General features: G+C 57.7%; 35 protein-coding genes. 22 read left to right on the top strand and 13 right to left on the bottom strand.

Annotated features, from left to right (window positions below; all coding sequences use genetic code 11):
* From K1Y02_07335 to K1Y02_07310, 6 genes are all read left to right on the top strand, one after another.
* Positions 1-1,058: Gfo/Idh/MocA family oxidoreductase (locus K1Y02_07335; protein MBX7256160.1), on the top strand; the 1,058-nt coding region annotated here is incomplete at its 5' end.
* A 177-nt stretch (positions 1,059-1,235) separates the two neighbouring features.
* Positions 1,236-1,934, top strand: coding sequence for a DUF1080 domain-containing protein (locus tag K1Y02_07330; protein ID MBX7256159.1), 699 nt, complete (start codon positions 1,236-1,238; stop codon positions 1,932-1,934).
* 109 nt (positions 1,935-2,043) lie between these two features.
* Entirely contained in the window at positions 2,044-3,306 is a 1,263-nt protein-coding gene (locus tag K1Y02_07325) for a Gfo/Idh/MocA family oxidoreductase (protein ID MBX7256158.1), read from the top strand.
* A gap of 30 nt (positions 3,307-3,336) precedes the next feature.
* Positions 3,337-4,050: a C39 family peptidase gene (locus K1Y02_07320; protein MBX7256157.1), complete on the top strand. Its 714-nt coding sequence runs from the start codon at positions 3,337-3,339 to the stop codon at positions 4,048-4,050.
* Positions 4,051-5,526, top strand: a complete 1,476-nt coding sequence (locus K1Y02_07315; protein MBX7256156.1) for a RimK family protein — start codon at positions 4,051-4,053, stop codon at positions 5,524-5,526. It abuts the gene before it with no gap.
* Complete coding sequence (locus K1Y02_07310; protein ID MBX7256155.1) at positions 5,523-6,767, top strand: glutamate--cysteine ligase; 1,245 nt, start codon at positions 5,523-5,525, stop codon at positions 6,765-6,767. Before K1Y02_07315 ends, K1Y02_07310 begins: the two co-directional genes overlap by 4 nt.
* A gap of 159 nt (positions 6,768-6,926) precedes the next feature.
* Here K1Y02_07310 and K1Y02_07305 read toward each other — a convergent pair whose 3' ends face one another.
* The gene (locus K1Y02_07305) at positions 6,927-8,516 is read right to left on the bottom strand and encodes a YihY family inner membrane protein (protein MBX7256154.1); all 1,590 of its coding nucleotides are present in this window, start codon (positions 8,514-8,516) and stop codon (positions 6,927-6,929) included.
* Positions 8,517-8,747: 231 nt separating this feature from the next.
* Here K1Y02_07305 and K1Y02_07300 point away from each other — a divergent pair, with 231 nt between their 5' ends.
* From K1Y02_07300 to K1Y02_07270, 7 genes are all read left to right on the top strand, one after another.
* Positions 8,748-10,214, top strand: coding sequence for a sialate O-acetylesterase (locus tag K1Y02_07300; protein MBX7256153.1), 1,467 nt, complete (start codon positions 8,748-8,750; stop codon positions 10,212-10,214).
* Positions 10,215-10,596: 382 nt separating this feature from the next.
* Positions 10,597-11,406, top strand: a complete 810-nt coding sequence (locus tag K1Y02_07295) for a hypothetical protein (protein ID MBX7256152.1) — start codon at positions 10,597-10,599, stop codon at positions 11,404-11,406.
* Between the two features lie 109 nt (positions 11,407-11,515).
* Positions 11,516-15,466: a hypothetical protein gene (locus K1Y02_07290; GenBank protein ID MBX7256151.1), complete on the top strand. Its 3,951-nt coding sequence runs from the start codon at positions 11,516-11,518 to the stop codon at positions 15,464-15,466.
* A 174-nt stretch (positions 15,467-15,640) separates the two neighbouring features.
* The gene (locus tag K1Y02_07285; protein MBX7256150.1) at positions 15,641-16,258 is read left to right on the top strand and encodes a hypothetical protein; all 618 of its coding nucleotides are present in this window, start codon (positions 15,641-15,643) and stop codon (positions 16,256-16,258) included.
* A complete protein-coding gene (locus tag K1Y02_07280; protein ID MBX7256149.1) occupies positions 16,248-16,607 on the top strand; it encodes a transcriptional regulator in 360 nt (119 codons plus the stop codon). The genes K1Y02_07285 and K1Y02_07280 overlap by 11 nt, the downstream gene beginning before the upstream one ends.
* 61 nt (positions 16,608-16,668) lie before the next feature.
* Positions 16,669-17,439, top strand: a complete 771-nt coding sequence (locus K1Y02_07275; GenBank protein ID MBX7256148.1) for a di-trans,poly-cis-decaprenylcistransferase — start codon at positions 16,669-16,671, stop codon at positions 17,437-17,439.
* A gap of 14 nt (positions 17,440-17,453) precedes the next feature.
* Positions 17,454-18,977, top strand: a complete 1,524-nt coding sequence (locus tag K1Y02_07270) for a DUF4173 domain-containing protein (protein MBX7256147.1) — start codon at positions 17,454-17,456, stop codon at positions 18,975-18,977.
* 26 nt (positions 18,978-19,003) lie between these two features.
* Here the strand turns inward: K1Y02_07270 and K1Y02_07265 are convergent, their stop codons facing one another.
* The 8 genes from K1Y02_07265 to K1Y02_07230 all read right to left on the bottom strand — a co-directional run bounded on the left by K1Y02_07265 (position 19,004) and on the right by K1Y02_07230 (position 28,714).
* Positions 19,004-21,457, bottom strand: a complete 2,454-nt coding sequence (locus K1Y02_07265; GenBank protein MBX7256146.1) for a hypothetical protein — start codon at positions 21,455-21,457, stop codon at positions 19,004-19,006.
* Positions 21,458-21,821: 364 nt separating this feature from the next.
* Entirely contained in the window at positions 21,822-22,928 is a 1,107-nt protein-coding gene (locus K1Y02_07260) for a Gfo/Idh/MocA family oxidoreductase (protein ID MBX7256145.1), read from the bottom strand.
* Between the two features lie 5 nt (positions 22,929-22,933).
* A complete protein-coding gene (locus K1Y02_07255; GenBank protein ID MBX7256144.1) occupies positions 22,934-24,010 on the bottom strand; it encodes a Gfo/Idh/MocA family oxidoreductase in 1,077 nt (358 codons plus the stop codon).
* Positions 24,011-24,041: 31 nt separating this feature from the next.
* Positions 24,042-24,734 (bottom strand): HNH endonuclease, encoded by a 693-nt coding sequence (locus K1Y02_07250; GenBank protein ID MBX7256143.1) that lies wholly within the window; start codon positions 24,732-24,734, stop codon positions 24,042-24,044.
* Positions 24,735-24,762: 28 nt separating this feature from the next.
* Positions 24,763-25,935, bottom strand: a complete 1,173-nt coding sequence (locus tag K1Y02_07245; protein MBX7256142.1) for a CoA transferase — start codon at positions 25,933-25,935, stop codon at positions 24,763-24,765.
* A 55-nt stretch (positions 25,936-25,990) separates the two neighbouring features.
* Entirely contained in the window at positions 25,991-26,416 is a 426-nt protein-coding gene (locus K1Y02_07240; GenBank protein MBX7256141.1) for a HEPN domain-containing protein, read from the bottom strand.
* On the bottom strand, positions 26,403-26,741 hold the full coding sequence (locus K1Y02_07235; GenBank protein MBX7256140.1) for a nucleotidyltransferase domain-containing protein: 339 nt from the start codon (positions 26,739-26,741) through the stop codon (positions 26,403-26,405). The genes K1Y02_07240 and K1Y02_07235 overlap by 14 nt, the downstream gene beginning before the upstream one ends.
* A gap of 68 nt (positions 26,742-26,809) precedes the next feature.
* Positions 26,810-28,714: an acyl-CoA dehydrogenase family protein gene (locus K1Y02_07230; protein ID MBX7256139.1), complete on the bottom strand. Its 1,905-nt coding sequence runs from the start codon at positions 28,712-28,714 to the stop codon at positions 26,810-26,812.
* A 271-nt stretch (positions 28,715-28,985) separates the two neighbouring features.
* On the opposite strand from K1Y02_07230, the gene K1Y02_07225 reads away from it, so the two are divergent.
* From K1Y02_07225 to K1Y02_07215, 3 genes are all read left to right on the top strand, one after another.
* On the top strand, positions 28,986-31,181 hold the full coding sequence (locus K1Y02_07225) for an acylase (GenBank protein MBX7256138.1): 2,196 nt from the start codon (positions 28,986-28,988) through the stop codon (positions 31,179-31,181).
* A gap of 64 nt (positions 31,182-31,245) precedes the next feature.
* Positions 31,246-32,316: an acyltransferase gene (locus tag K1Y02_07220; GenBank protein ID MBX7256137.1), complete on the top strand. Its 1,071-nt coding sequence runs from the start codon at positions 31,246-31,248 to the stop codon at positions 32,314-32,316.
* Between the two features lie 147 nt (positions 32,317-32,463).
* Positions 32,464-33,471, top strand: coding sequence for a methyltransferase domain-containing protein (locus K1Y02_07215; GenBank protein ID MBX7256136.1), 1,008 nt, complete (start codon positions 32,464-32,466; stop codon positions 33,469-33,471).
* Positions 33,472-33,544: 73 nt separating this feature from the next.
* Here the strand turns inward: K1Y02_07215 and K1Y02_07210 are convergent, their stop codons facing one another.
* A complete protein-coding gene (locus K1Y02_07210; GenBank protein ID MBX7256135.1) occupies positions 33,545-34,213 on the bottom strand; it encodes an adenylate kinase in 669 nt (222 codons plus the stop codon).
* Between the two features lie 136 nt (positions 34,214-34,349).
* Positions 34,350-35,705, bottom strand: coding sequence for a sodium:alanine symporter family protein (locus tag K1Y02_07205; GenBank protein MBX7256134.1), 1,356 nt, complete (start codon positions 35,703-35,705; stop codon positions 34,350-34,352).
* Between the two features lie 361 nt (positions 35,706-36,066).
* Between K1Y02_07205 and fliQ the strand changes: the two genes are divergently transcribed.
* From fliQ to K1Y02_07175, 6 genes are read left to right on the top strand one after another with little or no spacing between them, the layout of a single operon-like run.
* The gene (gene fliQ / locus K1Y02_07200; GenBank protein ID MBX7256133.1) at positions 36,067-36,336 is read left to right on the top strand and encodes a flagellar biosynthesis protein FliQ; all 270 of its coding nucleotides are present in this window, start codon (positions 36,067-36,069) and stop codon (positions 36,334-36,336) included.
* Between the two features lie 56 nt (positions 36,337-36,392).
* Positions 36,393-37,163 carry a flagellar biosynthetic protein FliR gene (gene fliR / locus K1Y02_07195; GenBank protein MBX7256132.1) on the top strand — a complete coding sequence of 257 codons (771 nt, stop codon included), beginning with the start codon at positions 36,393-36,395 and terminating at the stop codon, positions 37,161-37,163.
* Positions 37,164-37,169: 6 nt separating this feature from the next.
* Positions 37,170-38,285, top strand: coding sequence for a flagellar biosynthesis protein FlhB (flhB, locus tag K1Y02_07190; protein MBX7256131.1), 1,116 nt, complete (start codon positions 37,170-37,172; stop codon positions 38,283-38,285).
* A gap of 56 nt (positions 38,286-38,341) precedes the next feature.
* On the top strand, positions 38,342-40,402 hold the full coding sequence (flhA, locus tag K1Y02_07185; protein ID MBX7256130.1) for a flagellar biosynthesis protein FlhA: 2,061 nt from the start codon (positions 38,342-38,344) through the stop codon (positions 40,400-40,402).
* A 1-nt stretch (position 40,403) separates the two neighbouring features.
* Positions 40,404-41,765 (top strand): flagellar biosynthesis protein FlhF, encoded by a 1,362-nt coding sequence (flhF, locus tag K1Y02_07180; protein MBX7256129.1) that lies wholly within the window; start codon positions 40,404-40,406, stop codon positions 41,763-41,765.
* A gap of 9 nt (positions 41,766-41,774) precedes the next feature.
* Complete coding sequence (locus tag K1Y02_07175) at positions 41,775-42,638, top strand: MinD/ParA family protein (protein ID MBX7256128.1); 864 nt, start codon at positions 41,775-41,777, stop codon at positions 42,636-42,638.
* Between the two features lie 136 nt (positions 42,639-42,774).
* Here the strand turns inward: K1Y02_07175 and K1Y02_07170 are convergent, their stop codons facing one another.
* Together K1Y02_07170 and K1Y02_07165 are read right to left on the bottom strand one after the other, a co-directional pair.
* Positions 42,775-43,566: an ion transporter gene (locus K1Y02_07170; protein MBX7256127.1), complete on the bottom strand. Its 792-nt coding sequence runs from the start codon at positions 43,564-43,566 to the stop codon at positions 42,775-42,777.
* A gap of 22 nt (positions 43,567-43,588) precedes the next feature.
* On the bottom strand, positions 43,589-44,190 hold a 602-nt coding region (locus tag K1Y02_07165; GenBank protein MBX7256126.1), incomplete at its 5' end, for an aldo/keto reductase.

The raw sequence follows: 44,190 nt of genomic DNA, 5'->3' as shown, positions 1-44,190 counted from the left end.
AAGTCATTGCGGATAAGGACGTGGATGCGGTCGTGGTCGTTACGCCGGATCACTGGCACACGGTGCCGACGTTGATGGCGATTGACGCGGGCAAGGACGTGTATTGCGAAAAGCCCTTGTGCGCGACCATCGAAGAGGCCAATACGCTGCGTGACAAGATCAAGTCTTCGAAGCAGGTGTATCAGTCGGGCACGATGCAGCGCAGCGGCAAGTATTTCCAGGAAGCGGTCGATATGATCCAGAAGGGGTATATCGGCAAGGTTGGGCGCGTGGAGTGCTGGAACAACGACTGGTCGAAGGTGGAAGGCATTGGCAATCCGACCGACCCGAAGCCGGATTGGTTGGATTGGGATCGATACATTGGCTGGACGCCGAAGGTCGAGTACAACAAGAACCGGTATATCTACAATTTCCGCTGGTTCACGGATTATTCGGGCGGGAAGATCACGGACTGGGGCACGCACCTGCTCGACATCGCGATTTGGGCCATGGGCCAGGATAAGGACATCAAGACGGTCACGGGCGCGGGCGGCAATTTCGTGTTGAAGGATAACCGGACAACGCCGGACACGCTGGATGTGGTGTGGGAGTTCGAGGACTATTCGTTGAGCTTCTCGAACCGCGCGTGGAATCCGGATTGGGTGGAGAAGAGCCCGGGACATGGAATTTTCTTCCACGGGACGTTGGGGAGCATGCGCGTGGACCGGAAGGGCTATCAGGTGTTCCCGTTCCGCGACAACGGCGGGTGCGAACCTGTTCTCAAGAACGACGCCGCCGAGGGCGACATGAACAATGGCCACTGGGCAAACTTCGCGGATTGCGTGCGTTCGCGCCAAGCGCCGATCTGCAATATCGACGTCGCGTATCGCACGGCGCTGATTTGCTTGACGGGTAAGTGCGCGTATCTCAGCGGCGCGAAGTTGAAGTGGGACCCGAAGACAGTCAAGTTCACGGGCGGCGATGCCGAGGGTGTCAAGATCGCGAATGAGTGGGCGTACCGTCCGTATCAGAATGGCTGGTCGTTGAAGGCGCCGTATTTTGAGGGTTGGAAAGCCTAAGGTGAAGAATTTTGGATTTTAGATTTTGGATTTTGGATTGAGTTAGTTGCGTACTGGCGGCCTCGCGATGTGGGGCCGCCAGTCTTCAAAATGGCATATTCGGCTGGAAAGCAAGGGCCGGAGTCTCTGATTCGCGGCATGGCGCACACGGCCGGCAATTGGCACAAGGGGGTTGGTATGAAGAAAACAGTCGTTGTTTTTGCGCTTATGCTCGGGTTCATGGCGATGGTTCAGGCGCAGGAAAAACCGGATTATGTGGCGCAGGGGATTCTCACGGCGGATGAGGCGAAGGACGGATTTGTTCCGCTGTTTAACGGCAAGAATCTCGATGGCTGGTGGATTCGCGGCACGAACAAAGAAGCGTATCAGGCAATAGACGGCAAGATACTCGTGACGGGGAAAGAGGGCGGCGATTGGATGTTCACAAACGAAGAGTACGACAACTTCGTTCTTCGTTATGAATACCGTTGCGTGTCCGGCGAAGGCAACTCGGGTGTTGGCATTCGCGCGCCCAAGGTAGGCAATCCCGCGTTTGACGGATTTGAGATTCAGGTGCTGCGTCCTGGTTGGCCGACGCCGTATCAGCGGGCGTGTTCGTTGTACGCGGTGCAACCGGTGAAGGTGGAAGCCGACAAACCGTTTGGCGAATGGAATACGGTTGAAGTCATGGCCGACGGCCCACGAATCAAGACCATCCTTAATGGCCAGGAAGTCTATGACGTGAAGGTCACTGACTTCACGAAGGACACCGTAAAAGAGGAATGGCAGAAGCCTGCAGATAACCGCCCGGCAAAGGGGTATATCGGTCTGCAGAGCCATTCGGATTCGGTGGAGTTCCGTAATCTGCGGATTAAGACGCTTCCGGCTAAGAAGTAAGTAGAAGACTCTATGGGTCGTATGGGACCTATGGGTCCGATGGGTTGATTGACTACGTGCAGTAAACAGGTCGGCGGCGACCGAGTGCGGTTGTCTGGTAGAGGATACGATGAAGCAAACCGGAATCACGCGACGGAAGTTCATCTCGCTTTCGGCGGCGTTGGCGGCGGGTGTTGCGGCAGGCGCGCCGAGGGCCGCCGCGCGCACATTGGGCGCGAATGACCGGATACGCTTGGGCATCATTGGGATGGGCAACCGCGGTATGCAGTTGCTTCGCGAAGCGACGGCCAAGAGCGCGTCGCTGAACGTCCGCGTGGCGGCGGTGTGCGACATCTTCGAGCCGCGCAAGCTGCGCGCACAAGCCGCGAGCGGCGGAGAACTGCTGCATCGCTGGCAGGATCTCGTTGAACGTCCGGATATCGATGCGGTCGTAATCGCAACGCCAGATCATTGGCATGCGCCTATCGCGATTGCGGCGATGCAGTCAGGCAAGGACGTGTACTGCGAAAAGCCAATGGCGCACAGCATCGAGGAGGCCAGGGCGTTCAGGGACGCCGCAGCCACCACAAAACGTGTTGTGCAGATCGGGTCGCAATCGGCATCGGAGCCTCAGTGGCATGCGGCGCATGAGATTGTTGCGTCGGGGAAGCTGGGACCGATTCTGTGGAGTCAGGAGAATTACCGTCCACGCGCGGCGCAGGCGCAGGTAGCGCAGGATTTCCGCGATGTGACTCCGGCGACTTTGGATTGGGACGCATTCGTGGGTTCCGCGGAGAAGCGCCCATTCACCGAAGACCGATATTTGGGATGGCGCAAGTATTGGGACTACAGCGGCGGCGTCGCGACCGATCAGCATTACGAGAAGCTGGCCGGTTTGATGGTCGCCCTCGGGGCGGAGTTCCCGGTTCGCGTGTCGGCGGCGGGCGGTGTGTATGCGCAGGATGGTCGCGAGGCGCCGGACTCGTTTGTGGTAACTTGCGAGTTTCCCAACAGCCGCACGGTGGTTCTTGCGTCGTCGGCAGCAAGCGCAGGGGAGTTGCCGGCGGTCATTCGTGGGCGTGAGGCGACGATGTACGTAGCCGAAAGCGGCCTTACCATCGAGGCCGAGTACGAATTTCGCAAGGACGTGCAAGCGCGGTTTGGCCAGGAACGGGGCATCGAGCTCCCCGCGGGCGAACGGGAAGAGCACTTCGACAATTGGGTTCGATGCATCCGTACGCGCGAGAAGTGCGTGTGTGATGAAGAGATGTCTTACAGGACGATGGTGGCTATCGGGATGGGGGTCGAGGCATTCAAGCAAGGCCGCACGCTTTATTTCGATCCGGCCACGGAGCAAGTTGTCTTAGGCCGTGCGCACCATCGCGTGGCATAACTTGGATGGAACACATATCTGAATCAGGCGATGAACAGCGCGACGCATCTTGAAATACTTCCGCAGCCCGACGACACAACATGCGGACCGACATGTCTGCATGCTGTATATCATTATTTTGGGGACGATATAGAGCTCGACCAGGTCATCAAAGAGACTCCCAGCCTGGAAGAAGGCGGCACGCTGGCATCGCTGTTGGCGGGTCATGCGTTGCGCCGGGGGTACGATGTGTCGCTCTATTCGTACAACCTGCGCATATTCGATCCGACGTGGCAGTCGCTTCCGCCGGTCGCTCTGATTGACAAGTTGGAGAGCCGGCTGCATTACTCGCGCTCGGAGAAGCGCAAGAAGGCGGTGCGCGCGTACATCGATGTATTGAAGCTTGGAGGGCGCGTCCTCTTTGAGGAGCTGACGGTAAGCCTTCTGGAGCGAATCCTCACTCAATCGACACCGGTGTTGACGGGATTGAGTTCGACGTATTTGTACCAGTGTCCGCGCGAATACGGGCCGAAGAACGAGTGGGACGATATTCGCGGGGATCCCCAAGGGCATTTTGTGGTCCTGTGCGGGTACGATTCGGATCACAGAGAAGTGCTGGTGGCCGATCCGTTGGAACCAAATCCGTTTGCGAAGGATCACTTCTATTCGGTTAGTATTGATCGGGTGCTGTGCGCTATCTTGCTGGGCGTCCTGACCTACGACGGAAACTTGCTGCTCATCGAGCCAAAGGCCAACAAGAGCTGAATGTCGGTTCTTATAGTCGTTAACAAACCCCGCAATTGGCCCCTGAAGATTTCGGGATGCGAAGTCGTTGCCGCGCGGGATTATCTGACCGACCCCAAGTACTACCGCTTGCGGGGCGCGCGGGTGTTCAATCTGTGCCGGACGTACCGGTATCAGAGCACGGGGTACTACGTGTCGTTGTTGGCGACGGCGCGAGGGCACAAGCCCCTGCCGAGCATCGAAACGATTCAGGACATCAAGACGGCAGCCATCATCCGGCTGGCATCGGACGAACTGGACGAGCTGATTCAGAACAGTCTGAAGCACATTCACTCCCACGAATTCACGCTGAGCATCTATTTCGGGCGCAACGTGGCCAAGCGTTACGATAAGTTGGCCGGGTACATTTTCCGTTTGTTCCAGTGTCCGCTAATGCGCGCCAACTTCGTGCACACGGAAGATGAAGGGTGGCAGTTGCGCAGTTTGCGCGTTATTTCCGCTAACGAGATTCCGGAGACGCATCATCCGTTCGTCATCGAACTCGCGACGGACTATTTCCGTCGGTATCGTGCTGGAACGACATGGCGTACGCAATCGCGCTATGACATCGCGATTCTCCACAGCACAACAGAATCCGATCCGCCTTCGAACGAACGCGCGCTGAACAAGTTCATCAAGGCGGCGCGGGAACTCGACATGGACGCGGAGTTGCTGGAGAAAGACGATTACGGTTCGTTGCCGCAGTACGATGCCTTGTTCATACGCGAGACGACGCTTGTTGATCACCACACCTACCGTTGGTCGCGCAGGGCATTTGCGGAGGGAATGGTGGTCATCGACGATCCGGATTCTATCGTCAAATGCGGCAACAAAGTGTATTTGACGGAACTGCTCGATCTGCACCGGGTGCGCATCCCGAAGACATTGATTGTGCACAAGGCCAATGTCGAAGACATCATTCCGAAAATAGGTCTTCCGTGCATTCTGAAAAAGCCCGACAGCTCGTTTTCGCTCGGAGTCTATAAGGCGGCGGACGAGGCAAGCCTTCACGACAAAGTCGAAGAGCTGTTGTCGGAATCGGATTTGGTGTTGGCGCAGGAGTTCTTGCCGACGCCATACGATTGGCGCGTGGGGATACTTGACGGGAAACCGCTGTATGTGTGCCGGTACTACATGGCCGAGAATCATTGGCAGATTCAACGCACGGACCAGGTCGGCAAGAAACACTACGGCAAGGTGGACACACTGCCCGTGAGCGAAGCGCCGGCGCAGGTCGTCAGCACCGCGTTGCGCGCGGCAAAACTCATCGGAAACGGATTCTACGGCGTCGATCTCAAGGAAAGCGGGCGGCGCACATACGTCATCGAGGTAAACGACAACCCCAGCGTTGAAGCCGGGTTCGAGGATCGCGTGCTGAAAGACGAATTGTACCTCAAGGTCATGGAGGTCTTTCTGCGGCGCCTTGAGAAACTCACGGAAGCAAGACCCGAAAAATGACTTCTCCCCTTTGCCTGCATTTATTCAAGGGCTATGGCGTCGAATTGGAGTACATGATCGTCGACCGCGAGACGCTTTCGATTTTGCCGATTGCCGATCGCCTGCTGGCGGCTGCCGCGGGCGAAGGCGCCGAAAGCGGTCCGGAAATATCGGTCGATCGGGGTCTCTTAAGCTGGTCGAACGAGTTGGCGCTGCACGTCGTGGAATTGAAGACGACGAATCCAGTCTCCGCGTTGGATGGCGTGTATAAGACGTTTCAGGAGCAGATTGTCGAGATAGACAGTCTGCTCCAGCCGCTGAACGCGCGGCTGATGCCGACGGCGATGCATCCGTGGATGGATCCGCTCACGGAGACGCGCCTGTGGCCTCACGAGAACATGGAGATCTACAACGCTTTTGACCGGATCTTCGGGTGTCAGGGGCACGGCTGGTCGAATCTGCAGAGCGTGCATCTTAATCTGCCGTTTGCGAACGCGGACGAGTTTGGGCGGCTTCATGCGGCGATACGCATGCTGATGCCGGTTATGCCTGCGTTGGCAGCAAGTTCGCCTGTGTTCGAACTGATGGCGGGCGAGTTTCTAGACAATCGCATGGAGGCGTACCGGGGCAACTGCGCGAAAGTGCCTTCGGTGACGGGTCGTGTGATCCCGGAGGCGGTGTTCTCGCCCGAAGCCTACGAGAGAGAGATCTTGCAGCGGATGTACCGGGACATTGCGCCGTATGATTCCGAGGGCACGTTGCAGGAGGAGTGGTTGAATGCGCGCGGAGCGATCGCGCGATTCGATCGCAACACGATCGAAATTCGCGTGCTGGACATTCAAGAATGTCCGCAGGCCGATCTGGCCATAGTGACGGCAATCGCGGACGTGTTGCGTGCATTGTGTGAAGAGCGATTCCTTTCGTACGCGGAACAGAAGACGTGGGACGTGGAACCGCTCTTTGCGATCCTGCAGGCCGCAGTTTGCGATGCGGAGTCGGCGGTGATCACGAATCGGCACTATCTGAGTGCGTTCGGATTGGATACTGCTTCAGCCACCGCCGGTGAGCTGTGGCAGCACCTGTTTGAGTCCGTGCTCACCGACGCGTCCCCCGAGGTTATGATTCCCTTGAATCGTATTGCGCAGAAGGGGTCACTAGCCCGTCGAATATTACGCGCGTTGGATGGAGATTTATCGCGGCTGCGTGTGAAAGAGGTCTATGGGAAGCTGTGCGAGTGCCTGGCGGCGGGCGAGATGTTTTAGGGGAGAGCACACGGACGAGCGCCGGACGCAGTGGAGACCTTCGGTCGTAAGAGTGGCGCGGTCAGGAGACCACGCCACAGCACGGACTGACACGGACTGACACGGACTGACACGGGCGGGCATGGGCGGGCACGGACATCCTGGAGTCAGTGGCGAGTGTTATGAAACCGGTTGCGTGTTTCCGGATTGATCTTCGAGTTCTTCGGGAGCTTCCTCATCATCCAGCGCGATAAGCGGCAAGGGCGGATTGAACCGGTGAATCAGGTCGGACATGTTCGCACGAAGGGGTACCGATTCCGCCGCGGAGACCTCTTCCAACAGGGGACGCAGAAGTTCATCCTGGCGTAGCGCGGAAGGTTCGCGTCCGGCTTCGCGAAGCGAATGGACGACGTCTCCGATGGTGATCTTGTGGATGGAGCGCGCGGGCGCGTAGGTCACCGGCTCCGTGCCGCAGCGGCGCACGAGTCCGGCATCTTCAAGCAGGTCGAGGGTCTGGTTTATCAGGCGCGTGGGGACGTTCCAGTCTTCGGCCGCTTCCGAAACGGACATACCGGGTTCGCCGGCATCGAATCGTCGGCACACTTCGACCATCGCGCGGAGTCCCACGGCTTCGCGATAGGCGTGGCTCGCGCCCGCGGCGTGGCGTTCCATCGCGAAGGTCTTTTCGTTCTGGTAGGCGAACGTCAGTTCGGCGCCGAAGAGCAGGATGATCCAACTGATGTGAATCCACATGAGCAAGAGCGGGAATAGCACGAAGCTTGAGTAGATGAGGCTGTTGCGGCTCACGCCGATCTGGAGTTCGACGTATGCCCACGAGGTGAGGCACCACATCGTGCCCGCCACGACCCCTCCGAGTAATGCGTAGCGCCACATCACCTTTGTGTTGGGCACCATCGCGTAGAGCACGGCAAAGGCAAGCCATATGACGATGTATTGAATGCCTCGAAGACCGTAGGCGAGGATTCCGAGGCGTTCTGCCAGGGGTCCGCTTGTCAGCACAGCGGTGACACTCAAGACGCCCGCCACGAGGAACGGGAGCAAGATCACGACCATCATGTAATCGCTGAAGATGCGGTACCAGGAGCGGGTGGACTTCAGGCCCCAAATTGCATTGAAAGCCGACTCAATATTCCACATGAGTCCAAACACCGTGGCAAGGACGAAGAATATGCCCAAGGTTCCCATGGCGCGCAGATCCACGCCTTGCTGAGCTCTCTGAACGATCCATGCGACGGGGTCGGCGGCTTTGTCGCTGGGTAGTTCGTTCTTCAGTTCGGGAAAGACCCACTCGACGAGCATATTGGCAACTCGTTCGTTGAGCATTTTGGCGGCTCGCTCGTTGGGGTCCAGGGTATCCGCGGACTTCTCGCCGCCGGTTTCCTGAGAAGGCAACAGTGACTGAGGTTGGGAGTCTAAAGTGGTCACAACCGGTTGAGCTCGGCTCTCTTCGAGCATGGAGACAACGAAGTTCGATATGTCGGCTCCGAGGTTCAGTTCCTGGATCACGAAGAAGATGATGGCCAAAAACGGCACTATGGAGAGCGTTGTTGTGAAAGTGAGCGCGGCGGCGCGCAGGAGCAGCGCGCCTTGGAGCAGGTTTTGCATAAGCAAAATGATGACGCGCACCTGCTTGATGATGAATCCGTGGGGAATCTGCTCGCCGGGACGGCCGATGTACCAGATATCGTGGGTAACGAACCGGCGTCCCCGTTCAAGAGAATCGAATGCGCGTTTTATGAAATCTCCCATGCGGACATGCTACACCGCGTGCGGCATCGCGGGCAAAGAAACGAGTTGACCGTACCCGCCCGCAGAGCGATACAATGCTCTTCTGACTGGCGTGGCGGGCCGTGGCCCGCGCGTCCTTAACCGGGAAAGGGAACGGAAATGCGGGGAATCCTCATTGCTTTATGCGTGCTTGGCGCTGGCTGCGCCACATTTCAGCCGAAAGCCGCGACAACTGAAATCACTTTGCCGTCAATGTTCTGCGACCACATGGTTGTGCAACAGCAGAAACCGGTCATGGTGTGGGGCAAGGCCGCACCGAAAGCGAAGGTCCAAGTAACGCTGGCCTCCAGGTCTGCCAGCGTGCGTGCTGACGAGACTGGGGCGTGGAAGGTGGCTCTGGAGCCTATGACGGCTGGAGGTCCCTACGACTTGACAATTAAGTCTCGCCGGGCAACGGCGGTCATCCACGATGTGCTCGTGGGTGAGGTGTGGGTGTGCTCGGGGCAGTCCAATATGGAATGGCCCGTTTCGCTCGTGAACAATGCCGAGAAAGAAATCGCCGAGGCCAACCATCCCGAGGTGCGATTGTTCACGGTGGCAAAGAAAGTTTCCGGCGAGCCGTTGGATGGGTGTTCGGGGTCGTGGGCATTGTGTTCGCCTGAGACGGTCAAGGATTTCTCGGCCGTGGGGTATTTTTTTGGCCGCAGGCTAAATGAGATCCTTAAAGTGCCTGTTGGCTTGATCGATTCCTCGTGGGGCGGGACGCCGGCAGAAGCGTGGACCAGCCGTCCGACCTTGGAGGCCGACCCCGATCTCGACGTCATCGTGAAGCGATGGGACGATACGATCGCGAAGTATCCGGAAGCCAAGAAGCAGTACGATGCGGCGTTGGCCGAGTGGCAGAAAGCGGCGGATGAAGCGAAAGCGAAAGGCGAGGCGGAACCGAAGAAACCGGGCGAGCCGGCAGGGCCTGCTCATCCGCACCGGACTTCGGGATTGTACAACGGCATGATCAAGCCGCTTATTCCGTATGGGATTCGGGGTGCGATCTGGTACCAGGGCGAGTCCAACGCGGGCCGGGCTTATCAGTATCGCAAGCTGTTCCCTGCGATGATTCAGGATTGGCGAAAGAATTGGGGTTCGGACGAGTTTCCATTCCTGTTTGTCCAGCTTGCCAATTTCATGGAACGAAATCCGGATGCAAATGCACCATCCGCCTGGGCCGAACTGCGCGAGGCGCAGTCGATGACCCTTTCGCTCGCGAATACGGGGCAGGCGGTCATTATCGACATCGGCGAGGCGAAGGACATTCATCCGCGGAACAAGCAAGACGTTGGTGCGCGGCTGACTCAGGCCGCATGGGAGATCGTGTATCACCTGGAAGGCGCCGTTTACTCCGGACCGACCTATGAATCCATGCGAGTCGACGGCAACAAGGTTCACGTGAAGTTCAAGAATACGTTTGGCGGTCTCATGGCCAATGGCGGAGAACCGGTACGCGGTTTTGCGGTCGCCGGTGAAGACAAGAAGTTCGTGTGGGCAAACACCAAGATCGAGGGCGATGAAGTGGTAGTCTGGGCGGACGATGTCGCGAAGCCGGTGGCGGTACGCTACGGCTGGGGCGACAATCCCGATTGTACCCTCTACAACAAGCCGGGACTTCCCGCTTCTCCCTTCCGCACCGACACGTGGCCGGGGATAACCATCGAGGCGAAATAGTCTCTATTTCTGAGACCGCGACAGGCCTCAGGGCCGATTCGCACACCGTACACCATCCGCCGCCGGACCTGTACAGGTCTGGCGGCGGCGTTGTTTAGTCTCACGGGGGCGCGAGCGCCGTAGACGTCGCATTCCAGTCATCCAGCTCTCATCACCTAGAAATTATTCCTAAATTCCAGACAATGCGTGTCCAAATTTCAGAAATTGGACATTCGGCTATCGATGCGGCTTCTATCTCGAAAGCTATTAAGTCAGTGTATATCAGTCAAATAACACCCGTTTCCATCCTCGTTAACTCTTGGCGCGAGTTTTGCTATATTAGTAACGTTGGCTGCAACTTTGTCTTGAGCTGTCTGGCTGCGTCGAACAGGGAGGGTGTGTCGTGCTTTCTTCAGAGCTACCCGATTCGCGGTTTCTACACAAACCCGGGTCCTTCGTTTGGGCCGTGCGGTTGGCCGCCATCACGAGCGCGATCGTGACGGGAACTGTGGCAATCGCCCAATCCCCCGGAGAGGTCCCTCCAAGCGCGCAAGCTTCACTCGCCCGCTTCACGACTTCGTCGCACGCCGTTCTTGAGAACAAAGGTCAGGTTGCCGATCCTGTCAAATTCTATATGCCAGGAACACGATCGGTACTGTTCTTCACTCCTTCTGAAATCGTTCTCAATGTGACGCCGATTAGAGGAAGGGCCACTGACTCTGATGAAGATAGACCGAACTCGCAGCAAGGAACCGGAGTAGGACTTGTCGTTCGCATCCAGTTTGATGGTGCAAAACTGCATCCCTCCCTGGAAGGGATCGATGAGCAGAAGGGGAAGGCCAATGTGGTTCGCCCGAACGGGGAGAACCCAGAGGCGCTGAAAGACATTCGGCGGTATGGGGGCGTTGTCTATCACGACGTCTTTCCCGGCATCGATCTGGAGTGCCGGGCGGGGAAAGATGGTCTTCAAAGGACGCTTGTGCTTGACCAGGGCGCGAAATTGGACCGCGTTCGCTTCAAGTACGATGGTGTCGAGAATATGCGGATGGGTGACGGCGGACAGCTTGAGTTGTTGACAGCCATTGGTGTGATTCAGGAGTCGCCCGTCTATGTCCGTTACAAGAGCGATCCCACAGGTATAGGTCCAGTTATGGCCCGCTATACGTTGCAGGGGGGCTCTTCGGTTGGTGTCGATATCGGTAAAGACAAGTAGGGTTGTCTTTGGCTCATCTTCTGAGTTTATGGGCGTTGCGTTCGGCCCATGATTGATAGCGGTTTCTTTGGAAGACTATGACTTTTCATCAAACGGCGGGGAGGTAGCAATGAAGCCAAAAGTACGATTGGGCAGTTGGATCATAGCACTGATTTTTTCACCGATAATCGCATACGCACAGAATCCAGACGCCCTTTCTTGGAGCACCTTCCTGGGAGGATCCGCGGAAGAAGTCAATCAGGGTATTGTGGTCGACTCTTCCGGATACGTGTGGGTCTATGGAATTACGCTTTCGACCGACTTTCCCGTGACTGCCGGCGCGTATCAGCCGACGAACCATGGAGGATCAGGCAACAATGGGTCGCCGTGGGTGGGAGATGGTTTCATCACCAAGCTCAATCCGGCGACAGGCGACGTCCTTTTCTCGACCTATCTTGGGGGTTCGGGAGACGAGGAGTTGGACAAGGTAGTAATTGACAGCTTGGGCAACATCTACTGCTTCGGCTACACGGAATCGTCGGACTTTCCGGTTACGCCGGGGGCCTTTGACACCACGATCAACGGAGGCTGGGACTGGTACATTGCCAAGCTCAACCCGACGGGAACCAGCCTCGTCTTCAGCACGTTTGTGGGCGGGTCCGGCGACGATGTGACCTGGGAGAACACCTGCCTGGGAGTGGATGGTTCCGGCAACGTGTACTTTGGCGGGCACACCACTTCAACGGACCTTCCGGTTTCCTTAGGCGCCTTTCAGACCCTTAACGCTGGGGGCAATGACGGTGCGGTGGGGAAACTGTCGCCGACGGGCAACGCGCTTTCTTATTTAACGTATGTGGGTGGGTCGTCAAACGACTTGCTTCTGGGTGGGACCCTGCTTCCATCGGGCGAAATGCTGGTCACGGGCAGAACAGACAGCACAAACTTTCCGGTAACTGGCGGAGTCTTTCAGCCCACCAGTGGCGGTGCGCGCGATGTGTATCTGACGAAGATCAATGCCGGCGGGACCGCCCTAGTCTTTTCTTCGTATCTGGGCGGAACGGGTAACGACGTAGGTTGGTCCATATTGCCCGCCTCGACCGGCGATCTGTTCTGTCTGGGCATCACGCGGAGCGCCAACTTTCCGACGACATCCGGAGCCTTTGATGAGACGTACAACGGAGTCAATGACGCGTATGTCGTGAAGATCAACTCGACGGCCACAAGTGTACTCGCGAGTACGGTCGTAGGAGGGATACAGTCCGATGGCGTCGTGGGTGGCGTCGTGGACGAAAATGACAACGTGTGGTGGGGCGGCGAGACGCGTTCAACCGCCTATCCGACGACGCGGGGTGCGTACGACGTAACATTCAACGGTGGGGACAACGACTGCTACATCTCGTGCATCAATTCGTCGCTCACATCGTTGGTGTATTCCACGTTTATTGGCGGATTTGGCGTGGACTATTCCGCGCACATTGCCGTATCCGGCGGGTTCGTGTATGCGGGCGGCACGGCGTGGTCCTCGAACTTTCCGACGACGCCGGGGGCCTACGATACAACGTTCAACGGAGACGGTGTGATTACGGGAGACACGTTCGCGCTGAAGCTTGACCCGTCCACGGCGACTCGGGACACGGACAGCGATGGCATGCCGGACTGGTGGGAGAAGAAGTATTTGCTCGATCACCTGAGCAACGATGCCGGTGCGAATCCCGATGTGGACGGACTAACCAATCTTGAGGAATTCACGGAGGATACAAACCCGGTCAAGGCCGATCCGGATGGCGACGGGTTGACAGACGGCGAGGAAATCAACACGTATGGAACAAATCCGAAGCAAAAGGACTCCGATCTGGATGGGTTGACGGACCGAGAAGAGGTGATAGACCTGGATGGTGTGGCTGGTGGTGTACAGAATCCGTTCGACCCGATGAGTCCGGACACCACGGGCGATGGCGGGTCCAATAGCGGCGATAGCGTAAGCGACGGTAGCAATGACTATGATGGAGATGGGATTGCGAACAAGGTTGAATTCCGAGACGGTACCAGTCCTATCGATAATGCTTCTTTCAAACTGCATCCGGCAAAGACACTGAGCATTACAGGTGCCACGAAGATCGTCACCGGTACCACTGGGATGGCCCCATTCCAACTTGAGTGGTCGCATGATGGCACAAAGATAGCATTCGAGGACTTCGGCCCTGATGTGCGGTATGTCGTGCCTGCCGACGGTTCGACCGCTCCCGTCAGTCTGGGTACGTGCGGATTCAAGCGGGGCATCGCGTGGGGTTATGGCGATCAATCGCTTTGGCACATCCATGATGTGTATGGAGATCGCCTTGTTGAGACTCTCCTGTCTCCGAGCGTCACTTTAAATAGTTCTGGATCGATCGCTCAGATTGGCACCCCCTCTATCACCGATCGCTCAGGGACCAATTTTATCGCGTACGCTAAGGGCGACGATTGGAACATTGAGTCATTGTCCATATCGGAACAGGGACTTCTGGAGAGCATCACCGAAAAGACACGAATCACGAATATCGCGTTCAACACGGGAGAGGGCTTTTCCGAACCGCACTTCACACCGGACGGCGATCGGGTTGCTCTCGTTTACTTCCCTTCGGACGACGGCGCGATCACACGTAGCGTGGTGACACTGACGCGCGTGCTCGATACGCTGAACGGACTTGTGACTGCACCGATAGACCTTGGCGATCCGCGACTCAAGTTCGTTGATACCACCTCCGATTACAAAGTGCAACCGGTACTTACTCCAGATGGCGAGACGGTCATCTATTCCAAAGATGTCACGGGAACATTTAATGCGTACACCTCGAATTTTGGGTCAACCAACTTCGAAATTGCCTATGCACCCGCCGACGGAAGCGGCTCGGTGACGGTGATTCCCGCCGCGGGTAATCAGGGCATCGCGCGGGTATCCAGCGGCGGTGCGCGTATCGCGTACATCGACGATTCGGCGCACGGCGCAAACGGTTCCGCGTTTGATATCTTCACAGCGCGCCTGGAGGCGGCCACGCTGGTACCGGGTGTGCCCGCGCCGGCCGATCAAAACGGCGCAGGCAACGACGGTGTAAACGATGTGGTAACCGACAATGACACGGTTGTGAGTGATGTTTCGAACACCGTTGTCGACATTCCGGCAAACACGGTCATCGACTTTCCGCCGGCGGTGCCGCAGGAGATAAGCATCAGCACACCCACGGATCCGGTTCCTCCCGAGCAATTGCCCGCAGGTGTGGACAAGATGACCATCGTACGCGACTTTGGCCCCGATGGAACGACATTCTCTCCGCCGCTGTCCGTGACCATCGCCTATACAGAAGCGGAGTTGAATGGGGCGAGCGAGGCGACGCTGACGGTATACCTGTACAACTCGGGCACATTGAAGTATGAACCCATTCCGCCAGGAGACATTCTGGCGCACGACACGGATCTGAACACGATTACCTTTAAGGTTGACCACTTCTCGCTGTATGGGATTGGCGGTCCGGTAGACACAGACGGAGACGGTACCACGGACGATATCGATACGGATGACGATAATGACGGAGTTCTGGATGGCTCCGACTCGTTCCCCCTGGATACAGACGATGACGGTATCGTCAACGACACCGATCCTGACGATGACTCCGACGGTGTGCTGGATAATAGCGATCCGAGCCTTCTAGACACAGATAACGACGGAACGGCCAATGTATCCGACACCGACGACGATGGGGATAGCATAGTGGACACGTCCGATTCGTTCCTGTTCGACAGGGACAATGACGGGCAGCGGAATGACGTGGATTCGGATGACGACGGCGACGGAATCCTGGACAGCGTTGAAGGGGTGGGCGATCCGGATGGCGACCTGATCCCGAATCTGCTAGACCTGGATTCGGACGCAGATGGATTCTCCGATTCCGAGGAGAATCTGGCTGGCTCCGATCCGTATTTGAACTCAAGTACGCCGATGGATTCGGTTCCCGTGGGCTACGCGTCAACTCTGGTAGTGCTGTTGTGCGTAGGGACTGGAGTATTCATTCGCGCACGGAGACGCAGGGGATTCCAGGCGTAGCCGAGGCGGGTTAGCGCGACAGGGTGCGGGGTGGCGGAAGGCGATAGCCTTTGCCACCCCGCAATTTTTGTGACGTAAGCGTACGGATACGCGTGCTGCCAGGCGGGTCACGCGCAACATGCTTGGCGGCGCAAAGTACTTGACATCTACGTGCAATACCGGTAAACTTCTCGTATGAGTGCAGCGCAGCCGACACGACACGAACCGTCTTCCGAGCCTGTGCAGTTGCACGTGCATGCGATGGACAATTTGCGTTTCATCCGCGAGACCATGGAGCGATCGACGTCGTTTACCGCGTTTCCCGGTTGGGGTACGGTCGCCATGGGGTGTGTGGCGTTTGCAGGCACGGGTGTTGCCTTGGTGATGTCCACGCCTGAATTGTGGCTGGCGGCATGGCTCGCGACGGCGTTTATTGCGATGGCAATTGGCGTCGTCACAATGGTCCTGAAGGCGCGCCGGATCGATGAGTCCATCTTTGCGGGCCCCGCGCGGCGATTTGCGCTGGGGATGCTCCCGACCTTGAGTTGCGGGTTGATTCTCACCGTTGTGTTTGCGCCCCTGAATCTGCATCCCCTGATGCCCCCCATGTGGCTGCTTCTCTACGGTGCAGCGGTCATGGCGGGCGGGGCCTTCAGTGTTCGAATACTTCCGGTCATGGGTGCTTTCTTCATGGCATTCGGAATTGCGGCGTTTGTGTCGCCTCCGCATTGGGGCGATGCGTGGATGGCCGCGGGGTTTGGCGGGCTCAATGTCCTTTTCGGACTGCTGATCGCGAGGAAACATGGCGGCTAGAGACAATACGGCAAAGAAAACGCGCGCGGCTTCCGGTCCCACCGAACCCGTCGAGGCGGTGGAATTTGACCGGATCATTCATGAGCGGTTGCGCCTGGCAATCGTGAGCGCGCTGGCCGTCAATACGTCAATGTCCTTTTCGGACCTCAAGCGTATTCTGAAGACCACCGACGGGAATCTGAGCGTTCATACGCGCAAGCTGGAGGACGCCGGCTATATCTCGTGCAAAAAACATTTTGAGGGGCGGGTGCCAAAGACCGAGTTCCAACTGACGGCTCTGGGGCGGAAAGCGCTCGAAAAACACCTGAGCCATATGGAAGCGCTTATTCGTCGCGTGCGAGAAGGATGAAACCCGTTCTCTTTTTTTGGGATTAAACTTTGTATTGCAAAGTAATTTACACAACGAGAGGATGCCTGATATGGGACCACGATCTACGCAACCGGGGCGCAGTTCCCTTCACGTAGCGATCATCATGGACGGGAACGGCCGTTGGGCCGAAGCGCGAGGCCTGCCTCGTTGGGAGGGGCACCGCGCAGGCGTCACATCGGTGCGCCGTATTGTGGAGGCTGCGCCCGGCCACGGCATTGACTTGCTCACGCTGTACGCCTTCTCTTCGGACAATTGGAGCCGTCCTCCTGAGGAGGTGGCAAACCTGCTGGGCCTCATCGGGGAATTCCTTGAATCCGAGCGGGCCTCGTGCATCGAACAGGGTGTTCGATTGCGTGTAATCGGATCGCGTGCGCGTCTGGGTGAGCCGTTGCGCCACGCCATAGCCGCTGCCGAGACTGCGACGCATGCGGGCCGCACGATCGAGCTTCGTATCGCCCTCGATTACTCATCCCGTGACACGATTCTTGCGGCGACACGACGGTTGGCTCGAACGCGGGGCTTGACTCGGGACGATTTCGCGCAGCGGCTCAACGGTGAAGGAACGGCGCGATGCGCCCATCGCGACGTGGACCTTCTCATCCGCACGGGCGGCGAGCAGCGGCTGAGCGACTTCCTGCTCTGGGAGTGCGCCTACGCGGAACTCTTCTTCACGCCGACGATGTGGCCGGACTTCGGCCCCGGCGATTTGGCTGCCGCAATGGCGGAGTTTCGCCGGCGGCAACGGCGGTTCGGCGCGGTGCAGGCGTTACCGATTGCCGTGGGCGCGTTGACTGAACACTGGCTTCACTAAAGACAGGGGGAATCATGGACAAGCAGCCGCTTTGGAATAGGGTGTTTCGGGTGCTCGCATGTGCGGCGGCACTCGGAGTTCTGGCCGACCTATTGTTGAAGGTGGGGCCGTGGGGGCTTAATGCAGCCTTGTGGACTGCGGCATTTGCCGTAGCCGTGTGGGTGCTGTCGCGAGATTCGGATACGATAATGCCCAAGAACCGGCGCTGGTGTGTTCCACTCATCGCCTTGTTTGGAGTGATGCTTTCATGGTGGGACGCGCCCATGCTCAAGCTTCTGAATATTGCCGTTATATTCCTTTTATGCGCGACGCTTGTTCTGCGGCCTGACGTGAAGTCACTGCTGCGCACCGGATTCCTGAACTACGCGGTGGCTCTCATAGACGGCGCTCTGGGGGTCGTTGCCGGGCTGCCGTCTATGGTTACCACTGATGTTCCGCGACAAGTCCGAGGCATTCGGAATGATATGGATGACTCACAATCAGTGCTCCTGAGGCGACACGCATGGAGTGTCTCAATTGGGATGCTGATCTCGTTCCCGCTGCTTTTGATATTCGGAGCGTTATTCACCTCTGCAGACACTGCCTTTCGTGCGTGGGTCAGCGAGATCTTCCACCTCAATTGGGAGGTGCTCATCGAGCATGCGTTTACCATTGGAATTACCTCATGGGTGACTGCGGGTTACTTGTATGCCGCATTCCTGAAACGGCAAATGGCGTCGTCGCCCGAATCGGCATTACAGGGCGTGCGTCTTGACGCCCTGGCCATTCTCATTCCATTGGGGTCGCTCATCGCCCTCTTTGGCGCGTTCATCGCGATGCAAATCCCTTATTTCTTTGGCGGAAATGCGGTTGTGCAGACGGAATCCGGGCCGAGTTATGCAACGTATGCAAGGGAAGGGTTCTTTCAATTGGTGGCCGTGGCCGCGCTGGCACTGTGTGTGTTGCTTGTGGCCGATTGGCTGGGGCGAGATGCGTCTCCCCGGGGGCGCCGCGCACTGCACAGCTTCACGGCCATACTGGTGGCGTTGGTCTTCGTTGTCATGGCGAGCGCGCTGCATCGTATGGCGCTTTACACTTCGGCGTACGGGCTCACGACATTACGGTTCTATACGACCGCGTTCATGCTGTGGCTGGCAGGGGCGTTGGCGTGGTTCTTACTGGTCGTGATAAAGGGAAGACGCGAGCGGTTTCTATTCCCCGCATTGGCGTTGGCATGCGTTTTTGTGACCGTATTCAACTTCATTAACCCTGAGCGAATCATAGTGGAGGTCAATGCGTCGCGAACCGATAGCGTGGAAGCGCTCGACATCGAGTACTTGTTACGACTCAGCAATGACGCGGCCCCGGCATTGGTTGCTCTCCTGGATCGATTGCCCGAGCGAGAACGTGAGCATCTTAGAAGTGCGCTGGTGCAACGGATTGATTTCGACCCTGAAGACGCCAGGGTGCAGTACAGCCAACGGCTGGACATCGGCGGCTGGCGCGCGTGGAGTTGGTCGCGTCAGAGGGCATATGAGGCAATCTCGCGAATCCGTTAGTGACGTTGTCCACATCCGGAAGGCCGTTAGCTCGCGTCACATGACCAGACAAAGGTCTGCATTTCGGAGATGCCACCAGGCAAATCGAGCGGCAAGATGAAAGTAATATCGTAGGTGCCGTTTGACGGGTGGTATCTGGATTGCCAACAGCCCAAATCGGACGACGACAGAACAGGTATGGTCTCACCCTCATGACGCCGGTGTAAGGAAAATGGCGTATACCGCTTGAGGTTGGTGATAGTGATGGCAAGTGGACCACAGCCGCCTTCTATGCTGAAAACGCCCTTCGCTCCATGGGTCGCGCGAAGAACGACGGGGCGGGTCGAAACGACGGTGGCGGCTTCGGCAGTGACTTTCAGCGTGCCGCCCTTGGCTTCGCGATGCACCAGGCGCCAGTCGCCGCCGTATTCGCGAAGGGCTGCGGCAAAGGCGGCGTTGGGACCGTAGTAGTCTTCGGCACGTTGCGGCAGGATGACCATTTCCACCTGGGCATCCACGAAGTCTCCGGCGTTGAGCGTTGTCAGGCCTGGTGGAGGAGACAATTCGAGAATGGCGCTCGGCACTCCCCCATCTTCAGTGCCAAAGACGGCGTAGTGCGGCAGGGGAACGTCCACGCCACCAAGCCGCGCCGACCATCGGCGCACGATCATGCCGCGGTCGGCCCAGGCCCCCTGGTCGCCCTCGGCGATAAACGGCGGCGGATTCTTCTCGTTGCCCGTGATGGCCAACCAAGGGACGTCACCGATCAGCGGCTCGTGCCGTCGACTGTATTGCTTCCCACCCATCGGCGGCGTCCACGTCTCCTGAACCCCATTTAGGTTTCCCCGCGAGATCTCTTTGAAGAGATTTGTGTTGTAGTTGTCCGCGCCGAGCTGGAAGAAGGCCAGTCGAGAAAACGAGACGGGTGCGGATACGTCATACCTTAGCGTGTACAGGGCGCGCACGCAGTCATCGCTACTCCATGACTGCGTCGTGACGTGAGACTGAAGTGCGCCGCCGGGGGTCTCCCCCGAGTATCGGACCGTGGTCAGCACCGGCCCCACGGCTTCGTATTCGGTCTTCTGCCTGCCGAGAATCTGCCGCTTCCCATCCTGCTCGAGCACGAGAAAGTCCGCGCCGCCGACATTGTGTGTCCACGACCACTTGCGCTGCGGTTCCTTGCCCATGCCCCAGACCATCAAAGGCCGGATGTCATCCACCATGGAACGATTCAGGTTGATGTCGGGGTCGTAGGTGATGCTTTCCCCAAACGAGCCGATGGCGCACTCGTCCCAAAGCTGATGGGTGCCCCATCCTTCGAGGGCGAGCTGGGCATGCGAGACGGCAAAGGTTCCTCCCCATGTTGCGTAGGCAAGCCGGAACTGGAGCGCGTATTGTGCCCGGGATCCCATGTTAAGCACCGTGACTCCATCGAACCACGGGGGTTTGCAGTGCCAGTTCTTTGAAATCTGAACCGGCAGTCCGATTGGCGCACCCGACTCATCGCACAAGACAGGGGACATCCCAGTGATTCCGAAACCGCCTCGGCGCTTGCTGAACGCGAGGGGCAGAGGGAGGGTCTTTTCGGTGGGGTTTTCGGCAGACAATTGGATGCGTTCCGTGGTCCAGATGTCGGCGTTCTCTCCAAGCATGACCTGAAACCATCCGGCGGCCGGGTCGTACGTGACGAGGAGGTCCTGTGTGTACGGGGCAATCCCCGTTGCGCGCACACGCAGCGAATCCGCATCCGGAAGCTGCGAGTCCCTGGAGAGGAGGGCAAGGGAAACCGTCGCCGTCTCGCCGGGATTCAGCGAAACGAGACTGCTTTCCAGGAAGGTTTCGGCCCCTTCCTCACGCATCGACTGCGCTTCCGGCAACAGGTTTACGGCTGTCAGCGGCATGCCCGCAGTTCCTGGCGCATACCGGGCGGCAACCGCAACGTCGGCGAGGGAAGATTCCGCCGACAGTCGAAAGGTGAGCCGTGCGTGGTCTGGCCAGCAGAATGCGATCAGGTCGGCTCTTGTGTTTTCGAGGTCCTTTCCGTCGGCCGATCGAAGCGTAATGTCTCGCACTTCCACATTGACCACAAACTTGCCCATGCGCTGGATCAGGACTGATTCGGGCCGGGGGGCTCCTGCGGCCACCTGGTAGATCTTGCCGTCAATACGAACTTCAAAGCGGACCGGGGTAGCGGGGAGAGGATCCAGGATAGCGTGATTGCCCTGATGGGCCGCCTGTTGCGCGGGTAAAGTCGAGTCGATGTTCCCCGCCTTTTCAATGCAGGCCCGCGACGCATTCAGAAGAAGGGCGTACCGCATACCCTGCACGGCAAACACGATGTCACCCTGAGGATCCCGGTTGCGCCATCCGTAGGGATAGAAGCCGAACACATAATCGTCGGCGTGGGCGGCAAGCTGTGAGAATTCGGGATTTGAGTACGCGGGGATGGATGGAATCCCAAGAAGGATGCACAGTGCGAATGCACGCAACCAAGAATGCATCGGATTTTCCTCAAGCTGCCAGATCATGAGAGGTTGGCGCAGGGCGAAGTGTAGCACATTGCTGCGGGCAGCCGGAGAAGCCGGGCACACCAGAGGCACATCCAAGCGCGACGCGGAACTCAGGTGCGGTACCTGTGCGAGAACGCGCCGGGAATCGGCTGCTACAAGGCCTCAGCCACCGTGTGCAGCACAAGCAGCATCGCAAACAGCAGGATGAAGATGAGCAGGTGTCGAGCAGTCACGCCGGCCATCATAGCCAGTCTCCTTACGCGGTGCGGTCCAGGCGATACAACGTGAAGCGAGTCGCTTCGTTCAATCAGACGATCTTCGACGCCTGTGTATTCATCTATCCGCGAAAGGTCTGTCAAGTTCCCGGAAGCCGCAAAACAGTCCCGGGCGCGATGGGTTGGCGTTGTTCGGCGGAGGCAACCGCCGCAAAACAGAGCGCGAGGCTACGCAGGTTGTGCCGGGCGCTGTTGTAGGGCTCGCGATTTTCCTCGATGGCGCACAGCAGTTCGGTCATGGTTCCATGGAATCCGTTGGTAAACCAGTCGCCTTCAAGCGTGGGGGTCGCGATACCGTCGGCGGTCTGCAGTGTGACCGTCTGGGTGTTCAGATCGGGGCCGAAGCTGACAAGAGTGCCTTTCGTGCCGACGACCACGCTTCGGTCTTCCGCGCCATGGCGCGTATCTGCGTCGAATGACAACGACACTAAAGCCCCGTCGTACTCAATTTGGACCTGCGCCAGCAGATAGGGCTTGGCTCTCTGGGCAGGTGAATGGGCCGTGGAAGCAAAAATGGATAGAGGTTTTCGGTCACCCATAAAGCAGGTCACGATGTCGAACCAATGGATGGCAAAGTCGTAGAGGATGAGGTGTTTCACGTCGTTGAACGGGGTGTCGGCGGTCCAGTTGTGGTCCCAACGAAGGGCAAGGTGAATTGCGGTCACGTCGCCGATCAGCCCCGCGTCTACGGCGTGGCGCATGTAGCTGAAGTGCGGCGCCCAGCGTCCGTTCTGATTCACCGCGAGCTTACGCCCGCATTCTTCCGCCAAACCGACAAGACGGCGGCCTTCGTCAATATCCGTCACAAAGGGCTTCTGACTTAACACATGCTTACCCGCGCGCAGCGCGTCGGTGATAATCGCCGTGCGCTCAGAAGGATGTGTGGTTATGTCGACGACATCGACATCCGATCGCGCCAGCACTTCACGGTAGTCCGTAGTGCATATTCCGTCGGGGTAGTGCTCGTTACGCAATTCGTCCGCGCGCGCGGCGGCGATATCGCACAGGGCTGCAACGCGATAGCCGGCCTTGCGGTAGGCGCGAAGATGGTAGGGGGCGATTCCGCCGCAGCCGATCAATCCGATGACCGGCCGGTAACCTTCAGGGTCGCGGGGCAGATACGGCAAGTCCGGCGCGGCGACTACAGGTACATCTTGTTCGGCACGGCATTCTCGGTCTTGTGACATACGCGTCACTCCACCAAGGGAACGGTGCGCTTTTCGCGAGCGCTCAGGACGGCGGAATCCACAAGTTGCTGGCCGATGCGCGATACCGCGGGCGCGAGCGGTCCATCGAGTTCAATGTCGTTTTCGATGCAGTGGATAACGGTCTGTATGGGATCTTGGAATGGCGCGGCCAGGTGATCGACTGGCACGTCGCGGCCTTCGGGGCATTCGGCGCGTTGCAGGCGAATGGTTTGATCGTAGTCGTAGCTGCCGATGGTACCTTCGGTGCCCACGATTACGAAGCCACATTTCGGTTGTGGTTGGTGGGTCCAGGGATCGGTGAACGTGCCCCAGCGCGTCTCGAATTTCGAGAGGCCGTGCGCATAACGGGCGACGGTTACACTGTGCTCGTCGACTTCCAACCCGTGAGGTTCGTCTACGACACAAGTGACTTCGATGGGCTTGCGACCGCCTTGAAACCAGGTGCCGAGGGTGACGCCGTAGCCGAGGTAGTCCAGGAGCGATCCGCCTCCGTGGCCCTTCTTGTAGAACCAGCTCGACGGTTTCTGGCGAATCACTTCCTCGGCGCTGACCTCCACCTTGTCGGCGACGTGCCAGAGCGGGCCACGATTTCCGTTGTAGTAGTGGACTTCCAGCACTTCGCCGATAACGCCCTCATCAATGAGGCGTTTTGTGGTTCGGTGTGAAGGCCGCCACACCATCGGCCAATTGATGGCGAGCAGTTTGCCGGTGGGCGCTACCGCATCCACCATGCGGTCAGCTTCGGCCAGCGAAGCGGCGAATGGTTTTTCAATGATGATGTGCACGCCGTACTCGGCGACCTTCTCCGTCCATTCGCCGTGCCGCGCTGTCGCGGGACACAGCATCACAATGTCGGGTTTCGTCGTCTCGATGCACGCGCGGTAATCGGTGAAGACACGATCGGAAGGGATGCCGAGACTCTGGATCGTCTGCTGCATGCGCCCGGTCTCTTCGTGGCATATTCCGACTATCTCGACGTGCGGGTGCGCCTTCGCCATGCGAAGGTTGTCGCCCATGTGCATGTGATCGAAGTTGATTCCTGCAATGCGCCAGCGTTTCATACTTGTTCAAGCCTCAATCAAGTTGTAGCGTTTATTCTATTTTTGAAGATTTCTGTATATTGTGCCTTGCGCAAAGCAGTTGCACGTTTGCAGCGGATACTGAAGTCCCTCCCTTGGAATATGGGATAATATGATCAAAGTGCAGTTCATCATCTGAACCGCACATTACACATTTACCCTTGTCTCGCTTCCAGACTTCCAGCTTAACGGCTGTAGGGATAATGCGTTGCCTTCCCTTCAAACTTTCTTTTTTGGTGAAACCGCGGTCTGGTTCTTCGATTGCTTTGAGGCGAAACTTGAACACATTACGATGCCCGTCGTGCTCTATATCAGCATCCTCGAGCCGAAACACTCCGTTATACGACCAGATCCCTTGCCGTAGCTTTTCATACACCCTTACAAAGTGATCTTCACCCACGCCCTGCATAGAGGCTTTCGCTGCCTCATAGAATTTGCCATTCTCTGTCAGTCTTCCCGAAGCTGTGTAGTATGGCTGGTCACATCTTTTTGGGTCAGTCTCTGAGTTCGAGCGTGGAACATCGTGCCCTTCGTATATCAGTACAGCCCCAGAGTCCTCATAACGGTCTTTATATGGAGCATTAGGTTGAACCGACATAAGGATCACTGAGTAGCCATCTTTCAATCGAAAGTTCATTCCCCGCTGTAGGCTCATGCCTTCTCTTCGACACATTTCAAGATACGAGATGATCTCATTCTCAACCATGAATGGTGTAGTTCTCCGTGACGAGTTCTCAAATGACTCCGCGATCATTCAATTGTGCGACAGACGATGGAGTATAGCCAAGCCCGAAAAGAACTTCTTCTGTATGTTCACCCAACCTTGGCGGGGGCCTTCGCACGGTGCCGGGTGTGCCCGATAGCTTGATGGGAATTCCAAGCTGATGGATTTCGCCTTCTGTGGGATGCTGCGTTGTTGTGAACATCTGCCGGTGTTGAACGTGCGGGTCCTTCATGGCCTCGTCGATGAGATTCGAAGGCCCGACGCAGACGTTCTTGTCGGCGAAATATGCCACCCATTCCGCACGCGTGTTGGCTCGGAACAGACCGCATAGGTCTTCGTATATCGCGGCAGCGTCTTCCAGGGAGAACTGCTTTTCGACGTACTCCGGACGCGCGAGGGCTGCGCAAAGGTTCGCCCAGAAGTGCGGCTCAAGGCAGCCGACTGTGAGGTTACCGTCTGATGCGGGATACACGGCGTAGCATGGGAACTGACCCAGCAGGACGTGCTCACCGCCGCGAGGGCTCGTACCGAATCCGAATTGCCATGCGGCAAACAATGACAGCCAGTACACGACGCCGTCGGTCATGGAAATATCGATGAACTGCCCTTTTCCAGATACGCGGCGCGCGTGCAGCGCCGCCAGAATGCCGATAGCAGCCATCTGTGCGCCGCCGCCGATGTCGGCAACGGTCAGGCCTGGCGGCAGAGGCGTATCGCCTTTTCGAGCGGACAATTCCAGCGCTCCCGCGATGCCCATATAGTTGATGTCGTGGCCGGGCAGATGCGCGTAGGGACCGTCTTGGCCATAGCCAGTGATGGCGCAATAAATGAGGCCCGGATTGACTCGACTCAGATTCTCGTATCCGACGCCGAGGCGGTCCATTACCCCAGGCCGGTTGCCTTCGACCAGCACGTCAGCGTGACGAACCAACTCGCGCAGGATGTCGCATCCGGCTTCGGTCTTTAGGTTGAGCGTCATGCTGCGCTTGTTGCGGTTGAGCACGAGATGCATGTAGCTCTCGTTTTGCGCAAACGGCGGCATGGTACGGATGTAGTCGCCACGGCCCGGCTCCTCGACCTTGATTACGTCCGCGCCGAGGTCGCCCAGCAGCATGGTGCACAGGCCGCCCGGCAAGAGCCGGGTGCAGTCGATGACCTTGATGTCGGAAAGGGCGTTAGGCATGCACAGTCCATTCCCACGTGGCGAGCGAATCGAATGAACGCACTTTCATTTCACATCACTTTCGGCGACGGACAGTGGTCGTCTTGGGGAGTAATCGACGTACATGTCTTCTCACCCGCCGCGCAGTAGCAACAACCACACGTGCATCACGTAGCGGAATCGGGTCGTAGTCGCCGGGGTAGCGGGTCGCCGTCGCGAAGTCCGTCAACCGCTCCTGTTCCACTGCGCTCAAATCAGGACGATCCGTTCTCGGCACCAGCGCCACCAACTCTTCAATATTGTGTACGCGAGGAAAGTGAATGCCTCTATACACCAGAAATGCCTTGAGATACTTCTCGACGCACTGCTGGGCGTGAAAACAAACCGCATCTGTGGGACAGTCTTCACGCAACTTGAGCGTATGAACAGCTGTCGTCAAGTCATTTTCGGCTTTCTGGACCCACTCGCGCACGACAGCGAGGTGAAGCTCACTGCCTGGCATAGAGGACAATTCCTTCGCGGGCTGCTGGTTCTTCTAGCGTACCAGCGATATCCTTGCGCCACACGAACTCCTCGGGAGCCGTAACGATGATGTCCTTTGGCACACGGATATCGTGGAGAGCCATGCGAATCTCAAGTTGCCGCTCTCTCTTGGAACCCGGCACATCAACCACAACCATGAGGTCCACGTCACTATCGGGACCGGGATTCCCACGCGCATGAGAGCCAAACAGGATTATCCGTTCTGGGTCGAACTTGCGGACTATACGTTGCACCATTTGCCTAATGAGTGCATCACCGGACTCACTTGTCTCTTTCCTTTTCATGCAATCAACCCCTTGGAATTGAGGATAGCATAGCACGCTCGATTCCCCCATTCCTTCCATAGCGTGCGTTATTTCAACGCATGCGAGTGAATCACGCAGTCAGTTCCAGGGAGTTCTCCTCCGCGTTTCAGGCTCGGCGGGAATGGTTCTTCGTCGTGGGCGATGATGCCTTCTTCGATCCACGTATGCGTACCGTCGAGCACGCTGAGCGCGGTCCGATATTTTGCTGCGTCGTCGTTGTGCCAAAGGTCGTGGAACAGATGACGCACCTTGCGGCGAGCGGTTTTGCAGAACATGTCCGCAAGGGAGACGGCATTCTGCGCGTCCGCGTGGCCTTCTTTGAGGAGCGTTTGTGCGCGAACCACGGAGGCCGACATGGCAAAGAGTTCCATGGCGATGTCCACGATTCGAAAGAGGAATGCTTGCTTGTGTTGGAGCTTGCCTTGATAGACCATCATGCCGTGGAAGATCTGTCTCGCCATCTTGCGGCTGTTGCGTTCGATGAAACGCAAATGCGTCGCGAGGGCGTCATATTCGGCGTAGCGCGGCCAATGTCCCCAGCCGAGCCACCGTGAGGGATACCACGCCGCGTAGAAGGTAGCGGCTTTGGGCAATGCGGCGAGCTTCGTTGAAAGCGATGCCTCGGGATCGACCATGGCGCCGGCGATCTGGAGGTGCTTGTCCACGGCCTCACGCGCAATGAAGAGGTGCATGATTTCGCTTGCGCCTTCGAAGACTTTCGTGATACGCGAGTCGCGCATCATGCGTTCAACGGGTATGGGTTCTTCGCCGCGTTGCGCGAGGGAACGTTCAGTCTCGTATCCCCGTCCGCCGCGGATCTGGAAGGTGTTATCCACGATCTCCCAATTGCGGCAGGTGTTCCATTCTTTTGCGGCGGCCGCTTCGAGCCGGATGTCGTATGTGCCGCGCACGGCCATTTCGGCGGCGAGATAGGCAATCGCTTCCATCGCGAACACAGTCGTTGTCATATCGGCGATCATGTGTGAGATTGCTTCGTGTTTGCCGATGGGTTTGCCCCACTGCACGCGTTCGCCCGCCCAGCGGCGGCAGATTTCAATGCATTTCTTCGCCGTACCGACCGCACCCGAGGGCACCGACAAGCGCCCCACGTTGAGCACGGTAAGCGCGATCTTGAGTCCTTTGCCTTCGCCGCCGACGAGGTTCTCTTTCGGTACGCGCACGTTGTTGAAGCGGATTACACCGTTTGCCAGCGCGCGTAATCCCATGAAGTGGCAGCGGTGCTCGACGGTCACCCCCTCCCACTCTGTCTCCACGACGAATGCGCTGATCTTCTTCGTATCAGGGTGACGCGCCATGACGATGAGCAGTTTCGCGAGGGTCCCGTTGGTGCACCAGAGCTTGAGGCCGTTGAGGATGTACGCGTCGCCGTCTGGGGTGATCTGCGCCGTGGTGGCGAGACGCGCGGGGTCCGAGCCAACGTCGGGTTCCGTCAGCGCAAACGCAGAGATGTCACCCGCCGCGCAACGCGTCAGGTATTTCTGCTTCTGCTCGGGTGTTCCGAATTGCTTAATGGTTTCCGGCACACCGACCGATTGGTGTGGCGATAACAGGCCGAGCAAATTGCCCTCGTAACTCGCAAGCAGTTCCATCAACTTGCACCACTCGACTTTGTCGAGTCCGTGGCCGCCGTAGTCTTTGGGTACAAGCAAACCGAAGGCGCGCATGGCGGCAAGCTTGTCGAGCACGCGTTTTGGGTATTCGCCGGTCTCGTCGATTTCGGTTGCGTCGACTTCTTCGATCAGGAATCGCTTGAACGCGTCGAACGTGGTTTGGAATTCGGGGCGGAACGCACGGGTTGGATACGGCGGCAATAAGTCCGGCCGGAAGTTGCCCAAGAAAAGTTCGCGCAGGAAACTGGGCTGTCTCCATTCCGTTTGCCGGGACGCTTCGGCGACTTTGCGGGACTCCAACTCGCTGACATGCTGACTCATGACAGGTCTCCCACATTCAGCCTTCACACAGGACAGTGTTATTATCGGAGGGCGGGCACGGGTTTGCAAGCGCGTGTTTCGCGCGGAAGACATGGACGGATGGGACGAATGCTCCGCATGCGATGAGTGTCTTGATGCGATTACCGCTATAGAGACGCACATAGAGTGGCGATCTAAGGGCTCTGCCATTGGGCCTCTGCATAGTCTTGACTCACCTGCCGGGACTTGACAGGATACAGCGCTGTCCAAATCTCAATCGGGAGTCCCCTCCATGCGTAAACTCCTTATTGCTGTAACCATCATTCTTGTCCTCGCCGCAGGTGTGTACGCGTTTGCGGGGAGCAGCGAACCTTCTCGCGCGGAACTCATTGCGAAAGGTAAGACGTACAGCGTGCATATCCTCAGGGATACGTGGGGCGTGCCGCACGTCTTTGGCAAAACAGACGCGGACACGGCGTATGGGCTAGGGTATGCACATTGCGAAGACGACATGCCCACGATCATGGAGGCGTTGCTGACATCGCGAGGCAAGCTGGCATCGATTAAGGGGAAGGACTCCGCGCCGATTGACTACATGGTGGCGTTGATGCGCGTGTGGCCGACGGTCAACGCGAAGTACGAATCGGATCTTTCACCGGAGACTCGCGCCGTGTGCGAGGCGTATGCGGATGGCGTCAATCATTATGCGGCGCTGCATCCCAGTGAAGTCCCGCGCGGCGTGTTGCCGATTACGGGGAAGGACGTCGTTGCCGGGTTTGTGTTCAAGGCGCCGTTCTTCTTTGGCGTGGAGAAGGCGGTGAAGGAACTGTTCGGCGACACGCGCCGTCACGAAGTTTCAGAGAAGAATCCTGCCCAGGCTGCGCGCTTGTATCTGACTGACGATTTGCCCGTGGGATCCAATACGTTTGCGGTGAGCCCAAAACGCTCCGCGGATGGCAGCACGTTCATCAACATCAATTCGCATCAGCCGTGGGAAGGGCCGGTCGCATGGTATGAAGCGCACCTGCACAGCGAAGAAGGCTGGAACGCAGTCGGCGGTGTGTTTCCGGGCACCCCGGTCGTGTTGCATGGGCACAACGAGAATCTAGGCTGGGCACACACGGTCAATAAACCCGATCTCGTGGACATCTTCGTATTGGAGATGAATCCCGCCAATCCAAACCAGTACAAGTTCGATGGACAGTGGCGCGACTTAGAAGTCGCGAAGGCTCCCATCACAGTGAAGCTCTGGGGGCCGATTTCGTGGACGTTTAAGCGCGAGATTCTCTGGTCTGTGTATGGACCTACGGTGCGTCAGAAGCACGGCGTATATGCGATTCGGTATGCGGGCATGGGCGACATCCGCGCGGTGGAGCAGTGGTACCGGATGGACAAAGCCCGAAACATCGCTGAATGGAAGGACGCCATGCGTATGCAGGCAATTCCGTCGTTCAACTGCGCCTACGCGGACCGCGAAGGCAACATTCTCTACGTGTACAACGCGCGCTTTCCGAAGCGGGCGGAAGGTTACGATTGGCGCAAGTATCTTCCGGGAACCACATCGGATACGTTGTGGACGGAGTACCTGCCGTGGGACGCGGATCCGCGCGTGGAGAATCCTGCGTCAGGCTTTGTGCAGAACTGCAACAGCACGCCGTTTCGCACGACGCTGGATCCTGAGAATCCCAAGCCGGAGGATTATTCGGCAACGCTCGGCATTGAGACGCACATGTCGAACCGGGCATTGCGGGCGTTTGAGTTGTTGAGCGCCGACCCTTCGATCACGGAAGAAGAGTTCTATGCATACAAGTACGACATGGCGTACTCCAAGGACTCTGAAATCGCCAAGATGTGGGAGAAGCTGAAGGCCGCGAAGTCCGATGACGCGCTCACCAATGAGGCACTCGACGTCGTGCGAAAGTGGGACTTGAACACCAACCCCGAGAACACAGCTGCCGCAATTACACTGCTGACCATCAGCCCGGGTTCGGATAATGAAACGCAGAGCGGAGACATTGACGAAGCTCTGGCGCTGTTGAAGGGCAATGCGCAGGCACTGAAAGATCATTTTGGAAAGATCGACGTGCCGTGGAGCGAAGTGAATCGCCTGCACCGCGGCAAGGTCAATGTAGGTCTCGGCGGCGGGCCAGACGTGTTGCACGCGGTGTACGGTTTTCGCGTCAGTGACGGAAAGCTGGAAGGCCTTGAAAACGGCCAAGTTCACGGACGGGCAGGAGACTGTTACGTGTTGATTGCTGCATGGGACAAAGAGGGCAAGGTACACTCACGCAGTATTCACCAGTACGGCAGCGCCACGAGCCGTCCGGAGTCGCCACATTACGCGGATCAAGTGCCGCTGTTCATTGCGCGCCAGACCAAACCCGTGTGGTTTGACGAGGCGGCTATCCGGGCGAACCTGGAGCGAGAGTATCGTCCGGGTGAAGAAATCGGCGGGACACGTGAGACACCATTGAAATCCAGCATGTAAGTCCTTTACAAGGTGAGACTGTAATCGCAGAGAGCACTCAAGCCAGGACATTGCCGGGGGAAAGGTGGAATCCACAGGGCCGCGAATACGCGAATTGGATGGGATTCGAGGGATTGCGGCCATGGGCGTTGTGCTGCACCACTACTCCACGCATCTTGGAGGTGATCCGTTTCGTTCGATCCTCGCCCCGATTTATAAGGGCGGATTTCTGTTTGTACCCCTGTTCTTCGTGCTTTCGGGGTACATTCTCGCTCAGATCTACGCGGTCGAAGGGCGCTATCCGACGTTTCGAAGCGCTGTAGTCTCCCGCATTGCGCGTCTCTATCCACTGCATATATTGACATTGGTTGTCGTTGGCGCGCTGCAGAAGCTTCACGTAATCCTGACTGGGTACGTGTTCATGTACCCTTACAATGACCTTTGGCATCTGTTTCTCAATGTTCTAATGCTGAACGATTCAGGGCTTCAGACCGGTTATTCATTTAATGGCCCAGCCTGGTCCATTTCGACGGAATTCATCGTCAATGTGGTCTTTCTGGGTCTCGCTCTTGCGCATCCTCGCCGCTATATCTGGGTCGGTTGCGGACTGGTCCTGTTTGCCGCCGCGATGGACGCTAGTCTCGGGTGGAGCGGAGAACAGCCGAGCCTGCGATCACTCCAGGGTCTACTCTCTTGCTTCTTGTGCTTTGGAATGGGTCTGCTGGCACGAGCCGCCCAGGATTGGCTTCCGTCGCTACGGTTGAACACAAGGATTTCGGACATCTTGTTCCTTGCCATCTGCGGATTGTGCGCATACTTGTTTCGCATACCCGAATCTCGCCTGGCGTTCTACGTACTGGCGGTCGTGTGCTTTCCAGCTCTTGTGCTACTGGGGCTTCGGACGCGGATCGCGGGGAGCATTCTGAGACTACGGACACTGCGCTTTCTCGGGGACATTTCTTTTTCACTCTACCTTGTGCACTTTCCATTGGAACTTATGCTGTTGACAGGCACGGCCGCAACCGGAATCGTGATCCCGTATGACAGTCCTTTTGTGCTCGCCGTCTACAGTGGAATTTGCATGGCCGTTTCGTGGTTTACCTGGAAGCGGTTCGAAATGCCCATGCGTGTCTATGTGAAGAGAGTCCTGAGCTAAGACGTGTGCGGCGATGCCAGTAGGTACTTTAACGTCGTAACCGGTTAGATGTGCTTGAGTGCCGCTCACCCAAACGGCATTATGAATCCGATTGTTTGGCCTGTATCAGAGGCGGACACGGGCCACAACCTTACCCGGAGACCATTCATGACATTCCGTTCCAATACGGCATCCATTCGCGATTTTGGCAATGCGATTAACGCGCTCTCGATAGGCTTCATCCATTCGCAAGTCCTGTTTACGGCGCATCGTGCAAATGTGTTCGCGCAGTTGGAGGAACCGCGCACGGCTGAGGAAGTCGCGCGCGTCATACATGCGGACCTGCGCGGCACGCGCATCCTTCTGGATGCTTTGGTTGCTTTGAAGCTCGTTGAGAAATCGAATGGTACGTACACGAACGGACCGGCGGCATCGGCATGTCTTGTTCCTGGCAAGGCGCATTACCAGGGAAACATTCTGGACCACAACGCGAATTATTGGGACGCATCTGCGCGTTTGATTGATTCGGTGCGCGCCGGCAAGTCCGCGGCCGGAACGACCATGCGGCGTTCCGGAGACGAGTTGAGGGCGTTTATACTGGGTATGCGCGACATCGGGGTCACCAGCGCGCACGAGATTTTGGCAGCGCTTGATTTGTCACGCTACCGCCACGTGCTTGACTTGGGCGGCGGACCCGCGACGTACTCTATTGCCTTTCTGAAAGCGCATCCGCAGATGCGCGCAACGGAGTTTGACCGGCCCGAAGTGATTGAAATCGCGCGCGAACAAGTGGCGGAAGCGCGCGTCGCAGATCGCTTTTCGTTTCTGGCCGGCGATATTGCGACAGACACGTATGGATCTGGATACGATCTGATTCTGGTTTCGAACATTATCCACAGCTTCAGTCCGGATGGTAATCGCGCGATCGTGCGCAAATGCTTCGATGCGCTGGAGAGCGGCGGCACGCTCATCATCAAAGACTTCCTCGTCGATAACGACCGTTCGGGACCGGCATTCAGCCTTATCTTTGCGCTACGCATGCTGCTCATGACGGACGAAGGAGACACGTACACCTTCGACGAAGTAGCGTCGTGGACGAAGGAAGCGGGATTTGCAGACGGCAAGGTAGTCGATCTAACGCCACAGACGCGGTTGTGGATCGTCGATAAGCCGTAAGTGATGAAGAGACGCCACGCCAGGTAGTGCCGTGCGCGGCGTCCGTCAGATTGATAACACGAAGTAACGGGTACTACATGGTTGCGCCGAGGCGTTCCTGGAGTGCTTTGGTAGTCCGGCCGAAGACCGTTTCGGGGTCGCCTTCGGCGGAGATGGTGCACAGCAGTCCCTTCTTGTCGTAGTACTCGGCGAGCGGAGCGGTGCTTTCGGCGTAGGCCTGCAGGCGCGTGCGGATGGACTCGGCCTGGTCGTCGTCGCGCTGGTAGAGTTCGCCGCCGCACTTGTCGCACACGCCTTCGACCTTCGGTGGCTTACCCTCGATATGGAACGTCGTCTTGCAGGAACGGCACGTGCGGCGTCCGCTGAGACGCTTCACGACATCCTCAATGGGCAGCGTGTAGTTGAGTACCGCGTCCAACTCTACATCGAGATCGGCAAGCATCTCTCCAAGCGCCTCGGCTTGGTGTACGGTGCGCGGAAATCCGTCGAGCAGGAAACCGAAGCGGCAGGATAGGCAGTGGCTACGTTCGCGCACCATCTCGATGACGGTATCGTCCGAGACCAGTTTACCCGCGCGCATGCTCTCCATGGCTTCCTTGAGGGCGGCGCTGAGGGAGTCGGCTCCGTCGCACGAGGCGGCGCGGAAGACGTCGCCGGTGGACAACTGACACGCATGCAGCCGTTCGCTGATGAGTTCGGCTTGGGTCCCTTTGCCGACGCCAGGGGCTCCAAGCAGAACCATCCGGTAGGGGCGCTGCGGCGCAATATCGGTACGTGCGCAAACGGAACCGCCCGCTTTCAACCAGGCGGCCCTGTCTCCTTGATTACTCATGATCTCTATCTCCTGTTCAAACATGTTGGATGCGATTGAAACCGTGCTAAGCAGATTCCTTTTCCACCGGCACGGAGTAATTCTCTTCCCACAGGTGCGTCTTGGTTTCGTTGACGATGACGGACGTGAGCAGCAGTAGCGCCACGAGATTGGGAATGGCCATACACGCATTGGCAACGTCCGCAAAATCCCAGACTACCTTGAGCTTGACGACGGACCCGACCATGACTGCGGCGACCCAGGCCAGCCGATACGGGAGGATTGCCCGCGATCCGAACAAATACTCGCAGGCTTTCTCGCCGTAGTACGACCATCCCAGGATTGTCGAGAAAACGAAGGTCAGCAAACCGAAGCTGAGAATCGCGGGCCCCAATGTGTGCACGTGGGCAAACGCTGACTTGGTGAGGGCTGCGCCGTTGAGGTTGCCCTGCCAGTCGCCGGAATTCACGATGACGAGACCAGTCATCAGGCAGACGACGACCGTGTCCCAGAAGGTGCCGGTTGACGATACGAGAGCCTGGCGCACAGGGTTGGGTGTCTGGGCGGCGGCGGCAACGATGGGTGCGCTACCCAAGCCGGATTCGTTCGAGAAGAGACCGCGCGAAATGCCCATGCGCATCGCTTGTATGATGCCTGCGCCCGCAAATCCACCCACGGCGGCATGGCCGGTGAACGCGCTCTTAATGATCAGCGCGATGGTGTCGGGAAGCGTGGAGGAATGAATGGTCAGGAGGACGATGCAGCCGATTACGTAACCGATGGCCATGAATGGCACGAGTCTCTCGCACACGCGCGCGATGGAACGTATTCCGCCGAGAATCACAACCGCGGTGAGGATTGTCATCACCAAACCGGTGATCCACGGAGAGACCTTAAAGGTCTCCGAAACCAGATCCGATACAGAATTCGCTTGAACCATGTTGCCGATTCCGAACGAGGCAATGACGGTAAAGGCGGCGAATACTATTCCAAGCCATTTCCAGCCCAGTCCACGTTCCAAGGCATACATGGGGCCGCCGGCCATCTCACCCTTAGCGGTCTTAACACGGTATTTCACCGAGAGTACGGCTTCGGCGTACTTGGTGGCGATGCCGAAGACACCGGTTAGCCACATCCACAAGACGGCGCCGGGTCCGCCAACGGCGATGGCAGTCGCAACGCCGACGATGTTGCCGGTGCCAATAGTCGCGGCTAACGCGGTTGTCAGCGCGCCAAAATGGCTGATGTCTCCGGCTTCTCCGGGCGTGCGCTCAAAAGAGAGCCTGATCGCCTTAAAGATATAGCGTTGGATGAACCGCAACCGGAAGGTCAGGTAAAGATGGGTGCCGAAAAGCAGGATTAGCATCGGCGGGCCCCACACGATCCCGCTGAGCCAACCTAAGAATGCCTCGATAGTAGCCATGAATACCCCCTTGGGATTGGCGTGGCGATCCCCAACCCAGGCGCTCGCCAGAGGTGACAAGCATAGCCCGCAATTTGCGCCAGCGCAACTCAGCTTCCAGGCGAGGGCAAGTTCGGACCTTCCGGGCATCAGCACGGTGCGGGATCGATTTCGGGCACCTACAAGATACGGAAGGGGCGATTAGAAAAACCCCAAATTATGGACGATTGTCAATTGACAACCTCTATATATTGTGGTATCTTGCCTGCTAGACAAAACCAGTCCCTACCGGTGGGATGGCCGGTCCGGATTGGGGGGCTATTTTGAACTATATCATTCTATTTCAACAGGTTAGCTTACTCGCGAGCAGGGGACTGGGAATATGACTGAAGACACCGTCCTCGAACTTGGCCGCAATGCCATGTACATCACCCTCTTGGTGTCGGCGCCGATGCTGCTTTCCGGGATGGTGGTGGGGCTAATCATCAGCATTTTTCAGTCGGTAACGCAGATACAGGAAATCACTCTCACGTTCGTACCAAAGATCGTGGTGGTGATGGCGGCCTTTGTGCTGTTCATGCCATGGATGGTGGGTATGTTGTTGGGCTATGTGGAGCCGATCTTCGGCGGGTTTATGTCCATAGTGAGATGACGATTCGCGGTCCGGCCTTGGGGTGAGGACCGTGTGAATCGGGATGACACGATCGCATGGTATTCGAGGTTGAGGTTTTCAAAGTCTTCCTCCTGGTCGTGGTGCGCTTCAGCGGGCTCATCATGACAGCGCCGGTTATTGGCTCGCGCAATTTTCCAACCACGGCGAAGATTGGCTTGGTTGGCCTGACGGCAATGTTGATTACTCCGGCAATCGGGCGGTTGGATACGCCGATTCCGGATGATGCCGTGGGGTTTGCGTTGTACGGAATGGGAGAATTGCTGATTGGGATCGTCATTGGGTTCGTCATGACGCTGACGTTCGCGGCGATTCAAGTGGCGGGACAAATTCTGGACATGATGAGCGGATTCTCGTTAATCAACGTGTTCAATCCGGCCCTGGAGACACAGGTACCCATCTTCGGCTTCTTTCTGTTTCTGCTGGCGGCGCTGTACTTGCTCGTGCTGGACGCGCATCACCTGATGATTCGGGCGCTGGCGGCGTCTTTCGAAACGATCCCCCTGGGTGGGTTTCAGGCAAATCCCGCCCTCTTGTGGGAAGTAAGCTCGTGGGGACGAGCCATGTTCTACGACGGAATCATGATTGCGGCGCCCGCAGTGGGAGCGCTGTTGCTGGCATACCTGACGATGGGGCTTCTCAGTCGCCTCATCCCGCAGGTACACCTTTTTGTCGTGGGATTCCCGGTGACAATCGCGATGGCGTTGTTGCTGGTGGCGATATCGTTGACGGCGTACTTGAGTCTGCTGGACGGCATGTTCGAGCGGATGTTCGAGAATGTGGGTACGGCGATACGAGGGATGGCATAACGGGACATGGCCGAAGATACCGGTGGAGAGAAGTCCCTACCCGCGTCAGCGCAGAAGATATCGAAGGCGCGCGAGGAAGGGAACATTGCCAAGAGTCAGGACCTCAACGCGGCATGGTCGTTGGCGGTCGCGCTTGGCATCTTCTGGTATTCGGGTTCGGACATGTTCGAAGGCCTCGTGGAAAGCACCCAGTTCTTCTTCGGCAATATAACGCAGTTTTCTCCGGACACGGACGCGTTCATCGATTTGGCCATGTTCACGCTGTTGCGCCTGGGCCGTTTGCTCTTGCCGTTCTGCGTTCTAATGCTGTTGGCGGGCACGACGATGAACGTGATTCAGACCGGTTTCGTGTATACGCCCAAAGCGCTGGCGCCGAAATTCAACCGGTTGAATCCAATTAGCGGGTTCAAGAAGTTCTTCTCGCCGCGAACGCTCGTGGAACTCGTCAAATCGGTTCTTAAGCTTGTGCTCATCATGTATATCGTTTATGTAGCCATGCGCGACCGCATCGACGAGATTTATGGGATAGCCTACTTGACGCCGATGGGAGCAATATCGGGCATCGCATCGCTTGCGGCGGCGATTTGGCTGCGAGTAGTCCTTGCGATGCTCATCCTGGGCTTGGCGGATTTCGGATACCAGTACTGGCAGCACCGGCAGGATCTTCGGATGACAGTCCAAGAAGCCAAGGAAGAAGCGCGCAGCATGGAAGGGGATCCGCGCATCAAGCAGCGGATTCGGCAGATACAGCGCCAGATGGCGATGAAGCGCATGATGGCTGAGGTGCCCACAGCAGACGTCATTATTACCAACCCGGTCCGATTCGCCGTCGCGTTGCGGTACGACATGGACACCATGGCCGCTCCCGTCGTCGTTGCCAAGGGAGCGCGATTGCTGGCGCAGCGCATCCGCCAAATCGCGGAAGAGAATCAGGTGCCCATCGTAGAGAAACCCGAACTGGCGCGAGCCTTGTTCAAGAACATCGAAGTGGGTCAGCCGGTGTCGGAGAATCTCTTCCGGGCGGTGGCCGAGGTGTTGTCATTCGTGTATCGCATCGATCGGCGCATAGAGAAGCGTCGTGAGCGGGCGCGCAACATGTCCACTCTGGCAGGCGCGCGATGATGTACGGCTTAGCGACAATGGGGAGCGTGTAAGGCGTGGCGGTATCGCAACAAGAGATGCTGGACCAGCGGCCGGCCCTTTTCCGCAATCAGGACATTGCGTTGGCCGTCTGCACGGTGGGTATTCTGCTTGTGCTCGTGCTTCCGATACCCACGTGGATGCTGGACATTCTGCTCACGCTGAACATCTCTCTTTCCGTGGTGGTGCTGATGGGCGCGATCTACCTACAGCATCCGTTGGATTTCGCGGTCTTCCCATCGCTGTTACTTATGTTAACCCTGTTTCGCTTGAGTCTTAACGTTGCGTCAACGAGGTTGATTCTATCGAACGCAAACGCGGGCAAGGTGATTGAGGCATTCGGGACATTCGTGACGAGCGGCAGCTACGTTGTAGGTATCGTAATCTTCTCGATCCTCGTCATCATTCAGTTCGTGGTGATTACGCGAGGCGCGACGCGCATCTCAGAAGTCGCGGCCCGCTTCACGTTGGACGCCATGCCTGGTAAGCAGATGGGCGTGGACGCGGACCTGAACGCAGGACTTATCTCCGAGCAACAGGCGCGGCAACGCCGGCGCACCATCGAGCGGGAAGCCGACTTTTATGGGGCCATGGACGGCGCGACGAAATTCGTGCGCGGCGACGCGGTTGCGGGCCTGATCATCACGATTGTGAACATTCTGGGCGGCTTGTTCATCGGGGTCGTCATGATGGGCACGGAACTTACCGATGCCGTGCAAGTGTACACGCGGTTAACCATCGGCGATGGACTGGTTACGCAGGTGCCGGCGCTGATTGTGTCGACGGCAGCGGGCCTTATCGTTACACGCACAGCCACCGAAGACAATCTCGGCGCCGACATGACAAAGCAATTGACGCGGTATCCGCGGGCTATCGGACTGAGCGCGGTGCTGTTGGCGTTGTTTGGCGTTGTGCCGGGGATGCCGACGCTGCCGTTCATGATCGTGGCGGCACTGTTGGGTGCACTGGCTTATCAATCCGGCGCAACCGCGCGACGCGACAAGGCTGCCGCGGAGGCGAAAGAGGCCGCGGAACGCCAGGCGAAGGTGAAAGAGGAGCCGCCGAAGACGGAAGCGCTGCTGGTAGTCGATCCGCTCAAGATCGAATTGGGTTACGGGCTCATCGCGATGGCCGACCCCAAACAAGGCGGCGACTTGCTCACGCGCATTCAAATTATCCGCCAGCAAATGGCTTCCAAAATGGGATTCATCGTCCCCGTTGTGCGGATTGTGGATAACATGCGGCTTCGGCCGAATGAGTATCGAGTCAAGCTGCGCGACGCGGAAATCGCGCGCTACGAGATCGTTCCCGACCATTATCTCGCGATGAATCCCGGGATTGTGGAGGAGGAAGTCGGAGGTATACCGACGGTTGAACCGGCCTTCGGATTGAAGGCGGTATGGGTCGCCGCAAACCAGCGTGACAGGGCAGAACGCCTGGGTTACACGATTGTCGAACCGTCTGCGGTATTGGCGACGCACTTCACGGAACTGCTGATGACATATGCGCCCGAACTCCTCACGCGTCAGGATGTCCAAGGACTTGTCGATCACATCAAGGAAACGGCGAAGAGCGTCACTGAAGAGCTGGTGCCGGGCATCTTGACGCTGGGCGAAGTGCAGAAGGTCTTGCAGAACCTGCTGCGCGAGCGCGTCTCCATTCGAAACTTGGAGACAATACTCGAAGTGCTGGCGGACTTTGGTCCACGCACGAAAGATCCGGAGATCCTTACCGAATATTCGCGGCATGCGTTGGCGCGACACATTTGCGCGGAATACATTGACGACGAAAGCCGTCTGCACGTGGTCACGCTGGCTCCGGACCTGGAGAAGGAGATCATAGACGCGATCCGGCAGGCGGAAACGGGCGAGTACATTCCCTTGGAACCGGCGCGCGCCGACGCGATTGCGCGTAACACGGTGCAGGCCGTTCAACCACTCGTAATGGCTGGGCAAGAACCCATTGTACTGACTTCGGCGCAGGTGCGCCGGTATTTCCGCCGGATCGTTGAGCGGAAGATTCCGAAAGTAGTCGTGTTGTCGTTTAACGAGATCGACCCGGCCGTGAAACTTGAGAGCGAAGGACAGGTGAGCAAGTAACATGACCCAGGAGTTCCATCGATTCAGGGGATCGACGTTTGACGACGCGTACACCTTGATGCGCCGGAAGCTTGGAGATGACGCTGTCGTGATTCGAACTACGCATGTGAGGGAGGGTGGCGTGCTGGGTTTCCTTGGAAAGAAGCTCGTAGAACTGACTGCATCGGCCCCGGTCGCGCGGAAAGAGTTTCCGACGCGGAGTCTTGGCGCGGCGGAGCGCAAATACGCCAACACGCTTTCGGGCAATCTGGCTCCTGCGCCACGTACCGTCCCTCCCGCCGCCAAGGAGAACGCCCCGGTTGGTTCGGACGAAACCGTGGCCGACAGCGTGGCGTATTTCAGGCAATTGGTGTCGGAAGCGCAGCGCCGCATTGCCTCGCAACCTGCGCCGAGGCCGGTGGAGTCCGCCGAGGCCGCGCCATCTCCAGTAGTCCCGTTTAAGCGCCCCCAGCCCGCGCCCAACATGACGGATGTACTTCGCCGGGAAATCGCGGACTTGCGGCAGTTGGTCGAGATGCTGGTGGCGGAGACTCCCGGCGCGAACGTGCCAACCGAGTACGCCTCGCACTACAAGATGCTGCTTGATGCCGGGGTGTCGCGCAAGATAGCAGCGGCCTTGTTGGCAGCTGCGGTGCGCGATAGCGATCGTGAAGTGATGCGCAATCCGCGCGTGTTTGCGGAGCGGCTCGCGAATGAGGTTCAACGGCAAGTGCGAGTGACGGGAGGAATCGCGGTCACCGCGGGCACGTGCCGCAGGATTGCGCTCGTGGGAGCGACCGGAGTCGGAAAGACGACGAACCTCGCCAAATTGGCGGCACGGTATGCCGTGCGCGAACGGATGCAGGTCGCGTTGATTACGGCCGACACCTATCGCGTGGCGGCCCCGGAACAGCTTCGCGTATTCGCGAACATCATCGGCATTCCGATGACGGTCGTGAACGACGCGAAGGAGATGGCGAGCGCTATCGCGGCGTTTCATTCGTACGATCTTGTGTTGATTGACACGGCGGGCGGCAGCCAGTTCAACAAGGGGCAATTGCGGGAGTTGCGCGAAATGCTCGTGGCGGGTGATCCGCACGAAATCATGTTGATGCTTGCGGCAAACACCCAATTGGACGATCAACAGCAGATTGTCTCGAACTTCGCGCCGTTGTCGCCCTCTTCGGTGTTCTACTCGAAGCTGGACGAGACGCGCCGCTACGGCACGCTCTTCTCGATGTCTGCCGAATGCGGCTTGCCGATCAGTTATCTCAGCGTGGGACAGAACGTTCCCGACGACTTGGTTTTGGCGCAATCCGATATCGTTACCGAGCTGGTCTTGAAGGGCCGCTCGACGCGAGTCGGAACTTTGTACGGAAGGTAGGGTGCACCCGTGGCCGATCAAGCACAACGACTTCGAGACTTCGTAAAGAATCATCAGCGCGGCGCGCGCGTGATGGCCGTCACCAGCGGCAAAGGCGGCGTCGGAAAGACCAATACGAGCGTGAACCTGGGGATCGCATTGGCGAACAACGGGGCGCGCGTTGTGGTGCTGGACGCGGACCTCGGCCTGGCCAACGTTGAAGTCCTGCTGGGGCTCAACTCGCTCTACAACCTGCAACATGTGATACTCGGCGAACGCAAAATTGCAGAGGTGCTGGTGAACGGGCCCGGCGACATGAAAGTGGTTCCGGGGAGTTCGGGGTTGGCGCGTATGGCCGATATGGGCCCGACGGCGCGCAACAACGTCCTTGAAGGCTTGCGCGAATTGCAGGAAGAACACGACTTCATCATCATCGACACGATGGCCGGCATTGGCCAGAATGCGGTGGCATTTGCGGCTGCGGCCGATGAAGTACTGCTCGTAACGACTCCTGAACCGTCGTCCATCGTCGATGCCTACGCAACCATCAAGACGATTCATCAAACCCGAGACGATGCCGTGTTTCGTCTTGTCATCAATCAAGTGGTCAGCGAAGCGCAAGCGAAGGCCGTAGCGAGCAAACTGTCGTATGTGACGCAACAGTTCCTGGGCCGCAGCTTGTCGTATCTGGGCTATATCCCACGCGACCCGCATGTGCAGCAGAGCGTCATGCAATCGTATCCATTCGTTCTGCGGTATCCGGCGGCGCCTGCAACGCGGTGTGTGCAGGAACTGGCGCTCCGTCTGCAGCGCCAACGCGGCGACATTCAAGAGAACCGGCCCGGGTTCTTCCGGCGTATTGCGGAAAACCTGGGGCTAGCAAGCAACGGGTAGTGATTTTGGATTTTGGATTTTGGATTGATATCGTTCGCACACAGCTTGATCGCTTGTGTTTACAATTATGCTCACTCGGCGCCACCTTTATTTCGTAGCAGCATAACAAGTGTGGTCGGACTATAACGCTGCGGCATTATTTGTGGATGGCTTTCCCGCAATGAGGACAATGTTGCGGAGCCTTCTTCCGCTGAATCTCTTCGACAAATCCGGCACCCAGAATTCCCGTGGGAAGCGCAAAGAATCCAATTCCGAGAATTGCTGTAACGGATGCTAGAAACTGCCCCATACCGGTAATTGGATATACATCACCGTATCCAACGGTTGTCAGTGTCGCGATTGCCCACCACATGCTAGAAGGAATGTCGGGGAATTTGGTGGGTTGCACCGAATTCTCAGCTTCGTAAAGCAGGCAGGACGACACGATGACAAGCAGCGCCATCATTCCCAGTGTCACCAGTAGCTCTTCACGTTTCCGGCGGACAACATCTGTCATAAGGTTGAATGCGCTCACATACCGAGCCAATTTAGCAACCCGCAGGATTCGCGCGACGCGAAATACCCGTAGAAAGATAAGGTCAAGACTCAACCAGCTTATGTAGAAAGGCAGTATCGACAGGAGATCGAGAATAACGAGAGGTCGAGACGCTTGGCGCAGCCGCCCCCATATTGGGTGTCTGTACTCAGGGTCACTCGTACAGAAGAGAATTCGGGCCGCATATTCGACGCTAAAGACAACAATGACAAACGTGTCGAATCCATTGAACAACTCTCCGTATTGCTCCGCGAGTGGTTTCACAGACATCAGCACAGTGTCTGACACACTTAGCAGAACGAGGACCAGTATCAGAAGATCCTCTAGATAGCTCAGCTTATCCCCCTCACGTGAGACTTCAATGATCTCCCAAATGCGACGTCTAATATCCATCGTGGCCTCCCAGTGGTTGACATCACAACACGCGCCGCTCTTTCTCCGCCAGCCACAAGTCTGCATTCAGTCCGAAGTAGTCTTTCAGTGGTTGGCTGATTGAGTCCAACTCCTTCAAGGTATCGCTCGATAGCGTCAATTCCACGGACTTGAGGTTCCGAGCGAGTTGATCGGGCCTGCGCGCGCCGACGATGACGCTGGTTACGCCGGGTTGGGCCATGAGCCAGGCCAGCGCAACATTGGCCATGGGTTGTCCGAGACCGTCGGCCACGGCGCGGATCTTCGCGAGCGTTTGAAAGGTCAGTTCTTCGCAACCGGGCTCGCCGTGCCGCGTGCCTTCTCGGGCACCCGAGAAGTGCCGTGATCGCCGCCGCGGTATGGGCATGTCGTCGGCGCTATCCCAGCGACCCGCGAGGAGTCCCTGCATCAAGGGCAGGTAGGCCAGAATGCCGAGATTGTGCTGTCGACAGGCGGGAACCACCTCGTGTTCGATGGCGCGAAACAGGATGTTATAGCCGAGTTGGTCGGACACGCACGTCCCCTCGCTCATCCATGCGGCCAAGTCCGTCGCGCCGAAGTTCGACACGCCGATTTCGCGGATCTTGCCTTCGTCGCGCAGGGCTG

This window comes from Candidatus Hydrogenedentota bacterium (assembly GCA_019695095.1).
Classification (GTDB): Bacteria; Hydrogenedentota; Hydrogenedentia; order Hydrogenedentales; family SLHB01; genus JAIBAQ01.
Note: the sequence above shows the minus strand (reverse complement) of the source record. Positions and strands in the feature narration are given on the sequence as shown.

Excerpts from the sequence above, each read along its gene's own strand:
- K1Y02_07330 (MBX7256159.1), top strand. The coding sequence starts at position 1,236 with ATGAAGAAAACAGTCGTTGTTTTTGCGCTTATGCTCGGGTTCATGGCG.
- K1Y02_07325 (MBX7256158.1), top strand. The coding sequence starts at position 2,044 with ATGAAGCAAACCGGAATCACGCGACGGAAGTTCATCTCGCTTTCGGCG.
- K1Y02_07320 (MBX7256157.1), top strand. The coding sequence starts at position 3,337 with ATGAACAGCGCGACGCATCTTGAAATACTTCCGCAGCCCGACGACACA.
- K1Y02_07315 (MBX7256156.1), top strand. The coding sequence starts at position 4,051 with ATGTCGGTTCTTATAGTCGTTAACAAACCCCGCAATTGGCCCCTGAAG.
- K1Y02_07310 (MBX7256155.1), top strand. The coding sequence starts at position 5,523 with ATGACTTCTCCCCTTTGCCTGCATTTATTCAAGGGCTATGGCGTCGAA.
- K1Y02_07305 (MBX7256154.1), bottom strand. The coding sequence starts at position 8,516 with ATGGGAGATTTCATAAAACGCGCATTCGATTCTCTTGAACGGGGACGC.
- K1Y02_07300 (MBX7256153.1), top strand. The coding sequence starts at position 8,748 with ATGTTCTGCGACCACATGGTTGTGCAACAGCAGAAACCGGTCATGGTG.
- K1Y02_07290 (MBX7256151.1), top strand. The coding sequence starts at position 11,516 with ATGAAGCCAAAAGTACGATTGGGCAGTTGGATCATAGCACTGATTTTT.
- K1Y02_07285 (MBX7256150.1), top strand. The coding sequence starts at position 15,641 with ATGAGTGCAGCGCAGCCGACACGACACGAACCGTCTTCCGAGCCTGTG.
- K1Y02_07280 (MBX7256149.1), top strand. The coding sequence starts at position 16,248 with ATGGCGGCTAGAGACAATACGGCAAAGAAAACGCGCGCGGCTTCCGGT.
- K1Y02_07275 (MBX7256148.1), top strand. The coding sequence starts at position 16,669 with ATGCCTGATATGGGACCACGATCTACGCAACCGGGGCGCAGTTCCCTT.
- K1Y02_07270 (MBX7256147.1), top strand. The coding sequence starts at position 17,454 with ATGGACAAGCAGCCGCTTTGGAATAGGGTGTTTCGGGTGCTCGCATGT.
- K1Y02_07265 (MBX7256146.1), bottom strand. The coding sequence starts at position 21,457 with ATGCATTCTTGGTTGCGTGCATTCGCACTGTGCATCCTTCTTGGGATT.
- K1Y02_07260 (MBX7256145.1), bottom strand. The coding sequence starts at position 22,928 with ATGTCACAAGACCGAGAATGCCGTGCCGAACAAGATGTACCTGTAGTC.
- K1Y02_07255 (MBX7256144.1), bottom strand. The coding sequence starts at position 24,010 with ATGAAACGCTGGCGCATTGCAGGAATCAACTTCGATCACATGCACATG.
- K1Y02_07250 (MBX7256143.1), bottom strand. The coding sequence starts at position 24,734 with ATGGTTGAGAATGAGATCATCTCGTATCTTGAAATGTGTCGAAGAGAA.
- K1Y02_07245 (MBX7256142.1), bottom strand. The coding sequence starts at position 25,935 with ATGCCTAACGCCCTTTCCGACATCAAGGTCATCGACTGCACCCGGCTC.
- K1Y02_07240 (MBX7256141.1), bottom strand. The coding sequence starts at position 26,416 with ATGCCAGGCAGTGAGCTTCACCTCGCTGTCGTGCGCGAGTGGGTCCAG.
- K1Y02_07235 (MBX7256140.1), bottom strand. The coding sequence starts at position 26,741 with ATGAAAAGGAAAGAGACAAGTGAGTCCGGTGATGCACTCATTAGGCAA.
- K1Y02_07230 (MBX7256139.1), bottom strand. The coding sequence starts at position 28,714 with ATGAGTCAGCATGTCAGCGAGTTGGAGTCCCGCAAAGTCGCCGAAGCG.
- K1Y02_07225 (MBX7256138.1), top strand. The coding sequence starts at position 28,986 with ATGCGTAAACTCCTTATTGCTGTAACCATCATTCTTGTCCTCGCCGCA.
- K1Y02_07215 (MBX7256136.1), top strand. The coding sequence starts at position 32,464 with ATGACATTCCGTTCCAATACGGCATCCATTCGCGATTTTGGCAATGCG.
- K1Y02_07210 (MBX7256135.1), bottom strand. The coding sequence starts at position 34,213 with ATGGTTCTGCTTGGAGCCCCTGGCGTCGGCAAAGGGACCCAAGCCGAA.
- K1Y02_07205 (MBX7256134.1), bottom strand. The coding sequence starts at position 35,705 with ATGGCTACTATCGAGGCATTCTTAGGTTGGCTCAGCGGGATCGTGTGG.
- fliQ (MBX7256133.1), top strand. The coding sequence starts at position 36,067 with ATGACTGAAGACACCGTCCTCGAACTTGGCCGCAATGCCATGTACATC.
- fliR (MBX7256132.1), top strand. The coding sequence starts at position 36,393 with ATGGTATTCGAGGTTGAGGTTTTCAAAGTCTTCCTCCTGGTCGTGGTG.
- flhB (MBX7256131.1), top strand. The coding sequence starts at position 37,170 with ATGGCCGAAGATACCGGTGGAGAGAAGTCCCTACCCGCGTCAGCGCAG.
- flhA (MBX7256130.1), top strand. The coding sequence starts at position 38,342 with ATGCTGGACCAGCGGCCGGCCCTTTTCCGCAATCAGGACATTGCGTTG.
- flhF (MBX7256129.1), top strand. The coding sequence starts at position 40,404 with ATGACCCAGGAGTTCCATCGATTCAGGGGATCGACGTTTGACGACGCG.
- K1Y02_07170 (MBX7256127.1), bottom strand. The coding sequence starts at position 43,566 with ATGGATATTAGACGTCGCATTTGGGAGATCATTGAAGTCTCACGTGAG.